Source organism: Blastococcus sp. SYSU D00922, assembly GCF_054050495.1.
The window spans coordinates 1-57,671 of the sequence record NZ_JBJGZL010000018.1; the positions used below are offsets into that span (position 1 = coordinate 1).

47 protein-coding genes and 1 tRNA gene (1 of these 48 running past the window's edge) are annotated in these 57,671 nt (G+C 73.4%); 32 read left to right on the top strand and 16 right to left on the bottom strand.

The annotated features are described in order from the left end of the window. The first annotated feature begins 106 nt into the window (after nucleotides 1–106). The 7 genes from pth (at nucleotide 107) to ACI78T_RS19085 (ending at nucleotide 13,731) form a co-directional block, all read left to right on the top strand. Nucleotides 107–697, top strand: a complete 591-nt coding sequence (gene pth, locus ACI78T_RS19055) for an aminoacyl-tRNA hydrolase (protein WP_456559699.1) — start codon at nucleotides 107–109, stop codon at nucleotides 695–697. 227 nt (nucleotides 698–924) lie between these two features. Continuing rightward, the gene (locus ACI78T_RS19060) at nucleotides 925–2,397 is read left to right on the top strand and encodes a sugar transferase (RefSeq protein WP_456559700.1); all 1,473 of its coding nucleotides are present in this window, start codon (nucleotides 925–927) and stop codon (nucleotides 2,395–2,397) included. Between the two features lie 142 nt (nucleotides 2,398–2,539). Continuing rightward, entirely contained in the window at nucleotides 2,540–3,796 is a 1,257-nt protein-coding gene (locus ACI78T_RS19065; protein ID WP_456559701.1) for a DUF1972 domain-containing protein, read from the top strand. Between the two features lies 1 nt (nucleotide 3,797). Next, nucleotides 3,798–4,559, top strand: coding sequence for a CDP-alcohol phosphatidyltransferase family protein (locus tag ACI78T_RS19070; RefSeq protein WP_456559702.1), 762 nt, complete (start codon nucleotides 3,798–3,800; stop codon nucleotides 4,557–4,559). After that, complete coding sequence (locus ACI78T_RS19075) at nucleotides 4,556–5,215, top strand: hypothetical protein (protein WP_456559703.1); 660 nt, start codon at nucleotides 4,556–4,558, stop codon at nucleotides 5,213–5,215. Before ACI78T_RS19070 ends, ACI78T_RS19075 begins: the two co-directional genes overlap by 4 nt. 253 nt (nucleotides 5,216–5,468) lie before the next feature. Then, on the top strand, nucleotides 5,469–9,977 hold the full coding sequence (locus ACI78T_RS19080; protein WP_456559704.1) for a PKD domain-containing protein: 4,509 nt from the start codon (nucleotides 5,469–5,471) through the stop codon (nucleotides 9,975–9,977). Nucleotides 9,978–10,170: 193 nt separating this feature from the next. Then, nucleotides 10,171–13,731 (top strand): PKD domain-containing protein, encoded by a 3,561-nt coding sequence (locus ACI78T_RS19085; protein WP_456559705.1) that lies wholly within the window; start codon nucleotides 10,171–10,173, stop codon nucleotides 13,729–13,731. A gap of 79 nt (nucleotides 13,732–13,810) precedes the next feature. Here ACI78T_RS19085 and ACI78T_RS19090 read toward each other — a convergent pair whose 3' ends face one another. Then, on the bottom strand, nucleotides 13,811–15,220 hold the full coding sequence (locus tag ACI78T_RS19090) for a phenylacetate--CoA ligase family protein (RefSeq protein WP_456559706.1): 1,410 nt from the start codon (nucleotides 15,218–15,220) through the stop codon (nucleotides 13,811–13,813). A gap of 145 nt (nucleotides 15,221–15,365) precedes the next feature. Beyond that, a complete protein-coding gene (locus tag ACI78T_RS19095; RefSeq protein WP_456559707.1) occupies nucleotides 15,366–16,619 on the bottom strand; it encodes a hypothetical protein in 1,254 nt (417 codons plus the stop codon). A 216-nt stretch (nucleotides 16,620–16,835) separates the two neighbouring features. Here ACI78T_RS19095 and ACI78T_RS19100 point away from each other — a divergent pair, with 216 nt between their 5' ends. After that, nucleotides 16,836–18,080: an O-antigen ligase family protein gene (locus ACI78T_RS19100; protein ID WP_456559708.1), complete on the top strand. Its 1,245-nt coding sequence runs from the start codon at nucleotides 16,836–16,838 to the stop codon at nucleotides 18,078–18,080. A 12-nt stretch (nucleotides 18,081–18,092) separates the two neighbouring features. Here the strand turns inward: ACI78T_RS19100 and ACI78T_RS19105 are convergent, their stop codons facing one another. The 3 genes from ACI78T_RS19105 to ACI78T_RS19115 form a co-directional block, all read right to left on the bottom strand. After that, nucleotides 18,093–19,235: a glycosyltransferase family 4 protein gene (locus ACI78T_RS19105; protein ID WP_456559709.1), complete on the bottom strand. Its 1,143-nt coding sequence runs from the start codon at nucleotides 19,233–19,235 to the stop codon at nucleotides 18,093–18,095. Between the two features lie 142 nt (nucleotides 19,236–19,377). Next, on the bottom strand, nucleotides 19,378–20,148 hold the full coding sequence (locus ACI78T_RS19110; protein WP_456559710.1) for a 2OG-Fe(II) oxygenase: 771 nt from the start codon (nucleotides 20,146–20,148) through the stop codon (nucleotides 19,378–19,380). A gap of 160 nt (nucleotides 20,149–20,308) precedes the next feature. Continuing rightward, nucleotides 20,309–21,556: a YveK family protein gene (locus ACI78T_RS19115; RefSeq protein ID WP_456559711.1), complete on the bottom strand. Its 1,248-nt coding sequence runs from the start codon at nucleotides 21,554–21,556 to the stop codon at nucleotides 20,309–20,311. 329 nt (nucleotides 21,557–21,885) lie between these two features. Between ACI78T_RS19115 and ACI78T_RS19120 the strand changes: the two genes are divergently transcribed. The 10 genes from ACI78T_RS19120 to ACI78T_RS19165 all read left to right on the top strand — a co-directional run bounded on the left by ACI78T_RS19120 (nucleotide 21,886) and on the right by ACI78T_RS19165 (nucleotide 33,575). Next, entirely contained in the window at nucleotides 21,886–22,344 is a 459-nt protein-coding gene (locus tag ACI78T_RS19120) for an adenylyltransferase/cytidyltransferase family protein (protein WP_456559712.1), read from the top strand. 103 nt (nucleotides 22,345–22,447) lie between these two features. Beyond that, nucleotides 22,448–26,011 (top strand): transcription-repair coupling factor, encoded by a 3,564-nt coding sequence (mfd, locus tag ACI78T_RS19125; RefSeq protein WP_456559713.1) that lies wholly within the window; start codon nucleotides 22,448–22,450, stop codon nucleotides 26,009–26,011. An 87-nt stretch (nucleotides 26,012–26,098) separates the two neighbouring features. Beyond that, nucleotides 26,099–27,112: a SurA N-terminal domain-containing protein gene (locus tag ACI78T_RS19130; RefSeq protein WP_456559714.1), complete on the top strand. Its 1,014-nt coding sequence runs from the start codon at nucleotides 26,099–26,101 to the stop codon at nucleotides 27,110–27,112. Nucleotides 27,113–27,161: 49 nt separating this feature from the next. Continuing rightward, nucleotides 27,162–27,983: a MazG family protein gene (locus ACI78T_RS19135; RefSeq protein ID WP_456559715.1), complete on the top strand. Its 822-nt coding sequence runs from the start codon at nucleotides 27,162–27,164 to the stop codon at nucleotides 27,981–27,983. Between the two features lie 51 nt (nucleotides 27,984–28,034). Continuing rightward, the gene (gene eno, locus ACI78T_RS19140; protein WP_456559716.1) at nucleotides 28,035–29,315 is read left to right on the top strand and encodes a phosphopyruvate hydratase; all 1,281 of its coding nucleotides are present in this window, start codon (nucleotides 28,035–28,037) and stop codon (nucleotides 29,313–29,315) included. A 10-nt stretch (nucleotides 29,316–29,325) separates the two neighbouring features. Further along, nucleotides 29,326–29,907 carry an FtsB family cell division protein gene (locus ACI78T_RS19145; protein WP_456559717.1) on the top strand — a complete coding sequence of 194 codons (582 nt, stop codon included), beginning with the start codon at nucleotides 29,326–29,328 and terminating at the stop codon, nucleotides 29,905–29,907. Between the two features lie 43 nt (nucleotides 29,908–29,950). After that, the gene (locus ACI78T_RS19150) at nucleotides 29,951–30,451 is read left to right on the top strand and encodes a DUF501 domain-containing protein (RefSeq protein WP_456559718.1); all 501 of its coding nucleotides are present in this window, start codon (nucleotides 29,951–29,953) and stop codon (nucleotides 30,449–30,451) included. Continuing rightward, on the top strand, nucleotides 30,448–31,398 hold the full coding sequence (locus ACI78T_RS19155) for a Ppx/GppA phosphatase family protein (protein WP_456559719.1): 951 nt from the start codon (nucleotides 30,448–30,450) through the stop codon (nucleotides 31,396–31,398). Before ACI78T_RS19150 ends, ACI78T_RS19155 begins: the two co-directional genes overlap by 4 nt. Continuing rightward, a complete protein-coding gene (locus tag ACI78T_RS19160) occupies nucleotides 31,398–32,168 on the top strand; it encodes a uracil-DNA glycosylase (protein ID WP_456559720.1) in 771 nt (256 codons plus the stop codon). The genes ACI78T_RS19155 and ACI78T_RS19160 overlap by 1 nt, the downstream gene beginning before the upstream one ends. Nucleotides 32,169–32,177: 9 nt before the next feature. Continuing rightward, entirely contained in the window at nucleotides 32,178–33,575 is a 1,398-nt protein-coding gene (locus tag ACI78T_RS19165) for an NAD(P)/FAD-dependent oxidoreductase (protein ID WP_456559721.1), read from the top strand. A 6-nt stretch (nucleotides 33,576–33,581) separates the two neighbouring features. Here the strand turns inward: ACI78T_RS19165 and ACI78T_RS19170 are convergent, their stop codons facing one another. Beyond that, entirely contained in the window at nucleotides 33,582–34,712 is a 1,131-nt protein-coding gene (locus ACI78T_RS19170) for an MFS transporter (protein ID WP_456559722.1), read from the bottom strand. 71 nt (nucleotides 34,713–34,783) lie between these two features. Here ACI78T_RS19170 and ACI78T_RS19175 point away from each other — a divergent pair, with 71 nt between their 5' ends. Next, nucleotides 34,784–35,704 (top strand): LysR family transcriptional regulator, encoded by a 921-nt coding sequence (locus ACI78T_RS19175; RefSeq protein ID WP_456559723.1) that lies wholly within the window; start codon nucleotides 34,784–34,786, stop codon nucleotides 35,702–35,704. Nucleotides 35,705–35,718: 14 nt separating this feature from the next. On the opposite strand, the gene ACI78T_RS19180 is transcribed toward ACI78T_RS19175, so the two are convergent. After that, entirely contained in the window at nucleotides 35,719–36,642 is a 924-nt protein-coding gene (locus ACI78T_RS19180) for an alpha/beta hydrolase (protein WP_456559724.1), read from the bottom strand. Nucleotides 36,643–36,694: 52 nt separating this feature from the next. On the opposite strand from ACI78T_RS19180, the gene ACI78T_RS19185 reads away from it, so the two are divergent. Both ACI78T_RS19185 and ACI78T_RS19190 read left to right on the top strand, forming a co-directional pair. Then, a tRNA-Leu gene (locus tag ACI78T_RS19185) sits at nucleotides 36,695–36,768 on the top strand. 140 nt (nucleotides 36,769–36,908) lie between these two features. After that, the gene (locus ACI78T_RS19190) at nucleotides 36,909–37,724 is read left to right on the top strand and encodes a Bax inhibitor-1/YccA family protein (RefSeq protein ID WP_456559725.1); all 816 of its coding nucleotides are present in this window, start codon (nucleotides 36,909–36,911) and stop codon (nucleotides 37,722–37,724) included. A gap of 93 nt (nucleotides 37,725–37,817) precedes the next feature. Here the strand turns inward: ACI78T_RS19190 and ACI78T_RS19195 are convergent, their stop codons facing one another. After that, entirely contained in the window at nucleotides 37,818–39,038 is a 1,221-nt protein-coding gene (locus ACI78T_RS19195; protein ID WP_456559726.1) for an acetyl-CoA C-acetyltransferase, read from the bottom strand. 89 nt (nucleotides 39,039–39,127) lie between these two features. After that, nucleotides 39,128–40,162, bottom strand: coding sequence for an SGNH/GDSL hydrolase family protein (locus tag ACI78T_RS19200; RefSeq protein WP_456559727.1), 1,035 nt, complete (start codon nucleotides 40,160–40,162; stop codon nucleotides 39,128–39,130). 92 nt (nucleotides 40,163–40,254) lie between these two features. Between ACI78T_RS19200 and ACI78T_RS19205 the strand changes: the two genes are divergently transcribed. Continuing rightward, nucleotides 40,255–41,583 (top strand): DUF2252 domain-containing protein, encoded by a 1,329-nt coding sequence (locus ACI78T_RS19205; protein WP_456559728.1) that lies wholly within the window; start codon nucleotides 40,255–40,257, stop codon nucleotides 41,581–41,583. Here the strand turns inward: ACI78T_RS19205 and ACI78T_RS19210 are convergent. From ACI78T_RS19210 to ACI78T_RS19220, 3 genes are all read right to left on the bottom strand, one after another. Further along, nucleotides 41,564–42,016, bottom strand: a complete 453-nt coding sequence (locus tag ACI78T_RS19210) for a GNAT family N-acetyltransferase (protein ID WP_456559729.1) — start codon at nucleotides 42,014–42,016, stop codon at nucleotides 41,564–41,566. The genes ACI78T_RS19205 and ACI78T_RS19210 overlap by 20 nt on opposite strands. Nucleotides 42,017–42,128: 112 nt before the next feature. Continuing rightward, nucleotides 42,129–44,114: a VWA domain-containing protein gene (locus tag ACI78T_RS19215; protein ID WP_456559730.1), complete on the bottom strand. Its 1,986-nt coding sequence runs from the start codon at nucleotides 44,112–44,114 to the stop codon at nucleotides 42,129–42,131. Nucleotide 44,115: 1 nt separating this feature from the next. Next, nucleotides 44,116–45,570, bottom strand: a complete 1,455-nt coding sequence (locus ACI78T_RS19220) for a sigma 54-interacting transcriptional regulator (RefSeq protein WP_456559731.1) — start codon at nucleotides 45,568–45,570, stop codon at nucleotides 44,116–44,118. A gap of 71 nt (nucleotides 45,571–45,641) precedes the next feature. On the opposite strand from ACI78T_RS19220, the gene ilvA reads away from it, so the two are divergent. The 4 genes from ilvA (at nucleotide 45,642) to ACI78T_RS19240 (ending at nucleotide 51,009) form a co-directional block, all read left to right on the top strand. Next, nucleotides 45,642–46,880, top strand: a complete 1,239-nt coding sequence (gene ilvA, locus ACI78T_RS19225; protein ID WP_456559732.1) for a threonine ammonia-lyase — start codon at nucleotides 45,642–45,644, stop codon at nucleotides 46,878–46,880. A gap of 125 nt (nucleotides 46,881–47,005) precedes the next feature. Further along, nucleotides 47,006–48,019: an ATP-binding cassette domain-containing protein gene (locus tag ACI78T_RS19230; protein ID WP_456559733.1), complete on the top strand. Its 1,014-nt coding sequence runs from the start codon at nucleotides 47,006–47,008 to the stop codon at nucleotides 48,017–48,019. Continuing rightward, nucleotides 48,016–48,813, top strand: coding sequence for an ABC transporter permease (locus ACI78T_RS19235; RefSeq protein WP_456559734.1), 798 nt, complete (start codon nucleotides 48,016–48,018; stop codon nucleotides 48,811–48,813). Before ACI78T_RS19230 ends, ACI78T_RS19235 begins: the two co-directional genes overlap by 4 nt. A 135-nt stretch (nucleotides 48,814–48,948) precedes the next feature. Then, a complete protein-coding gene (locus ACI78T_RS19240) occupies nucleotides 48,949–51,009 on the top strand; it encodes a M3 family metallopeptidase (protein ID WP_456559735.1) in 2,061 nt (686 codons plus the stop codon). Between the two features lie 79 nt (nucleotides 51,010–51,088). Here the strand turns inward: ACI78T_RS19240 and ACI78T_RS19245 are convergent, their stop codons facing one another. Together ACI78T_RS19245 and greA are read right to left on the bottom strand one after the other, a co-directional pair. Further along, a complete protein-coding gene (locus tag ACI78T_RS19245; protein WP_456559736.1) occupies nucleotides 51,089–51,412 on the bottom strand; it encodes an RNHCP domain-containing protein in 324 nt (107 codons plus the stop codon). Nucleotides 51,413–51,420: 8 nt separating this feature from the next. Continuing rightward, entirely contained in the window at nucleotides 51,421–51,924 is a 504-nt protein-coding gene (gene greA / locus ACI78T_RS19250; RefSeq protein WP_456559737.1) for a transcription elongation factor GreA, read from the bottom strand. Between the two features lie 260 nt (nucleotides 51,925–52,184). On the opposite strand from greA, the gene mca reads away from it, so the two are divergent. Together mca and ACI78T_RS19260 are read left to right on the top strand one after the other, a co-directional pair. Then, the gene (gene mca, locus ACI78T_RS19255) at nucleotides 52,185–53,072 is read left to right on the top strand and encodes a mycothiol conjugate amidase Mca (RefSeq protein ID WP_456559738.1); all 888 of its coding nucleotides are present in this window, start codon (nucleotides 52,185–52,187) and stop codon (nucleotides 53,070–53,072) included. Then, nucleotides 53,069–53,377 (top strand): hypothetical protein, encoded by a 309-nt coding sequence (locus ACI78T_RS19260; RefSeq protein WP_456559739.1) that lies wholly within the window; start codon nucleotides 53,069–53,071, stop codon nucleotides 53,375–53,377. The genes mca and ACI78T_RS19260 overlap by 4 nt, the downstream gene beginning before the upstream one ends. Before the next feature lie 45 nt (nucleotides 53,378–53,422). Here ACI78T_RS19260 and ACI78T_RS19265 read toward each other — a convergent pair whose 3' ends face one another. After that, nucleotides 53,423–53,992, bottom strand: a complete 570-nt coding sequence (locus ACI78T_RS19265; RefSeq protein ID WP_456559740.1) for an AMIN-like domain-containing (lipo)protein — start codon at nucleotides 53,990–53,992, stop codon at nucleotides 53,423–53,425. 257 nt (nucleotides 53,993–54,249) lie between these two features. Between ACI78T_RS19265 and ACI78T_RS19270 the strand changes: the two genes are divergently transcribed. From ACI78T_RS19270 to ACI78T_RS19285, 4 genes are all read left to right on the top strand, one after another. Continuing rightward, nucleotides 54,250–54,777 carry a phosphate-starvation-inducible PsiE family protein gene (locus ACI78T_RS19270; RefSeq protein WP_456559741.1) on the top strand — a complete coding sequence of 176 codons (528 nt, stop codon included), beginning with the start codon at nucleotides 54,250–54,252 and terminating at the stop codon, nucleotides 54,775–54,777. Between the two features lie 104 nt (nucleotides 54,778–54,881). Then, nucleotides 54,882–55,481, top strand: a complete 600-nt coding sequence (locus ACI78T_RS19275) for a hypothetical protein (RefSeq protein WP_456559742.1) — start codon at nucleotides 54,882–54,884, stop codon at nucleotides 55,479–55,481. A 20-nt stretch (nucleotides 55,482–55,501) separates the two neighbouring features. Then, a complete protein-coding gene (locus ACI78T_RS19280; protein WP_456559743.1) occupies nucleotides 55,502–56,164 on the top strand; it encodes a maleylpyruvate isomerase N-terminal domain-containing protein in 663 nt (220 codons plus the stop codon). A 31-nt stretch (nucleotides 56,165–56,195) separates the two neighbouring features. Next, complete coding sequence (locus ACI78T_RS19285) at nucleotides 56,196–57,446, top strand: geranylgeranyl reductase family protein (RefSeq protein WP_456559744.1); 1,251 nt, start codon at nucleotides 56,196–56,198, stop codon at nucleotides 57,444–57,446. A 92-nt stretch (nucleotides 57,447–57,538) separates the two neighbouring features. Here the strand turns inward: ACI78T_RS19285 and trhA are convergent, their stop codons facing one another. After that, nucleotides 57,539–57,671, bottom strand: the end of a protein-coding gene (trhA, locus tag ACI78T_RS19290; protein ID WP_456559745.1) for a PAQR family membrane homeostasis protein TrhA. Its footprint extends 680 nt past the window's final position; 133 of the gene's 813 nt are visible here — the last part of the coding sequence; the start codon falls outside the window, past its right edge; it ends in the stop codon at nucleotides 57,539–57,541.

Genomic DNA, 57,671 nt, shown 5'->3' on the forward strand with positions numbered 1-57,671 from the left:
TTGGCTGTTTGACCGCGCACAGGAGCCCAAAAACCCCCACCACCCCCCCCCCACCCCCCCCCCCCCCCCCCCGGGCCCCCCCCCCCCCCCCCCCCCCCCCGGTGGCGTGCCCTCCGAAGGGCCCTTCCTCGTCGTCGGGCTCGGCAACCCCGGCCCCGGCTACGCCGGCAACCGGCACAACGTCGGCGCCATGGTCCTCGACGAGCTGGCCTCGCGGGCCGGCATCAAGCTGTCCCCGGGGAAGGGCGCCCGCTCGAGGGCCGTCTCCGGCGAGGGGCGGCTGGCCGGGCGCCGCGTCGTCCTGGCCCGGCCCCTGACCTACATGAACGAGTCCGGCGGACCCGTCCGCGGGCTGCTCGACTACCACCACCTCCCGGTCGACGACCTCGTCGTCGTGCACGACGAGCTCGACCTGCCCTTCGCCACCGTCCGGCTCAAGCGCGGCGGCGGCGAGGGGGGCCACAACGGCCTGCGGTCGATCTCCCGGTCGACCGGCACCAAGGACTACCTGCGGGTGCGCGTCGGCATCGGCCGCCCGCCCGGCCGCCAGGACCCCGCCGACTTCGTCCTGAAGGACTTCTCCGCCGTCGAGCGCAAGGAGCTCGACCTGCTCCTCGTCGAGGCCGCCGACGCGCTGGAGGCACTCCTCGTCAAGGGCCTCGAGGCGGCGCAGAACGAGGTCCACGCGCGAACCTGAGCGTGCGTCCGGGACCGGCGGCCGTTGCCTCCGAAGGGGTGAAGCCCACGCATCGATGTGTTGACGTCCCCGATAACGCTCTGTAAATGTGAGCAGGCCGTGAAGCGGCCACGTGGAGCAAACGCGCAGTTCGATGTCGTTGACGCGACGTAGCCCCTGGCCGCGTGATCACACAGCGTAAACGGGGGGCTACGATGTTGGTCAAGCCGACGGGTGTTCGCGAAGGCTTGGACCACCTCCCGCTGCCGCGCGACGGATCGATGGTCGCGGACGCCGCTCCGCCGGTGCCCGCGCCCGGGCATCGCACTCCTGGCTGGGTCCGCCGCTACGCCGTCATCCTGCTCGTCCTCGAGACCCTCGCTGCTGCGGCGGCCGGGGCGAGCGTCGTGCTCGCGGCCGGCGGGGACGTTCCCCGCTCGAGTTCCTTGTTCTGGGCCGCGGTGGGCCTCGTGCCGGCATGGCCGCTGGTCCTCTTCGCGGTGGGCGCCTACTCCGAGCGCGTGTTCGGCACCGGGAGCGACGAGTACCGCCGTGTCGGCAGGGCCGGCTTCGCCCTCCTCGCCTTCGCCGGGTTCATCTCCTACGCGGCAGCCCTCGAGCTCAGCCGCGCGCTGGTCGTCGTGGCGGTTCCCGTGCTCACCCTGGTCACCCTGGTCGGCCGCTACCTGGCGCGCATGCAGCTGCGCCGGCTGCGGGCGCGCGGTCACTGCACGCGGCGGGTCATCGTGGTCGGCCGCGGTGGTGCGGTGCTCGAGCTCGCCGCGCGGGTCGGCCGCGAGAACTACGCCGGGCTGGACGTCGTCGGGCTGTGCGTCACCCCTGGTGACCGCGACCGTGTCGCCGCGGTCTCGACCATCCCCGTGGCGGGTCTGGAGGACGTCGTCGACCTCGCCTCCCGGCTGGGGGCGGACACCATCGCCGTCACCTCGGCGAGCGAGACCGCCGCGCAGTACCTGCGGCACCTCTCGTGGGAGCTCGAGGGCACCGGGATGGAGCTCCTCGTCGCACCGGGCCTCATCGAGGTCGCCGGCCCCCGCCTGCACATCCGGCCGTTCGAGGGGCTGCCGCTCCTGGCGGTGGAACAGCCTCGTTTCGAGGGCTGGTCGCGCATGGTCAAGGGGGGCATGGACCGCTCGGTGGCGGCCCTGGCCCTCCTCGTGCTGCTGCCGGTCCTCATCGCGATCGCGGTCGCCGTGCGGATCGACAGCCGGGGACCGGTGCTCTACCGGCAGGAGAGGGTCGGCCTCAACGGGCAGCCGTTCACGATGCTGAAGTTCCGCAGCATGGTCGTGGGCGCCGACGGGCAGGTCGACAGGCTGAGGGACGGCAACATCTCCGACGGGCTGCTCTTCAAGATGCGGGAGGACCCGAGGGTCACGTCGGTCGGCCGGTGGCTGCGCCGGCTCTCCCTCGACGAGCTGCCCCAGTTGCTCAACGTGCTGGCGGGCTCCATGTCGCTGGTGGGGCCGCGGCCGCCGTTGCCCGTCGAGGTCGCGCGGTACGACTCCTCCGTCAGCCGCCGGCTGCTCGTGAAGCCCGGTCTGACCGGGCTCTGGCAGGTCTCCGGACGCAGCGATCTCCCGTGGGAGGAAGCCGTCCGGCTCGACCTCCGCTACGTCGAGAACTGGTCGCTCGCCGCCGATCTCCTCATCCTCTGCAAGACCGTCCGGGCCGTGCTGGACCGGTCCGGGGCCTACTGAGCCGCGCGGGCCTCACCCCTGGGAGCTAGCACCAGCAGCGAGGAGGTCGGTCGGCGCTCTAGCGTTCTCCGCAGGTCGGCTCCGCCGACGAGGGAACGCTGCCCCCGGGCCGCACCTCTCCGCCCGATCGAACGGATCCGACATGAACCGCATGAGCATCGCCATGGTCGGGACACGGGGTGTCCCCGCCCGGTATGGCGGCTTCGAGACGGCGGTGGAAGAGGTCGGTCGGCGTCTGGCGGACCGGGGGCACCGGGTGGTCGTCTACTGCCGCAGCACGCCGGGGGAGCGGGGGGACCGCCCCGTCGAGCACCTCGGCATGGAGCTCGTCCACCTGGGAGCCGCCCGCAGGCGGTCCCTGGAGACCTTGAGCCACACAGCACTCTCGGTGCGGCACCTCATCGCGCACCGCACCGACGCCGCCATCGTGTTCAACGCTGCCAACGCCCCCCTGCTGCCGGCGCTCCGTGCGGCGCGAATCCCCGTGGCCACCCACGTCGACGGCCTGGAGTGGAAGCGCGCCAAGTGGGGTGGGGCCGGTCGCCGGTACTACCGGATGGCCGAGTCCCTGGCCGTGCGCTGGTCGGACCTGCTCATCGCCGACGCCCAGGGGATCGCCGACTACTACGAGGCGGAGTTCGGGGCCCCGACGTCGCTGCTCTCCTACGGTGCGCCGCTCATCGACCCCGGTGCCGACCGGTTGTCCCCGCTGGGGCTCGAGCCGGGCGGCTACCACCTCGTGGTCGCCCGCTTCGAGCCCGAGAACCACGTGGACGTGATCGTCGACGGCTACCGGCGCAGCGGCGCGACCCTTCCCCTGGTCGTCGTCGGTTCGGCTCCCTACTCGGACGAGTACACCGCGCGGGTCCACGGGCTCGCCGACGAGCGGGTGCGCTTCCTCGGTGGCCTGTGGGACCAGGTCCAGCTGGACCAGCTCTACGCGAACTCCTACTCGTACCTGCACGGCCACTCGGTGGGCGGGACCAACCCGTCCCTGCTGCGGGCCATCGGTGCCGGTTCGGCCGTCATCGCCTTCGACGTCGACTTCAACCGCGAGGTCGTGCAGGAGGCGGGGCGGTACTTCCGGTCCGCCGCGGACGTCGCAGCCGCCATCGAGGCGGCGGAGGCCGACCCCGCCGCCGTGACGGCGGCCGGCGTGCGGTCCCGTCAACTGGCCGAGCGGTACGACTGGGACACCGTGGCGAGCGGCTACGAGGACCTCGTCCGCAGCCTCGTCACCCGGCAGTTCCCGGGAACCCGCCCCAGCGGGCGGCGCGGGACGACGACATCGGACCGGCCCGGTACCCGCTCCAGCGCGCCCACGGAGACCCGCGCAGCCCGGGGCCCGGTCGGCAGCGACGACAGCACGGCCGCCGTCACGGCCGGTACGGGAGAGTGACGTGACGACGACCAGCTCGCGTCCGACGACTGCGCCGACCGGGGGTCTCGGGGAGACGCTCCGACGGCTGTCGTCCGCGCAGAAGGGGACGAAGGGGGCTCCGGCCTACTCGCGGTTCGTCAACCGCAAGCTGGGTCGCGTCCTGGCGGCGCTGGCCTTCCACGCCCGGCTCACGCCGAACGCCGTGACCGGGATCAGCGCCGCGTTCACCGGGTCGGCCGTCGCGATGCTGGCGCTGGTGCCCCCATCCTGGGGGATGGGCCTCGGCGTGACCGCCTGCCTCGTGGCGGGGTACGCGTTCGACGCGGCCGACGGCCAGCTCGCCCGGCTGCGCGGCGGCGGCTCCCCGGCCGGCGAGTGGCTGGACCACATGGTCGACGCGGCCAAGGTCTCGAGCCTGCACCTGGCGGTGCTCATCGGGTTCTACCGGTTCGAGACCGTCGAGCGCGGCCCGCTGCTGCTGGTGCCGATCGGCTTCTCGTTCGTCTCCGCCGTCTTCTTCTTCGGCATGATCCTCAACGACGCGCTGCGGGCGGAGCACGGTGCGGTGAAGCGGACCGAGCCGACGGCGGAGCGGCCGAGCGTGCTGCGTTCGCTGCTCGTGGCGCCGACGGACTACGGCGTGTTGTGCCTGGTCTTCGTGCTCCTCGGGGCCCCGGAGCTGTTCTACTCCGTGTACTCGCTGCTCTTCCTCGCGACAGGAGCGTTCCTCGTGCTGGCCTCGGTGAAGTGGTTCCGCGAGATGGGAGAGCTCGGACGGTGAGCGCGAAGACCCCGGACACCGCTGCCCCGCAGGACGGCGCCCGCCGGCGTCGCCTGCTGCTGCTCTCCGGGTTGGCCGCGCTGGTCGTGGCCGCCCTCGTCGTGGTGCTGGTGCTCTCCCTCGGCTCCGACGACGACGGCCCCTCCTCGTCGGCCTCGCCGACACTGGTCGGCCCGTCGACGAGCGCCTCGCCCTCCTCGACCGGGCAGGCGCTGGGGACGACGCCCGCGCCCGGCCCGACGGACCTGAACTCACCGCCGCCCGCACTGCCGCCGGTGGCCCTCGACGCGCGCGGCGAGGTGGGCAACGGGGTCGTGGCGACGCTGCCCTCGATCGAGGAGATCGAGAGCTCCGCGCAGGGCCCCGGCAACATCGCCGGCCCCGCGATCCGCGTGACCGTCAGGATCGAGAACGGGACGGCCGACGCCGTTCCCCTCGACGGCGTGTCGGTGAACATGTACTACGGCACGGACCTCACGCCGGCATCCCCGCTCGAGGACGCATCTCGCGCACCGTTCAACGGCACGCTCGCACCCGGCGACTCCGCCGAGGGGATCTACGTGTTCAGCGTCCCCGCCGACGAGCGCGACTCGGTGACCATCGAGGTCGGCTACGTGCCGGGAGCGCCGCTGCTGCTCTTCACGGGCGCGGTCTGAGTCCCGGGAAATTTCCGCTCTTCCGATTGAGGACGCCGGTCTTCGGGTATCTGCCTCGTTTTTGGCGTGAGTCTCAGCGGGCTGAGACTCCCTGATCACGCAGCGTCACGAGATTCACCCGATGTACCCGTCATTCCTCCGGATGAGCGAGGGGACAGGGCCTAGCGGGCCCGCAATCGTCACGCTTAGTATCCGCTGTCCAGTTCCGTCGTCGCTCGACGCACGGGTGCACAGACCAGCGGGGGAAACCACGATGACTGTTCGGTACACGGCCGCGTCGCAGCGAGCGGTGGCCCTCGTGATGGGCCTGCTCCTCGTGGTGGGTGTCCTCGCCCTGCTGACGCCTGGTCGGGCGCGAGCCGACTCGGCGCCGACGACCCCCGGCCCGCTGACGCCCGCCACGGTCACCGCGGACGCCCTGCCCACCGTGCAGCACAACGGCGTCGCGTGGTCGCAGGTGGTCCTCGGCGACATCGTCTACGTGGCCGGCAGGTTCAGCACGGCCCGCCCCGCGGGGGCCGCGCCCGGCACGCAGGAGGTCGCGCGCAACAACCTCCTGGCCTACAACATCAACACCGGTCAGCTGGTCACCAGCTTCGCCCCGAGCCTGAACGCGCAGGCGCTGATCATCACGGCCTCGCCCGACGGCTCCCGCCTGTACGTCGGCGGGGACTTCACCACGGTCAACGGCGTGGGCCGCAACCGGGTCGCCGCCATCGCTCCGGTCACCGGGGCGCTGATCAGCGGTTTCGCCCCCAGCGTCTCGAGCCAGGTCCGCGCCATCGCGGCGACGAACAGCACGGTGTACCTCGGTGGCAACTTCGCGTCGGTCAGCGGCAACGCCCGCAACCGGCTGGCCGCGGTCAACGCCTCGAACGGGGCGATCCTCCCGTGGGCCCCGCAGCCCGGCGACGGCCCCACCGACCAGAACTCGGCCCCTGCCCCGACGAACAACTCCACGCTCACCCACGACGTGATGGCGATGGTCGCGACCAACGGTGGCAGCCAGATCGTGGTGGCCGGCCGGTTCAACACGCTCAACGGGGCAGACGCCACGGGTGTCGGAGCGCTGGATGCCGCCACCGGCGCCACCAGGCCGTTCACGCTGGGCACGCTGATCACGAACCAGGGCATCAACTCGGCGATCAACAGCCTGTCGACCGACGGGACCAACGTCTACGGCACGGGGTACGACTTCTACGGTCCGGGCAACTTCGAGGGCTCCTTCGCGGTCACCGCCGACGGCGGCAACATCGTCTCGATGAACGACTGCCACGGCGACCACTACTCGGCCTTCGCCACCGCCTCGGTGGTCTACACCGCGGGCCACCCGCACGACTGCGGCAACATCGGCGGGTTCCCGGAGTTCAACCCCCGGATCAACAAGTTCGCCACCGCGGTGACCATCGCCCCCCAAGGCGTGGTCGGGCCGAACACCTTCGGGCCGGCGATCCGCGGCCTTCCCGCCGCGCACCTGCTGCCGTGGTTCCCCACCATGAGCCCCGGCACCTACACCAACCAGGGCCAGGCCGGCTGGAGCGTCGCCGGGAACGACAAGTACGTCGTCTTCGGCGGTGAGTTCCCGCGGGTCAACGGCGTCGCGCAGCAGGGGCTCGTCCGCTACGCGATCCCGAGCCTGGCGCCGAACAAGGTCACCCCCGACTACAACGACGCGCTCCGCGCCAACGTCGTGTCGCTCTCTGCCGGCACCGCGCGCGTCTCCTGGCAGACCACGTTCGACAACGACAACGAGAACCTGACCTACAAGGTGGTCCGCGCCGACCGGCCGAGCACGCCCGTCTACGAGACGACCGTCGCCTCCACCTTCTGGAACCGGCCGACCGTCGGCTTCGTCGACCGCGGCCTCACCGTGGGAGCCCAGTACACCTACCGCGTGTACGCCTACGACCCCTTCGGCAACTTCGCCATGCGTGGCCCGGCCACGGTGACGGTGTCGAACAACGCCGCCAGCGGTGGCCTGTACTCCGACACCGTCCTCGCCGACAACCCCGCGCACTTCTGGCGGCTCGACGAGTCGGCGGGCGCCACGACGTCCTACGACCAGGCCGGCTTCGACGACCTGGGCGTGAACGGCGGTGTCACGCTGGGCACCCCGGGCGCCCTGGCCGGCACCTCCAACACGGCGGGCACCTTCAACGGCTCCGGCGGCCTGGCCGCGACAGCCGCGGCGGTCCCCGGGCCGCAGGTGTTCAGCGTCGAGGCGTGGTTCAAGACCACGTCGACCTCCGGCGGCAAGATCGTCGGCTTCGGCAACCAGAACACCGGGACCAGCAACAACTACGACCGCCACATCTTCATGGGCGGTGACGGACGCGTGCAGTTCGGCGTCTACCCGGGCTTCACCGCGACGGTCGGCAACGGCACCCGCTACAACGACGGCCAGTGGCACCACGTCGTGGGCACCCTGGGCTCGACCGGTATGGCCATGTACATCGACGGCCAGCTCGCCGGGCAGCGGGGCGACGTCACCACCGCCCAGGACTACAGCGGTTACTGGCGCATCGGTGGCGACAACGCGTGGGCCGGTGACGTCTGGTTCGACGGCGCGGTCGACGACGTGGCCGTCTACGGCACGGCGCTGACCCAGCGCCAGGCGCAGCGGCACTTCGTCGTCGGCAGCACCGGGGAGGCCTTCAACGAGCCCCCGACGGCCGCGTTCACCTCCTCGGCCAACGGGCTGACCGCGAGCTTCGACGGCCGGGGCTCCTCGGACGTCGACGGGTCGATCTCGGCGCTGGCGTGGAACTTCGGCGACGGGACGACCGGCTCCGGGCCGACCACCACGCACGCCTATGCCGCGCCGGGCACCTACCGGGTCACGCTGACGGTGACCGACAACCGCGGCGCCACCTCCACGTACTCGCGGGCGATCAGCGTGGTGTCCTCGGGCACGACGGGGGGCGCCTACTCCTCCGCCGTCCTCGCTGACGGGGCCGCGCACTACTGGCGGCTCGGGGAGCCCTCCGGCACCGGGTACGACCTGGCCGGGGCCGACGACCTCGTCGTGCGCTCCGGGGTCACCCGAGGCAGCGACGGGGCGATCCAGGGCGACGTCGACAAGGCGGCCACGTTCAACGGCTCGCAGTCCGGGAGCGCGTCCACCGAGAACCTGACCCCGGGGCCGAACGTCTTCACCCTCGAGGCCTGGTTCAAGACCACGTCGACGTCCGGCGGCAAGATCGTCGGCTTCGGCAACCAGCAGGCCGGCAACAACAGCAGCAACTACGACCGGCACGTCTTCATGGACGAGTCCGGCCGGCTGGTCTTCGGCGTGTGGACCGGGCAGGCGAGCGTCGTCACGAGCAACCCGGGCTACAACAACGGCCAGTGGCACCACGTGGTGGCGTCGCTGAGCCCGGCCGGCGAGGCGCTGTACATCGACGGTGCCCTGGTCCAGGCGCGCAACGACATCACCGCCGGCCAGCCCTACGACGGGTACTGGCGCATCGGTGGGGACTCCAGCTGGGCCGGGGCCCCGTACTTCGCGGGCGTCATCGACGACGTGGCCGTCTACCCGGCGGCCCTCTCGGCGGCCCAGGTGCAGCAGCACTTCACGCTGGGGAGCAACGTCCCGCCGCCGAACCCGGCACCGCAGGCCGCCTTCACCTCGACGGTCAGCGGCCTGACGGTGGAGGTCGACGGCACCTCGTCGACCGACGACGGCTCCATCGCCGCCTACAGCTGGGCCTTCCAGGGTGGTGGCGTGGCCAGCGGGCCCACGGCGTCCTACACCTTCCCGGGCACGGGCACCTACGACGTGACCCTCACGGTGACCGACGACAAGGGCGCCACGAACGCGGTGACGCAGCAGGTGTCGGTGACGGCGCCGCCGCCGAACCAGGCGCCGGAGGCCGCGTTCACCTCGTCGGCCACCGGGCTGGACCTCTCGGTCAACGGCAGCTCCTCCACCGACAGCGACGGCCAGGTCACCCAGTACGCGTGGGACTTCGGTGACTCGGGCACGGCGGTCGGCGCGACGGCGACGCACAAGTACGCCAGCGCGGGCACGTACCAGGTGACCCTGACGGTGACCGACGACGACGGTGCGACCGACTCGGTCACCAACCAGGTGACCGTGACGGCGCCGCCGGCCGGACCGCCGCTCGTGGCGGCCGACGCCTTCCAGCGGACGGTGACCGGCGGCTTCGGGACGGCGGACCTCGGCGGGGCGTGGACGTCGCTCTACGCGGCGTCGCGGCAGTCGGTCAACAACGGCACGGCGGCGTTCTCCCTGGCCGCCGGAACGCAGTCGGGCACGTACCTGAACTCGGTGAGCCAGACGGCGGTCGACCTGACCAGCACCGTCACGGTCGCGCAGGCGCCGACGGGCGGTGGCGTGAACGTGCTGCTCACCGGTCGGCGGGTCGGCCTCAACCAGGAGTACCGGCTGCGGCTGCGATTCCTGGCCAACGGACAGGTGCTGGCCGGCTGGACCCGGCTGTCGGGCACGTCGTCCGACGTCCTGATCGGGACGGAGGTGGCCCTGCCGGGCACCTACGTGCCGGGGACGCCGCTCAGGGTGCGCATGAACGTGACCGGCACCGGCACGACGCAGCTGCAGGCGCGGGTCTGGAAGGCGTCGGACCCGGAACCGGCGACCTGGACGGTGGCGCGGAGCGACACGACCGCATCGCTGCAGGCCGCCGGTGGGGTCGGGGCGATGGCGTACCTCTCGGGGACGGCCACGACCGCGCCGGTCTCGGTGCAGCTGTCCGGCCTCGAGGTCCGCAAGCTGGACTGAGCGGAAGCCCTCACGACCGAACCGTCCTCACTCCAAGTGAGGACGGTTCGGTCGCGTAACGGAGATTTACGCTGGTCATCACCGCATCGTGTGACAGGTGAGCGCTGGAACCTCTGTGATCGTCACGCTTAGTATTCGAAGTCGAGGCCGGAAGGCGATGGCGTCCGGGTCTGTCACACGGGGGGAAACACCGATGAACGCACTGTGGACCGAGGGCGCCAAGCGCCTGGCGGCCGGCACCACGAGCCTGCTGCTCGCTGCGGGGGTGCTGGTCCTCGCGTCGCCCGCGGCCCGGGCCGACTCCGCGCCGCTCGACCCGGCGAACCCGGCCACGCCGGTCACCGTGACGGCCGACGCGTTGCCGACCACGCAGATCAACGGCGTCGCCTGGTCGCAGGTGATCGTGGGCGACACCGTCTACGTCGCCGGCAAGTTCTCCACGGCGCGCCCCGCCGGCGCACCCGCCGGAACGCGGGAGGTCGCGCGCAACAACCTGCTGGCCTACGACATCCGGACCGGCGCGCTGCTGGACTGGGCGCCGAGCCTGAACGCCCAGGCGATGGTCGTCGCCACGTCCCCCGACGGCAGCCGCCTCTACGTCGGCGGGGACTTCTCGACCGTCGACGGCCAGCCGCGGACCCGCATCGCCGCCTTCGACCTCGCCACCGGCTCGCTCGTCCCGGACTTCCGGCCCAGCCTGGGCGGGCAGGTCCGCGCGATCGCCGCGACCGGCGGAACCGTCTACATCGGCGGCAACTTCGCCGCCGTGGGGTCGCTGAAGCGCAACGGCCTCGCGGCGCTGTCCGCCGCCGACGGCTCGGTCCTGCCGTGGGCGCCCATGCCGGGTGTCGGCTCGACCTCCGGCAACCGCGTGCCCAACAACCCGACCCTGAACGCGACCACCAGCGACGACATCACCTCGCTCGTGCTCACCAACGGCGGCAGCCAGGTCGTCGCGGGCGGACGGTTCGACACCCTGAACGGCGTCCGGTCGACCGGTGTGGGCGCACTCGACGCCGTCACCGGCGCGACGAGGCCGTTCGCCATCGGCCAGCTGCTGACCAACCAGGGCGTGAACTCCGCCGTCACGAGTCTGAGCACCGACGGCACGCGCGTCTTCGGCACGACGTACGACTACTACGGCCCGGGCAACCTCGAGGGCTTCTTCGAGGTCACCGCCGACGGCGGCAACGTGCTCGCGATCGACGACTGCCGAGGCGACACGTACTCCAGTCACGCGATGGGCGGCGCGCTCTACGTCGCCGGCCACCCGCACGACTGCAGCAACATCGGCGGCTACCCCGAGCAGAACCCCCGGACGCACCGGTACTCGGTCGCCTACAGCATCGCTGCCGTGGGCAAGGTCGGCACGAGTGCACTGGGCAACGGCGCATTCCGCGGCGCCCCGGCCCCCGCGCTGCAGAACTGGTTCCCCGCCATGACCCCCGGCACCTACACCGGTCAGGGGCAGGCGGGCTGGAGCGTCGCCGGCACCGGCGAGTACGTCGTCTACGCGGGCGAGTTCCTCCGGGTCAACCAGGTCGGCCAGCAGGGCCTGGTCCGGTTCGCCACCAGCAGCGTCGCGCCGAACAAGATCGGCCCGGACGCCGTCACGGACCTCACGCCGACGGTGTCCGCCGTCACCGCGGGGGTGACGCGACTGTCCTGGCGGGCGACGAGCGACCGGGACAACGAGAACCTGACCTACAAGGTCTACCGCGACGGGAGCGCGACCCCGGTTGCCACGATGGTCCGGGCTTCGACGTGGTGGAACCGGCCCACGATGCAGTTCACCGACACGGGCCTGGCCGGCGGCACGCACTCCTACGTCGTGACCGCGACCGACCCGTTCGGCAACGTCGTCACCTCCGATGCCGCGAGCGTCACGGTGGCCGCGGGCAGCGGTCCGCGGACCTACGCCGCGACCGTGCGGGCCGACGGCGCGCAGAACTACTGGCCGCTGAACGAACGGCAGCGCGGCACGGCGTTCGACAACGCGGGGGCGACCGATCTCGGCGTCGGATCCGGCGTGACGGTCCAGGCCACCGGCGCTCTGCTCGGTGACGGCGACACCGCGTACACCTTCGGCGGGCGGAGCAGCGGGATCGCCTACTCGCAGACGGCCGTCGCCGCTCCGAACACCTTCACCGCTGAGGCGTGGTTCAGGACCACCGACCAGAAGGGCGGGAAGATCCTCGGCTTCGGCAACTCGAGGACGAGCCAGAGCAGCGTCTACGACCGGCACGTCTACCTGGACGGGAACGGCCGGGTGGTCTTCGGTGTGGACTCGAACCTGCGGCGGACCGTCGCCACGACGACGAGCTACGCCGATGGCAAGTGGCACCACGTCGCTGCGTCGCTGAGCCCGGCCGGGATGGCGCTGTACCTCGACGGCAAGCTGGTGGGCACCCGCACGGACACGACGACCGGCACTGCCTACAACGCGTACTTCCGCGTGGGTGGCGACCGCAGCTGGTCCGGTGACGGGTGGTTCGCCGGTCAGATCGACGACGTCGCCCTGTACCCCACGGCGCTGGCCGCCGACCGGGTGGCCAACCACCACAGCCTGGGCAGCACCGGCAAGCCGTCGAACGTGGCGCCGGAGGCGCGCTTCACGTCCTCGGCGGACTACCTGGACGTCTCGTTCGACGCCAGCGGCTCGGTCGACCGGGACGGCAGCGTGGCGGGTTACGCGTGGAACTTCGGTGACGGCACGACCGGCACGGGCGTCGCGCCGCGGCACGGCTACACCGCCGCCGGCACCTACACCGTCACGCTGACCGTCACCGACGACGCGGGGGCGAGCACCAGCACCAGCGCGCCGGTGACAGTGGTGGCGCAGCCGCCGAACGTGCCGCCGACGGCGACGGTGAACGTCACCGCCGACCCCGTGGACCCGCGGACGATCTCGGTCGACGCGGTGGGCTCCGGTGACCCGGACGGCGCGATCGTCGCCTACGCCTGGGCGTTCGGCGACGGTGTCACCGCGACCGGCCCCGCGGCCACGCACACCTACGCGGCCGACGGCACCTACCCCGTCACCCTGACGGTGACCGACAACCGCGGCGGCACGGCCACGGTCGTCGAGGACGTGACGGTCAAGGCGCCGGTCGTCGTCGCCGCCGACGCCTTCGGGCGCACGGTCACCGGTGGACTCGGGACCGCCGATGTCGGTGGGGCCTGGACGGCGGTGTACGCCGCCATCCGCCAGTCGGTGGCCGACGGCGTGGCGTCGTTCGCCCTGGAGCCGGGCAGGCAGGCCGGGTCGTACCTGACGGAGCTGGCCGAGACCAGGATCGACGTGGTCACCACCGTCAACGTTCCCCAGGCGCCGACGGGCAGCGGGGTGAACGTCCTCGTCACCGGCCGGCGCGTGGCGGCTGGTGAGGAGTACCGCGTGCGACTGCGTTTCCAGGCCAACGGAACGGTGTACGCCGGCCTCACCCGGGTCTCCGGTGGCAGCGGCGACGTGGTCCTCGGCCGCGAGGTGGTCCTGCCGGGCGGTGCCTACGTCCCCGGGACGCCGCTGCGGGTCCGCCTCGTGGTGACCGGCACGGGCGCCACGGAGCTGAGCGCGCGGATCTCCCCGGCCTCGTCGCCGGAGCCGACCGGGGCGTGGACGCTGACGGCCACCGACTCGACCGCCTCGCTGCAGGCTTCGGGCGGCATCGGCGCCATGGCCTACCTCGCCGCGAACGCGACCGGGAACGTGACGGTCCAGCTGTCGGCGCTGGAGGCGCGCAGGGTCGACTGACCTCCACAGTCACAGCGGCAGGGGGACGGCGACGCACGTCGCCGTCCCCCTGCCGCGTTCCCGGCAGACGGTGCGGGCGTCAGGTCGCCGGCGCGGTCGGTTCCCCGGAACCGGTGGGGGCCGGGGGAGTCGCCGGCGCGAGGTCGGAGACCACGTACTTCACCTTGCCGCCGGTGAACGGCAGCCCGTCGACGTACTCGGTCGTGATCGGTACCTCGTCCTGGACGCGCTGGCGGAGTGCCTCGACGGCTGTCTCGACGTGCTGCGCACTGTCCGGGCCCGCGCCCAGGACGACCCGCACGACGATCGAGTAATCGGCCCTCTGGTGGATCTGGAAGAGCCGCACGCTGTCGGGGTGGCCGCCGAACATGCCCATGAGCCGGTGACCGATCGATCTGCCGCTGGGCAGCCGGATGATGTCCGTGGACCGACCCTCCGGCTGGCTCATCAGCGGGAGGGTGACCCCGCACGGGCACGGCGTGTCCACCATGGCGCCGCGGTCACCGAGCCGGTACCGGATCAGCGGGAACACGCGATTGGTCAGGTCCGTGACGACCAGCTCGCCCACCTCACCGGGAGGAAGCCGGCGGCCGTGCTCGTCGACGACCTCGACGAAGCGGGCGTCGGCGAACGTGTGCAGGCCGTTGCGCGCGCTGCACTCACCGGCGATCCAGCCGAACTCCGAGCCCCGGTACTCGTCGTAGACCGGGGCCTGGAAGAACGTCTCCAGCCGCCGGCGCACCGACGTCGTCAGCGGGGCCGCCGTCGTGGCGACCGCGGTGAGCGGCGGCGTCTCCAGCCCGGACTCCTCGAGGAAGTCGGCGAACTCGAGCATGGAGCCGACGTAGCCCTCGAGCAGCGCCGGCCGGATCGCGCGGATCCGCTGGTGGAACGAAGCCATCGACTCGGGGCTCATGAGGCCGGCGTCGAGGTACGTCTGGCGGCTGGGCCACCACTGCACCCCGTTCTTCAGGCTGTCCATGCGGCCGAAGCCCCACCGGCCCACGCGCGCCAGGTCGTCCCAGGGCTCGATCCCCCACCAGGAGTACATCCGCCATGCCAGGGCGAGCGTCGGGACCCGGGAGTCGTGCTTGGTCTGCAGGGGTTGCCCGGTGCTGCCGCCGGTCTTGGCCGCTCTGACCGTGCGTGGCCCGGCCTCCGTGGACTCGAACGCGGCCGAGTTCTCCTTGACCACGGTGCGATCGATGGTCGGGATGGCGTCCCAGTCGTCCCAGCTGCGGATGGCGGGCACCTCGACGCCGTGGTCGGCGTAGAACTTCCGGTAGAAGCCGGTGCTCTCGGTGGCCCAGCTCAGCATGCGGGTGGCGCTTTCCCACTGCAGCTCGCGCAGCTGCTCGGGCGGCAACGTCTGCTGGTGCATGAGTTCCGCGAGGAACGCGCCGCTGCGACGCCGGAGCGTCTTCGACTTGGCCCGGAAGGCAAGCGCTGCGAACGTGGTGCGGCGGCGGGCCGCCGCCCCTCGGTCCATCTCAGTACGCAAGCCGAGCTACTCCCTCGCAGCGAAGACGGTCCGGGTGGGCGTCGCCGGAAGTCTGTCCTAGATCCCCGCGGCCCTCAATCGCATGGACCGGCGCGTGGCACGTTGGGGTGAGGCGCCGGGGGCGGCGACGGCGTCAGGCGGTGGCGGGCTCCACGGCCGACTCCTGACGTCGGACGATCGGGACCAGCAGCGACCGGCGCAAGACGTACGCCGCGACCGCAGGACCGACGGCGAGGGCCAGCGGGCTCCAGAGCGCGCCGTCCTCGATCCAGAGCGCGCACAGCACCGCGAGGACCAGGGAGCCCAGCTCCGACACCCGCATCGCCATGACTCGCCGCTGCCCGCCGTGGACCATGCCCATGCTGCCGTAGGGGAGCAGCGCGCCTGCCGTCATCGCATAGCCGGTCCACGCCACGACGGCTGCCACCGGGACGTCGTAGCTGCTGCCGGTCATCAGAGGGCCCAGCCACGGCAGCAGCAGCACGCCCGCCGCGCCCAGCACGGCCGCTCCCAGGACGAGGGCCACGACCGTCCGGTCGGCGAACCGGAGGCTCTCGGAGAGGTCGCGGTGCCGCAGGGACACGAAGTGGGGGAGCAGGAAGGATCCGACGCCGGTGACGAGGAGGAGCGTCGGAGCCGTGTACACGCGGGCGATCTCGACCGCGCCGTAGGCGGCGGCGCCCACGACTGCGATGAGCGCGATGCGCAGCAGGCTGAGGGCCGCCGGCCGGATCATCTGGGTCAGGGCCGACCAGACCCCGAAGCCCGCGACGCCGCGCAGGGCCGGACGCCGCCACGGGCCACGCGGTCGTTCGCCGGCCGGGACGCACCACCAGGCGATGATCCCCGCGCCGGTCTGCGAGACCAGGACGGCGACGACGAACGACGTCATCGTGAGCTCACCGGTCATCTCCAGCACGACCAGCGTGCCGATGGCGAGGACCACGTTGGTGATGTCCACGGTGGGCAGGGACCAGAAGCGGCGCGTGGCCATGAGCAGCCGGCGCAGCGTGTCCTCGACGATGAAGGCCGCGCACGCGAGCCCGACCAAGGGGGCGGACCACCCGGGCACGACGCCGCTCACGACGGCCGCCAGCACGCCGGCGACACCGATGACGAGCGCCACGATGACGGTCCACGCGTGCAGGCCCGCCCTGATCCGCGGCTCGTGACGGTCCAGGATCGTCAGGCTGGAACCGACCATCCCGCTGGAGACGGCTGTCGCCAGCAGCAGCGCTCCGTACCCGAGGGCGAACACCGCCAGGCCCGCAGCACCCAGCTCCCGCGCCGCCGCCACCTGGAGCGCCAGCCCGGCGACGGCGCTGGTCCCCTGGGCGACCAGGGCGCCGCCGGCCGGATGGCGCAGCAGCCCCCGTAGTCGTCCCACGGCACCGATCCTCCCCCGGACAGGCGCCGTTGCGGCCCTGGACGGCGCCGACATCACCCCACGGGGTTCGACGTCGCGCCACGGTCGGTGCCGACCGCCGGGCTCGAGTGGTCCCTTCCGGGCCCGTCGCACGCCTTTCCGGGGCCCCGTGGCAGTTACAGTTCTGCGGCCTTCCTCGTCGCGCACCTGAGCCGGCGCCCGGATGATTGGTCCCCCGTGTCCGCTACCCCTGCCCGCCTCCTCTGCGTCGGGCTGTGCCTCGTCGGCAGCACGGTGGTGTGGCGCCAGGGCGTCTACTTCTCCGGGTCGCTGGACCCCGTCGTCGTGGGCAAGGGGCTGCTCAGCCTGATCGGTCTCGTCCTCGCCATCGCCCTGGCGCAGCCGCGACCTCGACGCCCCCTCGGCACCGGCACGCTGTGGTTCGTGGCCGTCTTCCTGCTCGCGTCCACGTTCGGTGCGCTGACCGGTGGGACGGTGGCGGCCAGCGGACCCATCGTCCTGCGGGTGGCCGTCCTGACCGCGACCGTCTACTTCCTGCTGCGGGCCGCGCCGACGGCCGACGCGCTCCGGGCGCTGGTGCGGGCCTGCGCGATCGTCGCGCTGGTGGCCGCTGCCACCGGGATCCCGACCCTCGCCGACGGGCGCCTCGGCGGCGGCATCCCGCCGCTCAACCCGAACGAGCTTGCCCTCCTGTCCGGCGTCGTCGTGCTGGCCATGGCCTGGCCCAGCCTGCTGGGCCGGCCGACGTGGCTGAACAGCCTCGCCGTGGTGGGCTTCCTCGGCATCATCTGGCTGACCGGCTCCCGGACCTCGCTGATCATGGTGCTGCTCGGCCTGGCCGTGATGGTCCTGCGCGTCCGCAGGCCGCGGGTCGGCCTGGTCGTCACCATGCTGTGCACCGCCGCGGTGGCCGTCGTCGTCGTGGCCACGACCGGCGTCGTCGAGAGCTTCGTCGAGCGCGGCGGCGACGGCACGAGCACGCTGGACTCCCGCCTCATCGCTTGGCGGGCCGCCTGGTCGTGGACCGAGTCGGTCTGGCAGATCGCCTTCGGGGGTGGTCTGTCGGTGAAGTTCATCCCGGTCGCGGGCCAGTGGTGGAACACGCAGCTGCTGGACAGCAGCTGGGTGTCCGCACTGGTCCAGGCCGGCTGGGTCGGTCTCATCGTGGCCCTGGCCTGGGTGCTGTGGATCTTCCTCGGGCTGCGACGGGTCCCGCGCGAGGAAGGCATGCTGTTCCTCGGCCTCACGGTCTTCCTGGTCGGCCGCAGCCTGCTGGAGAGCGGGCTGTTCGATGCGACGCCCGGCTTCATCGTCCTGGCACTGATCTCGATGCGGGTGGAGGGCGGGACGCGCCTGCGCATGGTGGCGCCGGGGGACCGCCCTGGCGTCGGCCCGGGGCGCCCGTCGGCCGGGGTCGCAGCCGGTGCTCCCTCACCGGACCTCGTCGCACGCGGGGACTGAGCAGGGGCCGGGTCAGCTGCCCTGGAGGACCGCGTCGCTCAAGCCCGCCGAGTACGCCTCGATGGAGAAGCGGGAGCGCGCGTCCGCGAGGCCTGCGCGACCGAGCGCGTCCGCCTGCTCGGGGTGCTCGAGCAGGTGGATGACGGCGTCGGCGAGAGCTTGCGGGTCGTCGGGCTCGACCAGAACCCCGGTCTCGCCGTGCTTGATGACCTCCGGCAGGCCGCCGATGCGGGTGGCGACCACCGGCCGGCCCAGCAGGAGGGCCTCCACGGCGACCAGGCCGAACGACTCCACCCGCGAGGGCATGAGCACGACGTCGGCGTCCGCGACGTAGGGCGTCGGGTCCCGGAAGCCGGTGAACACGGTGATGTCGGCGACGCCCTCGTCGGCGGCCAGCCGGTGCAGCCCCTCCACGAGGTCCTCGTAGCCGGGGTACCCGTCCCCGACGAGCGTGAGCGTGACGTCGTACCCGGCCCGGCGGACGAGCGCCGTCGCGCGGATCGCGATGTCCTGACCCTTGATCGCGGACAGCCGGCCCACCACCACCAGGCGGTGCGGGCCGGCCTCCGGCCCGGCGGAGGACGCGGGGGTCCGCGACGGCTCGCGCACGCCGTTGTGCAGGACGCGGCTGCGGCGCGCCATGCGCTCGCCCAGGGAGGAACGGATCCACGCGAGCGTGCCCTCGCTGTTGGCCAGCACGAGGTGGGCCGCGAGCAGCGGTGCGAGCAGCAGCGCACTGCCGGTGCGCGACATCTGCGGCACGCTCTCGTGGAGGTGGCAGACCACGCGCGTCCGGCTCAGCCGGCCGGCGATGAGCCACTCCGGAGCGGCGATCGTGCTCACGTACAGGGCGGCGGGACGGCGGGCCCGCAGCCAGACGGTCAGCGTGGCGACCGACCACAGGAACTGGCCGAGGAAGACCAGCGCCTTCCACGGCGTCGTGAGCTCGACCTTGCGCAGGACCGGGAAGGGCATGATCTGGTGGTGGATGCCCCGGCGCGCCACCTCGTCGACCAGCGGGCCCTGCTTGGAGAGCACGACCAGGACGTCGGGGGCCATCGCGTCGATGCTCTCGAGGAACATGCGGTCGCTGCCGTAGAGGTCGGCGTGCGGGTGCACGGCGATGGTCGTCGGACCGGCGACGTGCGTGGTCACGGCGCCTCCTTGCAGGACGTCGATCGCGCCGGGGCGCGGGGTGTGGGCGCGTGCCCGCTCGGGCGGTGCACGGGGGTGCTGGACGAGCGCGACCGCCCCGACCCGGCGGGTCTGCCGGGCCTGGGCGGTCGGGCGCGGTGGGTCAGCGGTTCTTCGCGGTGGCGCTCCCGAACAGCTTCGTCTTGACCTTGACGGCCGTGTCGTAGTGCCGGGCGAAGGTGCGCTTCAGGGTTCCGGCGGACTCCGGCGACCACCCGGTGGTGCGCGCCTCGACGCTGCCCTCGGGCACGAGCTCGTAGGCGTAGGTGGCGATCGACTTGCGCGTGACCCCCGGCGGGAGCGTCATCTTCTTGAACCCGTGGAAGGTGCGGTCGTCGGTCACCATGATGAGGCCACGGTTGAACAGCGGCTCGATCGCCCGCGTCTCGCCGTCGGGACCGTTCTTGATCAGCAGCCGGCCGTCGTACTCGGGCTTCCAGTCCTTGTTCAGGTACAGCAGGACGTTCAGCGTCCGCAGCCAGTTCGAGTGCAGCGGGTGCATGTTGAAGTCGACGTGGGTGTCCAGGAAGCCGCCGTCACCGCTCTGGTGGAACCCGCCGCCGTGGAACGCCGGGTCGACGAAGAGGTCCTTGCCGGTCAGCGTGCTGATGAACTGCTTGAACTGGTCGCCCATGAGCGCGTCGTAGAACGCCTTGCTGGTCGGGCCCTGCTCCGCCACGCTCGACAGCTCGTGCTTGTCGCCGAACACGTAGTCACGGGACTTGGGCATGGCGTCGGGGCGGGGGAATTCCTGGAGGAGCGCCTCCGCCGTCGCGGTGTCGAGGAAGTCGTCGATCACGAGCAGCGGAAAAGGGCTCGCCGTCTGGAATTCCTTGGACAGCTCGTCCGCCCGATCGATCCATGCGTTGAACATCGTCACTCCAGTTGTCTGCTGCCTAGCGGTCGTCGTGAGCGTTTCGTCGTGAACGAGCTCCCGTGCTGCGACGCTAACGCCCTCGCTGCCGCTCATCTACGGCTCTTGCCTCCATGGGGGGATTCCCCCGGACGGCGGATGCGCAGCGATCGGGACGGGCTCAGCGGGCGGTCGCCCCGTCCGCTCCGCCGGTGCCCGCGGGGGCGCCGGGCCGGACGCCCGCGAGCAGCCGTGCCGACGCCGCCCTGGGGTCGTCCGCCGGGGTGCGGGCGGGGGGACGGCGCTTCTCGGCGGACCTGGAGCGGCCGCGCCGGCGCCGGATCACGACCACGGCCAGCGTCGTGATGCCGGCGGTGCGGAGCAGGCCTTGGAGCTCGCGCAGTTCGGCGGCGGCGACCCGACCGCTCCGGACGACCAGCACCACTCCCGTGCACTCCCGGGCGACCTCCCGCCAGGTGCGCAGCGGAGCCAGCGGGTCCCCGAGGTGGAGGCGGACCTGGGCGTTCGGGTGCGGGTCCCGGGTGGCGGCGGGCGCCGAGTACTCGGAGACCGACGAGGAGACGCGGTGCCCGTCCAGCTCCGTGGCCACCGCCGCGGCGAACTTCGCCACCGCCCGGTGTTCCGCCGCTGACGGCGACGGGGACAGCATGAGGATCCGGACCGGCCGGTTCTCCGCCATGACCTCGAGGCGCCGCGCCAGGCCCCGGGCCGGGTCCCCTGCCAGACGACTGCGGCGGGCCCGTCCCCGCGGCGCCGTCAACACGGGCACGGCGGCCGGATCGGCCGCGTCCTCGTCCCACGCCGCTCGGACGTCGGACTCGTCGTAGAGGGCTGTGCTGCTGCGCCCGCGGATCACGGCGAGAGCCAGACCGAGGAGCAGCCCCACGCAGAGCCCCAGCGCCAGGACGTAGATCGACGAGACACCCGACGGCGAGGTCGGCTCGGTGGCGGGGTCGGTGACCGTGAGGGTCACCGGCGGCGGCCCCGACTCGGTGCGCTCGAGGGTCTGCACCACCTCGGTGAACTCGTCAGCGACGGCGTTGGCCAGCGCCGCGGCCTGCTCCGGCGAGGCGGAGGTCGCGGTGATGACGATCTGGGAGGTGTCGACGGGATTGCTGGCCCTGACCTGCTCCTGGACCTCGGCGAACGGAGCATCGAGCTGCAGCTGGTCCATCACCGGGGCGAGGACCGCACGGCTGGATGCCACGTCGGGGTAGCTCTTCACCCGCTGGGCCACCAGCTGCGGACTGCCGGTCGAAGACCCGGCGACGAAGACCTCGGCCCGCGCCTCGTAGGTGGGGCTGCTCAGCTGGACCAGCGCGGCGGCCAGGGCGACCCCCAGGAGCGCGGGGACGACCCAGAAGGGCCAGTGCCGGCGTATCGCGTTCAGGTAGTCGATGAATTCCACGTCGTCCTCCGTCCGCGCCTCGGACAGAGGAGCAACCCCGCCGCCATCGGCCTGGACCGTGGACTTTAGTCGCCCGGACGCGGCCTCCCCAGGTCCCGACCGCGCCCGCTCACCCCATTCGGGGAGCTTGCGCCCCTCGTCGTCCCGCGGTCACTACGAAGGGGTGAGACGAGGGCGGAAGGTCACCTGCAGTGACGGGTGTTCCGGTAGTTTCCGGCCGGAAGGTCCTGGACGGCGCGGTTCCACATGCCGTCCGGCTACTCGGAGTGAGCGGATGGTGCCTCGCAGCCGCGGGTCCGCCCAGGAATCGACGACACGGGGAGCGGAACATGACTGTGATCGGGTACGCCCCCGGTGCCTACGACCTGTTCCACATCGGCCACCTGAACATCCTGAAGCACGCCGCGGAGAGCTGTGACCGCCTGATCGCGGGGGTCGTCTCCGACGAGATGCTCGTGCTCACCAAGGGGCGCGCGCCGGTCATCCCGCTCGCGGAGCGCATCGAGATCGTCCGCAGCCTGCGGTTCGTCGACGACGTGCACGCCGAGGTGGTCCCCGACAAGATCGACACCTGGCGCCAGGTCGGCTTCGACGTGATCTTCAAGGGTGACGACTGGCGCGGCACGGCCAAGGGTGACCGGCTCGAGCGGGACTTCGCCGCGGTCGGCGTGGAGGTGCGGTACTTCCCGTACACCGCGCACACCTCCAGCACGATCCTGCGCAAGGCGCTCGCCGCCATCGACGCCGAGGAGCCGGTGGGCCGCGTCGCGCGCGCCCTCACCTCCTGAGGACGACGGCAGGGGCCGGAACCCGGGGCTAACCTGGAGGTCCGGCCCCTGTCGCATGTCCGCGGCACGTGCGGGCCGCCTTCGATCCCCAGGAGAGAACAGCGTGACCTTGCGCGGCGTGCTCGACGTCGTCCTCGCCGACCCCGGCATGGCCCGCGTCGTCGCGTCGGCCGGCCGGGCGTCGCTGGCCGTGACCGCGCCCCCGCCCGTGCAGCCGCTCGTGGCCGCGGCCCTCGCGACGGGGGCTGGGGGGCGGGAATCGGCAGAGCCGGGCGCCGGCGTCCCGGTCCTGGTCGTCACCGCCGGGGAACGGGACGCCGACCAGACCGCCGACCTGCTGCGCTGCTTCCTGCCCGGCCGGCGCATCGAGACCTTCCCGGCCTGGGAGACGCTCCCGCACGAGCGGCTCAGCCCCCGGGCCGACACGGTCGGACGACGCCTCGCGGTGCTCCGCGACCTGACACACCCCGGCGAGAACGGCCCGGTCGACGTGCTCGTCGCCCCGGTGCGGAGCGTGCTCCAGCCGCTCGCACCCGGCCTGGGCGACCTGGTGCCGGTGGAGCTGAAGCCCGGCGACTCCGCCGACCTGGACGACGTCGCCCGTGCCCTGGCCGACGCCGCCTACACCCGCGTCGAGCTGGTCGAGAAGCGCGGCGAGTTCGCCGTCCGCGGCGGGCTGCTCGACGTGTTCCCCCCGACCGAGCCGCATCCCGTGCGCGTCGAGTTCTGGGGCGACGAGGTCGACGAGCTGCGCTACTTCTCCGCGGCCGACCAGCGCTCGCTCGACGAGCGGCCCGAACGGCTGTGGGCGCCGCCGTGCCGGGAGCTGCTGCTCTCGGGCGAGGTGCGCGAGCGCGCCGCCGCCCTGGCCGTCGAGCACCCGGAGCTGGCCGAGATCCTCGGCAAGCTCGCCGAGGGCATCGCGGTCGAGGGGATGGAGTCGCTCATCCCGGCTCTCGTCACCGGTGAGATGCAGCTGCTGACCGATCTCGTCGCCCGCGGCACCCACGTGCTCGTGTGCGACCCGGAGCGGGTGCGCAGCCGGGCGGCCGACCTCGTGCGCACCGCGGAGGAGTTCCTCGCCGCCTCGTGGTCGACCGCCGCCGAGGCCGGGCAGGCGCCGATCGACCTCGGGGCGTCGTCCTTCCGCGACCTCGCCGAGGTGGAGACCGCCGCGCGCATCCGCGGGCTGCCGTGGTGGACCACCGGCGCCTTCACCCTCCAGCCGGAGGACGACGACGACCAGGTGACCCTCGACGCGACGACCGTCGAGCGCTTCCACGGCGACCAGGGCCGCGCCATCGAGGCCATGCGCGCCTGGCACCGCGACGGGTGGCGGGTCGTCGTCACGTTCGCCGGTCCGGGGCCGGCGCAGCGCGCCGCCGACCAGTTCACCGAGGCCGACCTCGGTGTCCGCCTGGTGCCCGACATCGCCGGCGCCCCCGACGCCGGGCTGACCCACGTCACCCAGGGCAACCTGGAGTCCGGCTTCGCCTTCCCCGGCGTCGGCCTGGCGCTGCTCACCGAGCACGACCTCACCGGCCAGCGCGGCACCTCGATGCGTGACGCCGCGAAGATGCCGGCCCGCCGCCGCAACGCCGTCGACCTCGCCCAGCTGCAGCCCGGCGACCTCGTCGTCCACGAGCAGCACGGCATCGGCCGGTACATCGAGATGATCAGCCGCACCGTCAACGGCGGGCAGCGGGACTACCTGATCGTCGAGTACGCGCCGTCGCGGCGGAACCAGCCGCCGGACCGGCTGTTCGTGCCCACCGACTCCCTCGACCAGCTCACCCGCTACGTCGGCGGGGAGGCGCCCGCGCTGTCCAAGCTCGGCGGCGCCGACTGGCAGAAGACGAAGAACCAGGCGCGCAAGGCGGTCAAGCAGATCGCCGCGGAGCTCATCCGCCTCTACTCGGCGCGCATGGCGACCAAGGGGCACGCCTTCGGTCCGGACACCGTGTGGCAGCGGGAGCTCGAGGACGCCTTCCCGTTCCAGGAGACGCCCGACCAGCTCGGCGCGATCGACGAGGTCAAGGCCGACATGATGCAGCCGGTCCCGATGGACCGGATCATCTGCGGCGATGTCGGCTACGGGAAGACCGAGATCGCGGTGCGCGCGGCGTTCAAGGCTGTGCAGGACGGCAAGCAGGTCGCCGTCCTGGTGCCGACGACGCTGCTGGCCAACCAGCACTACAAGACGTTCGCCGAGCGCTTCGCGCAGTTCCCGGTCACCGTCGCCGTCCTCTCCCGGTTCCAGACCAAGGCGGAGAGCGACGAGATCATCCGCAAGCTGGCCGACGGCGAGATCGACGTGCTGGTCGGCACGCACCGGCTCCTGCAGCCGACCACCCGGTTCAAGGACCTGGGTCTGGTGATCGTCGACGAGGAGCAGCGCTTCGGCGTCGAGCACAAGGAGTACCTGAAGACGATGCGGACGGCGGTCGACGTCCTCTCGATGTCGGCCACCCCGATCCCGCGCACGCTGGAGATGAGCCTGACCGGCATCCGCGAGATGTCGACCATCCTCACGCCCCCGGAGGAGCGGCACCCGGTGCTGACCTACGTCGGCGCCTGGGACGACAAGCAGATGGCCGCCGCGATCCGGCGCGAGCTGCTGCGCGACGGGCAGGTCTTCGTGATCCACAACCGCGTGCAGTCGATCGACAAGGCGGCGGCCAAGATCCGCAACCTGGTGCCCGAGGCCCGGGTGGCGGTCGGCCACGGGCAGATGAAGGAGCACGAGCTCGAGCGCATCATGGTCGGCTTCTGGGAGAAGGAGTACGACGTCCTGGTCGCGACGACGATCGTCGAGTCCGGCCTGGACATCCCGAACGCCAACACGCTGATCGTCGACCGGGCCGACACCTTCGGCCTCTCCCAGCTGCACCAGATCCGCGGTCGGGTGGGCCGTGGCCGCGAGCGCGCCTACGCCTACTTCACCTACGACCCGACGCGGCCGCTCACCGAGACCTCGGTCGACCGGCTGACGACCATCGCGCACAACACCGACCTCGGGGCCGGCATGGCGGTCGCGATGAAGGACCTCGAGATCCGCGGGTCGGGCAACCTGCTGGGCGGCGAGCAGTCTGGGCACATCGCCGGCGTCGGGTTCGACCTCTACGTCCGCCTGGTGGGCGAGGCGGTGGCCGACTACCGGTCGCAGGTCACCGGCGAGTCCGCACCGGTCGAGCCGGTCGAGGTCCGGGTCGACCTGCCGGTCGACGCGCACCTGCCGCACGACTACGTGCCCGGGGAGCGGCTGCGGATGGAGGCCTACCGCAAGGTCGCCTCCATCCAGGACGACGAGCAGGCGCAGGCGGTGCTCGACGAGCTCACCGACCGGTACGGCGCCCCGCCGGCCCCGGTGCTCAACCTGATCGCGGTCGCCCGGTTCCGGACGGCGATGCGCGCGCTGGGGATCACCGAGGTGTCGTTGCAGGGCCGCGCGATCCGGATCAGCCCGGTCGACCTGCCCGAGTCCAAGCAGATGCGCCTGGCGCGGCTGGCCGACGGCGCGTCCTACAAGGCCGCCGTGCGGACCATCTCGCTCAAGGTGCCGGTCGGCCCCGACCGCCGGACCCCGCTGCGCGACGTGGCGCTCCTGGAGAACCTGCACGCCACGCTGTCCGCCGTCCTCGCCCAGCCGGTCGCCGCCGCCTCCTGACCGACCCCTGGGGCCGAAGTGGCCACTTTGGCCCCAGGTCCGGGCGGGGTGCGGCGGGCGTCACACCCGGTGTGGCAACCTGCCGTCGTGCTGAAGCGTCGAGTTCCCCGGGTGCTCGTCTCCGGGTTCCTCCTGACCGTCGCCGTGACCGGGCTGTCCGGCTGCCGGACCTCGCCCACCGTCGCCGCCTACGTGGGTGACACCCACATCTCGGTGGCCGAGCTCGACGACGCCGTCCAGGAGCGGCTGGCCGACCCGACCGTCGCCGCGTACGCGGAGGCGCAGGGCGACGAGTTCACCCGCCGGGTGCTCGGGCTGCTGGTCCAGGAGGAGGTCTACGCCGTCGCCGCCGAGCGCTACGGGGTGGAGGTGACCGACGCCGACGTGCGGGCGCGGATCGACGACCTGCTCGGCGAGGACGACCCCGACGCGGTCTTCGGCCAGCTCGCGGAGCAGGGGATCGGGCGCGAGGACGTCTTCGAGAACGTCCGCCAGCAGCTCGTGCGGGTGGGCATCGCCGAGGCCGAGGGCGAGGCCGACGCCCTGAGCGACGAGGCGCTGCAGGCCCGCTACGCCGAGGTCCGGGAGGACCTCGCGGAGGTCTCGTTCGGCTACGTCACCGTGCCCGACCAGGCGACCGCCGACCTCGCGGTCGCCCAGCTGACCGGCAACCCGGCGGCCTACGCGCCGCTCGCCGCCCGGTTCGCCGGCGCCGCCACGCTCCCCGAGCTGGAGTCGCGGCCGGCCGACGAGCTGCCGGCGGTGCTGGCCGAGGGCATCCAGTCGGCCGCGCCCAACACCGCCTTCGCGACGCCGGTGCCCGAGGCGGGCGGCGTCGTGGTCACCTTCGTGGGCGACGTGGTCTACCCGACCTTCGAGGAGGTCCGGCCCCAGCTGGAGAGCGAGGCCTCCGAGGGGGTCGAGACCGCGGCGAACGAGCGGGTCGAGGCGGTGCGCGAGGACCTCGGGGTGACCGTCAACCCGCGGTACGGGGTGCTGGAGGAGGGCCGGCTGGTCGCCGGGGACGGCGGCGTGGTCGACATCCTCGGCGGCGACGACGAGTCGGGGGCCGGCGCCGCCACCCCGACGCCCGCCGAGTAGGGACGACTCGGTGCCCTGGAGCCATCCGCCGAGGCCGGAGACGATCAGCGTGGCGACGGCCGTCCGCACCCGCGTGCTCGAGGCCGCTCGGGAGGACCGGGTGCGCGGCGTCGCGCTCCTCCGCGAGGAGACCGGGCTGGGCCTGCGGTTCGCGGTCGCGCTGGTCGACTCCTGGCTCGCGGAGGGGACGGGCCCGGACACCGACGACAGTGCTGCGCGGCCCGGGGAGCGACTGCTCGACGTCGTCCGCGTGATGGACCGTCTCCGCTCGCCGGGCGGATGCCCGTGGGACGCGGAGCAGACGCACTCCTCACTGCGCGGCTACCTGCTGGAGGAGGCCCACGAGGCCTACGACGCGATCGTCGACGACGACCCGGCCGCGATGCGGGAGGAGCTCGGCGACGTCCTCCTGCAGGTGGTCTTCCACGCCCGTGTGGCCGCGGAGGCATCGCCCGATCGGCGGTTCGACATCGACGACGTGGCCGGCGACCTGGTCGACAAGCTGGTCCGCCGGCACCCGCACGTGTTCGGCGACGCCGGCCCGCGCGACGTGGCGGCGGTGGAGGCCGGGTGGGAGGAGATCAAGAAGGCGGAGAAGCAGCGCCGGTCACCCACAGAGGGGGTCTCGCGCTCGCAGCCTGCCGCGTCCTGGGGCGCCGCCCTCGTGCGCCGCGCGGGCCGGGCGGGCTTCCGCACCCCGCCGCCGGCGGAGCTCTCCGCCACCAGCCCCGAGGAGCTGGGGGAGCGGCTGCTCGCCGTCGTCACGGCCGCCGAGCAGCGGGGCTGGGACGCCGAGGACGCCCTGCGCGAGGCGGTCCGCCGGTACGCCGGGGAGCTCGACGCCGAGGCGCTGGAGCGCTCCGCGGACTGACCAGGGGCGAGGCGTGGACGCGTTCCCGGAGGCGCTGGCTAGGCTGCCCCCGTGCCGAGCATCGATGCCGTAGGCGCGCGGGAGATCCTGGACTCGCGCGGAAACCCCACCGTCGAGGTCGAGGTCGCCCTCGACGACGGGACGATCGCCCGGGCCGCCGTGCCCAGCGGCGCCTCCACCGGAGCCTTCGAGGCCGTGGAGCTGCGCGACGGCGGTGACCGCTACGGCGGCAAGGGCGTGACCAAGGCGGTCGACGGCGTCCTCGACGTCATCGGGCCCGAGCTGGTCGGCTACGAGGCCAGCGAGCAGCGCCTCATCGACCAGCGGCTGATCGACCTCGACGGCACGCCGGACAAGTCGCGCCTGGGCGCCAACGCCCTCCTCGGCGTCAGCCTCGCCGTGGCCCGGGCCGCCGCCGACTCCGCCGGCCTGCCGCTGTTCCGCTACGTCGGCGGCCCCTCCGCGCACCTGCTGCCGGTGCCGATGATGAACATCCTCAACGGCGGCGCCCACGCCGACAGCAACGTCGACGTGCAGGAGTTCATGATCGCCCCGATCGGCGCGGCGACCTTCGCCGAGGCCCTGGCCGTGGGCACCGAGACGTACCACGCGCTCAAGTCGGTGCTGAAGGGCCGCGGCCTCTCGACCGGCCTCGGTGACGAGGGCGGCTTCGCGCCGGATCTGCCCACCAACCGCGCCGCCCTCGACCTCATCGCCGAGGCCGTGGAGAAGGCCGGCTACTCCGTCGGCACCGACATCGCCTTCGCGCTCGACGTCGCCGCGACCGAGTTCCACTCCGACGGCGGTTACGACTTCGAGGGCCAGACCCGCTCGGCCGAGTACCTCACCGAGTACTACACCGAACTCGTCGGGGCCTACCCGATCGTCTCGATCGAGGACCCGCTGTCCGAGGAGGACTGGGACGGCTGGATCGCGCTCACCGACGCCCTCGGCGACCGCGTGCAGCTGGTGGGCGACGACCTGTTCGTCACCAACCCCAGCCGCCTGGCCGACGGCATCGCCCGCGGCGCGGCCAACTCGCTGCTGGTCAAGGTCAACCAGATCGGCACGCTGACCGAGACCCTCGACGCGGTCAACCTGGCCCACCGCAGCGGCTACCGCTGCATGATGAGCCACCGCTCGGGCGAGACCGAGGACACCACGATCGCCGACCTCGCCGTCGCGACCGACTGCGGTCAGATCAAGACCGGCGCCCCGGCCCGGAGCGAGCGCGTGGCCAAGTACAACCAGCTGCTGCGCATCGAGGAGGAGCTCGACGACGCCGCCCGCTACGCCGGCGCCGCCGCCTTCCCGCGGCTGTCGGCAGGCTGAGCGCGGTCGGATGAGCAGCGTCCGGGGCAGGCGGAACGGGCCGGCCGGTGACGGCGCCCGCGCCGGCAGCCGCGGCGCCCGCGCCACCGGCCGGGCGCCTCGGGTGCACTCCACCCGGCCGGTGCCGTCCGGGCTGCGCAGCAGCGCGACCAGCCGGCCGGGGGAGCGGCGGTCCGCCCGTCGGGCGGTCCGCCCCACGGCGGGGACGGCGACCCGGCGCCGGCCGCTGGTCACCGGCCGGGCGGTCCTGCTCGGCGGCCTGGTGCTGCTGCTCGCCCTGACGCTGGCCGGCCCCATCCGCCAGTACCTGGCCGGGCAGGCCGAGCTCGAGCAGCTCGCCGCGGAGGGTGAGGAGCTCGACGCCCGGGCCGCCGAGCTGCGCGAGCAGCTCGAGCGGCAGGCGGACCCCGCCTACGCCGAACGGCAGGCGCGCGAGCGGCTCACCTACGTGCTGCCCGGTGACCGGCTGGTCGTCGTGGTGGACGGTGAGGCGGTGGAGGGTGACGCCGGCACCCTCGAGTCGACAGCCCCCGACGAGGAGCTGCCCTGGTACGAGGGCCTGATGCGGTCGCTGGCCGACGCCGACGGCTGACCCCCTCCGCGGACCGCGGGACGCGCTGTCGCAGACTTCTCGGGTGGACACCCCTGTCAGCGACGCCGAGCGCGAGATCGTAGCCCGCCAGCTCGGCCGGCCGCCGCGCGCCCTCGTCGCGGTGGCGCACCGCTGCCCGTGCGGCCAGCCCGACGTCGTCGAGACGTCCCCACGGCTGGAGGACGGCACGCCGTTCCCCACGCTGTACTACCTGACCTGCCCGCGGGCGACCGCCGCGGCCAGCCGGCTGGAGTCCGCCGGCCGGATGCGCGAGTGGCAGGACGAGCTGGCGACCGACCCGGAGCTGGCGGCCGGCTACCAGCGGGCGCACGAGGCGTACCTCGCCACGCGCGACGCCCGCGACGTGCTCCCCACGCGGATGACCGCCGGGGGGATGCCCGACCGCGTCAAGTGCCTGCACGCGCTGGCCGGCCACGCGCTGGCGGCCGGTCCGGGCGTGAACCCGATCGGCGACCGCGCGGTCGAGGAGATGGGCGAGTGGTGGGCCGCCGGGCCGTGCGCCCGGCCCGAGGACACCCCGTGACGCGGGTCGCCGCGATCGACTGCGGGACGAACTCCATCCGCCTGCTGGTCGCCGACGTGCCGGAGCGCGGTGCGCACACCGACCTGGCCCGTCGCATGGAGGTCGTCCGCCTGGGTCAGGGCGTCGACGCGACCGGCCAGTTGGCGCCGGAGGCCATCGAGCGCACCCGGGTCGCGCTGGCCGGGTACACCGCGATCGCGCGGGAGCTCGGCGCCACCGAGGTGCGGATGGCCGCGACCAGCGCCAGCCGCGACGCGTCGAACCGCGCCGACTTCGAGCGGATGGTGAAGGAGACGCTGGGCCGGCTGCCCGACGTCATCACCGGTCGCGAGGAGGCCGAGCTGTCGTTCCTCGGCGCCACCGCGTCCCTGGACGCCGCCGCCGGGGCGCACGGCGCGCCCCCGCCGCGCCCGCCGTTCCTCGTCGTCGACATCGGCGGTGGCTCGACGGAGTTCGTGCTCGGCGACGGGGCAGGCGTCCGTGCCGCGCGCTCGGTCGACATCGGCTGCGTGCGGCTGACCGAGCGGCACCTGCACTCCGACCCGCCCACCGCCGACGAGATCCGGCGGGCCGAGGACGACATCCGGTCCGCGCTGGCGACGGTGGCCGCCGAGGTCCCGGTGGGGGAGGCCGCGACCCTCGTCGGCGTGGCCGGCTCGGTGACCACGGTCGCCGCGATCGCGCTCGGCCTGCCGGAGTACGACCCGGACGCCATCCACGGGTCGCGGATCGCCGTGGACGACGTCCGGGCGGTGACGGCGGACCTGCTGGCGGCGACCCGCGAGAAGCGGGCGGCCATGCCGGTCATGCACCCGGGCCGGGTCGACGTCATCGGCGCGGGCGCGCTGATCCTGCGCGTGCTCATGGACGAGTTCGGGCTCGGCGAGGTCGTGGTCAGCGAGCACGACATCCTCGACGGCATCGCCCTGCGCCTCGCCCGGTCCTGATGGCGCTCGACGCCGGCGGCTACCCGGCGACCCGCAGCGCGGGCGGCGTGGTCCGCTCGGCCGCCGGCGCCCGCTCGCTGGAGCTCCTCGACCAGCGGGTCTCCGGCTGCTACGCCTGCCCCCGGCTGGTCGCCTGGCGCGAGGAGGTCGCCCGCGTCAAGCGCGCCTCGTTCCGCGACTGGGACTACTGGGCCCGGCCGGTGCCCGGTCTCGGGCCGGCCGACGCGCGGATCGCCGTCGTCGGCCTGGCGCCGGCCGCGCACGGTGGGAACCGCACCGGGCGGGTGTTCACCGGCGACCGCAGCGGTGACTGGATCTTCGCCGCCCTCTGGCGGGCGGGGCTGGCCAACCAGCCGACCTCCACGCACATCGGTGACGGGCTGGAGCTGACCGGCGTCCGGGTCGCGGCGGCCGTGCGCTGCGCCCCTCCGGACAACGCGCCCACCCCGCAGGAGCGGGACACCTGCAACCCGTGGCTGGCCCGGGAGCTGTCGCTGCTGCCGGACCTGCGCGTGGTCGTCGTCCTCGGTGGCTTCGGCTGGACGGCGCTGTGGCCGGTGCTCGCCGCGGCCGGCTACCGGATCCCGCGACCGCGGCCGGCCTTCGGGCACGGCGTGGAGGTCGACCTCGAGGGGCCGCGCGGGCCGCTCACCCTGCTGGGCAGCTACCACGTCAGCCAGCAGAACACCTTCACCGGCCGGCTGACCGAGCCCATGCTGGACGCCGTCCTGGGCCGCGCAACCGAGGTGGCCGGGCTCCGGGAGGCCTAGGCTCCCTGCATGGCTGAGGCGATCGCGCGCGAGCTGACCCACCGCCCGGTGATCCTGGTCGTCGGAGGGGGCTACGTCGGCCTCTACACGGCACTGCGGCTGCAGAAGAAGCTGTCGCGGGGCCGTGCCGAGATCGTCGTCGTCGACCCGCAGCCGCACATGACCTACCAGCCGTTCCTGCCGGAGGCCGCCGCCGGCTCGGTGGAGCCCCGGCACGTCGTCGTCCCGCTGCGGCGCACGCTGCGGCACTGCCGGGTGATCACCGGAGCCCTCGTCGGCCTCAGCCACGCCGACCGGAAGGCCCGCGTGGCGCCGGTCGAGGGGACGCCGTTCGAGGTCTCCTACGACGTGCTCGTGATGGCGGCCGGGTCCGTGGCGCGCACGCTCCCGATCCCGGGCCTGGCGGAGCACGGCATCGGCTTCAAGAACGTCGGCGAGGCCATCTACCTGCGCAACCACGTGCTGGCGCGGCTGGACGCAGCCAGTTCGACCGACGACCCGGCGGTGCGGCAGCGGGCGCTGACCTTCACCTTCGTCGGCGGCGGCTACGCGGGCGTGGAGGCGTTCGCCGAGCTCGAGGACATGGCGCGCTACGCCATCGAGCACTACTACCCGCGGCTGTCGCCGTCGGACATGCGCTGGGTGCTGGTCGAGGCGATGGGCCGCATCCTGCCCGAGGTCGACCTGGACATGGCCGCGTGGACGGTGCGCCAGCTGACCGCCCGCGGCATGGACGTGCGGCTGAACACCCGGCTGGAGTCGGTGTCCGAGGACGGCGTCGTCCGGCTCAGCGACGGCGAGGAGTTCCCGAGCGAGACGCTGGTGTGGACGGCGGGCACCAAGCCGAACCCGGTGCTCGCCGCCACCGACCTGCCGGTGGACGGCCGCGGCCGGGTGGAGTGCGAGCCCACGCTGCAGGTTCGGGGGATGCCCGGGGCCTGGGCGGCCGGCGACCTCGCGGCGGTACCGGACCTGACCAAGGACGACCCGGGCGCGACCACCGCGCCGAACGCCCAGCACGCCGTCCGGCAGGCCAAGCAGCTGGCCGACAACATCGTCGCCGTCCTCGCCGGCCGGGAACCGGTGCCCTACCGGCACGAGTACGTCGGCTCGGTCGCCAGCCTCGGGCTGCACAAGGGCGTGGCGCAGGTCTACGGCGTGAAGGTGAAGGGCTGGCCCGCCTGGTTCATGCACCGCAGCTACCACGTGAGCCGGGTGCCGACCTTCAACCGCAAGGCCCGGGTGATCGCCGACTGGACGCTGGCCTCGCTGTTCCGCCGCGAGGTGGTCTCCCTCGGGCAGCTGCAGGACCCGCGCCGGGAGTTCGTCTTCGCCGCCAACACCGGTCGGGCCGGGCAGCTGCCCCCACCCCGCCCGGACGGCGCCGAGCAGCAGCGGGCCGGCTGACCGGCGTCACGCACGCCCGAGGGCGGCGCGGGCCAGCAGGCCGATGGCGAGGGACGCGCCGAGGAGCAGCGCCAGTGCCGCCGTGAGGCCCCAGGCGTCCGCGAGCAGGCCGATGGCCGGAGGGCCGGTGAACGACCCCAGGTAGCCGACCGTCGTCACCGCCGAGAGCGCGGCGGCGGACGGCGCACCACTCACGGCTGGAGCGGCACCGAGCACGGTGGGCGTCACCGGCGCCAGGAACAGCCCCAGCACGAGCCAGCCGCACACGGCGACAGCGGTCGACGGCGCCAGCACCACGAGCGCGGCGCCGAGGGCCATGCCCGTGGCGCAGCCCTCCGTGACGCGGCGCCGCGAGAACTTCTCGACCACGCGGTCCGCCGGCAGGCGGCCGGCCACCATCGCGAGCGTGAGGCCGAGGTAGCCGGCCGCCGCGAGCCCCGGGCCCGCTCCGTGCGCGGTGCCGAGATGCACGGCCATCCAGTTCATCGCCGCGCCGTCGACCAGGAAGGCGCAGAAAGCGATCGCTCCGAGAACCAGCAGACGCCGTTGAGGGCGCACCGAACGGCGCGGGCCGCGGGGGGCGGGTTCCCGCACCGCGGCCCGAGCACCGAGCAGGCCGAGCACGAGCCCCGCACAGGCGACGACGGCCGCGTGCCACGGCAGGGGCAGGCCGGCTGCCGCGGCGACGGTCCCTGCGACGGCGCCGAGCACCAGGCCGGCGCTCTGCCCGGCGTGCAACGCGGCCAGCACGGGACGCCCGTTGCGCCGGTCGAGCTCGACACCCTGGGCGTTCAGCGCGACGTCGATGACGCTGTTCGCCGCCGCCCAGACGGCCACCGCCGGTACCAGCACGCCCACACCCGGGGCGGCGGCCGCGGCCACCAGCCCCGGCGCGAAGAGCAGGAGTGCCGCGCGCAGTGCCGCCGGGCTGCCCACCCGCGCGACGACCGCGGCTCCCAGCGGCAGCCCGACCAGCGCGCCCCCCTCGATCCCGAGCACCACCACCGCCAGACCGGCCTCGTCCAGGTCCAGCCGGTCCTGGACGGCGGGGATGCGGGAGGCCCACGTGGCGCTCAGCAGCCCGGTGACGAGGAAGCAGAGCCATGTGCCGTTGCGCGCGCGAGCGAAGCGGTCCACGTTCGGCGGGATGCACGTCGGCAGGTATTCCCACGCATCAGGATCAGGCGAAGCGGTGCAAAGTTCTGCGCATGCTGGATCCGGTCAAGCTGGTCACGCTGCGGACGGTTGTCGCCCGCGGCTCCTTCTCCCGGGCGGCGCAGGAGCTGGCGCTGACGCAGCCGGCGGTCTCGCGGCAGGTCGGCCTCCTCGAGCAGCACCTCGGCGCCCGGCTCGTGCGCCGCACCCGGCAGGGCGTCGTCCCCACCGAGGCCGGTCGCGCCCTCCTCGCCCACGTCGACCTCGTCCTCGGCCAGCTCGACCGTGCGGAGCGCGACGTGCGGGACCTCGTCGCCCTCCGCCAGGGCGTCGTGCGGCTCGGGTCGTTCCTGTCCGCGCTCGTGCACCTCTCGGCGGAGACGGCCGCGCTGCTGGACCGCGCGCACCCGGGCATCCGGCTGGTCGACGAACTCGTGGACCGTCCGGCCGCGCTCGGCCGGCTTCGTGCCGGGACGCTGGACCTGGCCTTCGTCTTCGAGCACGACTTCGAGCCCGCCCCTGCGGTTCCCGGGGTCGAGCTGTCGCCCTTGTTCGAGGACCCGGTCGCGGTACTCCTCCCGGCCGGGCACCGGCTGGCCTCCGGTGAGGTCTCTCTCGCCGAGCTCGCAGAGGAGACCTGGATCCGGCCGCACGAAGGCTCCGCGGCCCGGCGCCTGGACCTCGTCCTCGGCCGCGCGGGACTGCGGCCGCCGCTGCTCCTGGCCGGACGCGGGGACGAGCCCTTCGAGGCGCAGGCCCTGGTGGCGGCCGGGCGCGGCGTGGCGCTCACCCACCGCCTGACGGTGCTGGTCAGCGACCACGAGCTGGTGGTCGTGCCCCTGCGCGACCGCGCGGGTCTGCGGCGGGTACAGGTCGCGGTGCCGGAGGGACCACGTCGGCCCGCGGTGGCCGCCGCGCTCGAGGCCGTGCTGGCGGTCGGCGGGAGCCGCCGGCGCCAGAGCCCCGGCGCCTGAGCGGAGCGGTGGACTCAGCCCGCGAGCGTCGACGCCCCGCCGGTCAGCCGCGCTCCGAGAGCGGCACCCATCGCGTTCACCGCGGCGGTGGAGGCGGTGACCATCCCGGCCGACGCGTGCGCGACGTGCCACAGGCCGTCGAGCCGGCGCAGGTCGACCGGCACTCCGGCGGCCCGCGCGACGCGGGCGAGCCGGACGGCGTCCTCGAGCAGGATCTCCTCGCTGCCCACGTGCACCGTGATCGGCGGCAGCCCCGTCAGGTCGGCGTCGAGCGGGGAGAGCTCGGCGGCACCTGGGTGCGTGCCGTTCCCGAAGTCCCGGGCGCACCGGCGCAGCCACGCCGGCCGGAGCATCGCGTCGCCGCGGTCGTCCGGCCACGTGCTGCCGGTGAGGTCGAGCCAGGGGGAGATCAGGCCGAGGGCGGCCGGCAGCGGGCCGTCGCCGTCGCGCAGCCGGAGGGCGGCGGCGAGGGCCAGCCAGCCGCCGGCGGAGTCGCCGGCGATGGCCGTGCGGTCGGGGGTGGCACCCCGGTCGAGCAGCTCGCGGTACGCGGCCAGGACGTCGTCCAGTGCGGCCGGGAACGGGTGCTCGGGCGCCAGCCGGTAGTCGAGCACGTGCACGGTCGCACCGCCGGCCGCGGCCAGGTGGGTGGCGAGGGCGCGGTGCGTGGCGGGGGAGCCGGTGGTGAACCCGCCGCCGTGCAGGTAGAGCACCGCCGAGCCCGGGTCGCCGGAGGCGGGGGTGAGGACCTCGGCCGGGCGGCGGCCCAGCCGGCCGGTGCCGACGGCGACGCCGTCGGCCAGCGGGGTCGGCCGGGTGACGGCCGCCAGCCAGCGCCGCTGGAGGCCGACCGGGAGGCGCGGGCCGAGCGCCGGGCGGACGAGGGCGCGCACGCCGGCGCGCATGACCCGGACGGGGACCTGGGGGCTGGGGCTCACGGGGGTCACCGTACGGGCAGCGGACGGGCGGCCCGGCTAGCGTGCGCAGAGCGCCCCCGTAGCCCAATCGGCAGAGGCAGGCCCCTTAAAAGGGTCCGAGTGTCGGTTCGATCCCGACCGGGGGCACCGCCGCCCACGGGCCCGTGGCCCGGACGGGCGAATCGCGACACGCCGGAACTACGCAGGGCCTCCAGGCGTTGACCTGACCGAGTGGAGTGCACCACCGTGGACTCCACGGACCGAACAGTCACCTCAGGGAGATGACGATGCCCAGCAGCAACCCGGCGTTCCGGGGATTCGGCGCGGCCCCCGGTGGCCAGCAGCAGTACGCCGGGTGGGGCCAGCCCCAGCCGCAGTACGGCGCGCCGACCCAGTACGACCCCTACGCCGCCCCGTCGCCGTACTCGGCGACGACGACGCGTTACCTGACGATGGACGACGTCGTCACCAAGACCGGCGTCACCTTCCTCGTCACCGTCCTGACCGCCGCGTTCACGTGGCTGGCCGTGCCGGACTCGGTGGCGGTCGCCCTCCTCTTCCCGGCTCTGCTCGTCGGTCTCGTGCTCGGCCTGGTGATCGCGTTCAAGCAGATCGCCAACCCGGCCGCCACGCTGGCCTACGCCGCGGCCGAGGGTGTCCTGGTCGGCGCGATCAGCGAGTTCTTCGCCGTCCAGTACGGGACGAGCATCGTCACGCAGGCGGTGATCGGGACCTTCGGTGTGTTCGCCGGCATGCTGGTCGTCTACAAGACCGGCGCGATCCGCGTCACCCCGAAGCTGACGCGCTGGATCGTCGGGGCCCTGATCGGTGTGCTGGTCCTGGCGCTGGCCAACCTGGTCGCCGGCTTCTTCGTCGACGGTGGGCTCGGCCTGCGTGACGGTGGCCCGCTGGCCATCGTGTTCAGCCTGGTCGTGATCGGTGTCGCGGCGTTCTCGCTGCTGCTCGACTTCGACATGGCCGACGAGGCGATCCGCCGCGGCGCCCCGGCGAAGTTCGCCTGGTACATCGCCTTCGGCCTGCTCGTCACGGTCGTCTGGCTGTACCTGGAGATCCTGCGGCTGCTCAGCTACTTCCGCGAGTAACCCGCACCCGCACCACGACGAAGGCCCGGTCCCCGAGAGGGGGCCGGGCCTTCGTCGTTCCCGAGCTCTCCGTACCGAGAGCTCGTCAGGTCGTCAGGACAGGCGCTCGATGACCATCGCCATGCCCATGCCCCCACCGACGCACATGGTCTCCAGACCGAACGTCTTGTCCTTGGTCTGCAGGCCGTTGATCAGCGTGCCGGTGATGCGCGCGCCGGTCATGCCGAACGGGTGGCCGACGGCGATGGCGCCGCCGTGCACGTTCAGCTTGTCGATGTCGATGCCCAGGTCGCGGTAGCTCGGGATGACCTGGGCGGCGAAGGCCTCGTTGATCTCGACGAGGTCGATGTCGTCGATCGTCATGCCCGCGCGCTGGAGGGCCAGCTTCGAGGCGTCGACCGGGCCGTAACCCATGATCTCCGGCGAGAGGCCGGTGACCGCGGTGGACACGATCCGCGCCAGCGGGGTGAGCCCCAGCTCGGCGGCCTTGGTGTCGCTCATGACCACCACGGCGGCCGCGCCGTCGTTGAGCGGGCAGGCGTTGCCGGCCGTCGCCCGCCCGTCGGGGCGGAACACCGGCTTGAGCTGCGAGAGCGCCTCGAGCGTGGTGCCGGCGCGCGGGCCGTCGTCCTTGCTGACGACGGTGCCGTCGGGCGTGGTGACCGGGGTGATCTCCCGCTCCCAGAAGCCGTTGTTGATGGCCTCCTCGGCGAGGTTCTGCGAGCGCACGGCGAACTCGTCCATCTCCTGCCGCGAGACGTCCTTGAGCAGGGCGAGGTTCTCGGCGGTCTGGCCCATCGCGATGTAGACGTCGGGGATCTCGCCGTTCTCCCGCGGGTCGGTCCACGAGTCGGCGCCGCTCTCGGCGACCTTGGCGCCCCGGGCCTCGGCGTCGGCGAACACCGGGTTCTTCGTGTCCGGGAGGCCGTCGCTGTTGCCCTTCACGAAGCGGGACACCATCTCGACGCCGGCGGAGATGAAGACGTCGCCCTCGCCGGCCTTGATGGCGTGCATCGCCATGCGGGTGGTCTGCAGCGAGGAGGAGCAGTAACGGGTGATCGTCGTCCCGGGCAGGTGGTCCATGCCGAGGAGCACGCTGACGACGCGGCCCATGTTGTAGCCCTGCTCGCCGCCGGGGAGGCCGCAGCCGAGCATCAGGTCGTCGATGTCGCGGGGGTCGAGCGCGGGCACCTTGTCCAGCGCCGCCTTGACGATGGTCGCGGCCAGGTCGTCGGGCCGCAGGTCCTTGAGGGACCCCTTGAACGCGCGACCGATGGGGGAGCGGGCGGTCGCGACGATGACGGCTTCGGGCATGGGTCCTCCACGATGAGGTGGGCGCCGTGCGGGGTGCGCAGGCGACGGGTCGCCCCCGAAACTACTCCGCGGTAACGGAGGTCCTCACCTCACGCCGTGGCGGGTGCCTCCGCCGACTCCTGCGCCTGCTCCGGCGTCGGCATCTCCGGGGGACGGCGACGGCGCAGCAGGGCCCAGGCGCCCCACGGCCCGGTGTCGGAACCGCCCACCTCGGCCGGCTGGACCTCGGTACCCGTGCGGCTGGCGGCGCGCGCCGCGGCCTTCTCGATCGGTCGCACGGTGCCGCGGCGGATGGGCCGCACGCCGCGGTCGGCCGACGCCGGCCAGACACCCACGGCGTCCGCGACCGACGGCAGCAGGACGGCGGCTGCCTGCGCGTAGCCGTGCGCGCTGGGGTGGAACTCGTCGACGCTGAACATCGCCCGGTCGGACGCGAAGGCCGGGCCCAGCACCGAGCCCAGCGACACGGTGCGACCGCCGGCCTCGACCACGGCGATCGTCTGGGCGGCGGCCATCTGCCGGCTCCAGCGCCGGGCGAAGGTGCGCAGCGGCTGGGCGATCGGCCGGATGGTGCCCAGGTCGGGGCAGGTCCCGACGACGACCTCGCAGCCGACCGCGGTGAGCCGGCGGACCGCCTCGCCGAGGTGCTTGACCGAGACGGTGGGGCGGGTGCGGCTGGTGACGTCGTTGGCGCCGATCATGATCAGCGCGACGGTGGGGTGCTCGGCCAGGGCCCGGTCGACCTGCTCGTCGAGGTCGGGCGAGCGGGCGCCGGACTTGGCCAGGCGGACCAGCCGGACCGGTCGCTCGGCGAGCTCGGCCAGGGCCGAGGCGATGAGGACGCCGGGGGTCTCCTCGGCCCGGTGCACGCCGAGGCCGACGGCGCTGGAGTCGCCGAGCACCGTGAACACGAGCGGCTTGCCGCGGCTGTTCCTCGACCGCTGCCCGTAGACGCCGTCGCCCGAGGGCGGATCACCCTTGCTGGTGCGGGACTCGATGTTGCGGCGGGCGGCGCGGGCCTCCTCGCGGAGCAGGGCGGCCAGGGCGACACCGCCCAGGGCGACGCTGCCCCCGCCGTACGCGGTGGCAGCGGCGAGGCGTCGCGTCGTCCCCGTCAGCGCCACGGTCCCTCCGCTCCTGTGCTCGCGTCGTCCGTTCCTGTTACGCAGGTTATCGGCCCTCTACGGTGCCTCCTGTGGCCCTATCACCCGCAGGTGTGACCCAGCCCACAGAGTCCGGCGACCGGACCCAACTGATCGTCGACGTCCTCGTCGAGGCGTTCGCCGATCTCATGGCCGCCGACGCCGAGGCGTTCCGCACCAAGTTCCGCAAGATGGCCGCCGATCCCTTCGCCTTCTACCGGGGCAGTGCCTGTCTGTTCTACGCCGACATGGCGACGGTCGAGGACCCCTGGAGCGACGAGCGGACGTCGCGCGTGTGGATCCACGGCGACCTGCACGCCGAGAACTTCGGCACCTACATGGACTCCACCGGGCGGATCGTCTTCGACGTCAACGACTTCGACGAGGCCTACCTCGGGCACGTGAGCTGGGACCTGCGGCGGTTCGCCGCGAGCTTCGCCCTGATGGCGTGGCGCAAGGCGTTCTCCGACGACGTGATCGGCGAGCTCGTCCGCGTCTACCTGGAGGCCTGGGTGGACCAGGTGGAGGCGTTCAGCCGGTCGGACTCCGACCGCGACTTCGCGCTCACCGTGCACAACACCGAGGGGGCCGTCCGCGAGCTGGTGCGGGAGACAGCGACCCGCACCCGGCTGGCACTGCTGGACCGGATGACCGTCGTGGAGCGCTACGAGCGGCGCTTCGCCGACCGCGCCCGCAACCGACGGCTGGAGGACGCCGAGCGGGACGAGGTGCTCGAGGCGCTGGAGCGGTACAAGGACACGCTGCCGCCGCGACCGTGGCGCCGCGAGGTCGCCTACGAGGTGAAGGACCTCATCGGCACCGGCGGCTTCGGCATCGGCAGCGCGGGCCTGCCCGCCTACAACGTGCTGCTCGAGGGCTACGACGAGGCGCTGGAGAACGACGTCGTCCTGTCGGTCAAGCAGGGCAACGTGGCGGCGCCCAGCCGGATCGTCACCGACGCCCGGATCCGGGACTACTTCCACCACGAGGGGCACCGCACGGTGACCAGCCAGCGGGCGCTGCAGTCGCACACCTCCCAGTTCCTCGGCTACACCGACATCCGGGGCACCGGCTTCGTCGTCGCCGAGCTGTCGCCCTACGAGCTGGACCTCGACTGGGACGACCTCACCGAGCCCGAGGAGATCCGCCCGGTGCTGGTGCAGCTCGGCCGGGCCACGGCCAAGCTGCACTGCGTCGGTGACGCCGACAGCGACCACGAGCTGGTGCCCTTCCAGACCGAGGAGGCGGTGCTGGCGATGATCGGCGACCGCCGCGAGGAGTTCGTCGCCGACCTGGTCGAGTTCGCCCACGCCTATGCGCGCCAGGCGCAGGAGGACCACCGCCTGTTCGTCGACGCCTTCCGCGCCGGGAGGATCCCCGGGATCAGCTCGAGCGGGGGGTGACCTCGATCAGCATGCCGCGGTGCGGGCCGATGCCGGGCTTGTCGTACGGCTCGGTCACCACCGTGAAGCCCATCCGCTCGTAGAAGCCGATGGCGGCGACGCGGGCGTCGCACCACAGCAGGTCGCCACCGCGCGCGGCCACCGCCTCCAGCCCCGCGACGACGAGGGCACGCCCCGCCCCGGAGCCGCGGACCGCGGCGTCGGTGGCCATCCCGCGCAGCTGCCACGGGTGCTCGGCGGAGCGCCACGGGCAGGCGGCGGGGGAAAAGCGGACCACGCCGACGACCCGGCCGTCGGCGGTGCGCGCCGCGAGGTGGAAGGTCGCGGGGTCCTCGTCGCCGGCCCAGACGACGTCGCCGCCGTCCGGGCGCAGGACCGCCTGCCGCAGGGGGTAGGTCAGGTCCGCGGCAACCTCGCCGACGGTCACGGTCACGGGGTCAGCGTGCCCGACGCCCCGCCGCGCACCCGCCGAGATCCCACGATGTCGGCGCATCAGAGGTCCTGGAGCGCCGAGATCACGGGATCTCGGCAGGGCGTGCCGACCCCTACCGGGCGCGGCGGCCCCGGCGCACCCGCAGGTAGTCGGCCACCACGTACTCGCCCAGCCGCTCGGCGTCCGGTTCGAACACCCGCCCACCGGCCCGCTGCGTGAGGTCGTGCACGAAGTGGATCAGCCCGGGGTCGGGGTCGAGCGCGAACACGTTCACCGTGGCCCCGGTCCGCGCGACCCGCTCGATCTCGGCGACGGTCCGGGCGATCGTCTCGGGCATCGGCGGCCAGCAGAAGAACGGCGTCCCGTCGTCCTCCAGGTGCGCGGTCGGCTCGCCGTCGGTCACCACCAGGACGACCGGCTCGGCGTCGCGGTGGTGGGCCAGGAACCGGCGGGCGAGCATCAGGCCGTGCTGCAGGTTGGTGCCCTGCAGCGTGTCCACCGAGAGCTCCGCGAGGGTCTCCGGCCGGAGCACCTGGGCGGTGGACGAGAACCCGATGACCTGGATGGCGTCCTGCGGGAACTTCGTCGTCACCAGCGAGTGCAGCGCCATCGCCGTCGACTTGGCCGCGCCCCAGGTGCCGCGCAGCGCCATCGAGTAGGACAGGTCGACCAGCAGCGCGACCGCGGCGCCGGTGCGCCGCTCGGTCTCGACGACCTCGAAGTCGTCCACCGCGATCCGCACGCCGCGCGCGCCGTCCGCTCGCGGCTCGTGCGCCGTCCGCAGGACGGCGTTCTTCACCGTGCGGACGACGTCGAGCGGCTGCTCGTCCCCGAACCGCCACTCCCGCGAGCTGCCGGTGAGCTCCCCGGCGGCGCCCGCGTCGGCGACGTCGTGCTCCCCGCGGCCGGTCGCGTCCAGCTTGGCGAACACCCGACGCAGGGCCGTGGCGCCCAGCCGGCGGACCGCCTTGGGGGAGAGCTCCAGCTTGCCGTCGGAGCGGTTGAGGAAGCCCTGCCGCTCCAGCTCGCGCTCGAGCTGCCGGAGGGCCGCGAGGTCGTCGACGGCCGGCCGCCCGAGAGCGCGCTCGAGCAGCTCCTCGTCGATGTCGGCCAGCGAGGCGCCGGCGTAGCCCTGCGACAGCTGGCTGGACAGGGCCTCGAGGTCGGCCAGCTCGGCGACGGCGCTCGTGGCGTCGCCCATGCCGAGGCCCTGCTCGCCGTCGGGGACCTGCCCGCGCTGACCCCACGGCAGGTCCGGCCGGGCCTGGCGCAGGGCGTCGGAGAGGTGGGCCATCTCGCTGGCCAGCCCCATGTCGGACATGGCCTGCGACATCAGGTCCGAGAGCTCGGCCCGCTGCTCCGGCGACAGGCCCGCCATCATCCGCTCCTGCGCGGCGGCACGGCGGGCCAGCGAGTCGATCAGCTCCTCGACCGACTGCGGGTCGTCGGGGAAGAACTGGCCGTGCTTGTCCATGAAGTCGCGGAAGCGCTCGTCAGTGTCCTCACCGCGGTTGTGCGCGTCGATCAGCTGCGACAGGTCGGCCACCATGTCCTTGACGGCCTGCATGTCCTGCTCGCTGGCGTTCTCCAGCGCCTGCTTCATCGAGGCGAAGGAGCTGTCGAGCACCTCCCGGCGCAGCAGGTCCTGGATCTGCTCGTAGGCCTCCCGGCCCTCCTGGGACCGCCACGGGTACTCCTTCAGCGCCCGGACGGCGCCCGCCGTGTCCTCCGGCAGCGCGTCCAGCTCGGCCTCGGCGAGGCGGGCGGAGTCGTCGGGATCCGGGAACAGCTCGCGCTTCTCCGCGGTCAGCGCCTTGTCGAGCAGCTCGCGGACCTCCTGGAGCGTGCCGTCCATGCGGCCGGCGGTCCGCGCCTTGCGCAGCCGCTCGCGCACGGACCGGCGCAGCTCGTCGAGGCCACGCCGTCCCTCCGTGCCGCGCCGCAGCAGCTCGCGCAGCGCTTCACGCACGCCGCTGCCGCCCAGCACGGAGTCGCCGATCTCGTCGACGGCGTTGCCGAGGTCGTACGGCGGGGCCAGGGGGTCGGGGCCGCCGTGCCACTTGCCGTAGCGGTAGCCGCGCCCGCGTCGTCCGGCCACGTCAGGCCCCGTACACCGTGCGGGTGCCGTCGGTGTCCTTGGCCAGCCGCCGGGTGAGGTACAGCCCCTCGAGGGCGAACTCCACGGCGGCCGCCGCCTGCTCCGCCGACTGCTCGCCCTCCGGCACGCCCAGGCGGCCGAGCAGCTCGGCGAGCCTCGGGATGGTGCCGAGCTGCCCGAGCAGCGCGGGTGCGGGCACCAGCTCGCCCGACTCGACCGTCTCGCCGCCGGTGAAGTGCTCCTGCAGGCCGGTGAGGTCCAGCCCGGCGCAGCGGGCACGGAACGTCTGCGCGGTCGCCTGGCGCAGCAGGTGCTCCAGCACCTCGAGCTCCCGCTCGTCGTCGGGGTCGGAGCCGGCGTCGGCGAACTCGACCTTGCCGCGGCTGGCCGGGACGACGCTCGGCAGGTCGACCACGCGGGCCACCGGCCGCGTCTCACCGGCGATGGCGGCGCGGCGGACGGCGGAGGCGGTCACCGTCTCCAGCCCGGCGATCGCGAACCGGGCGCTGACGCCGGAGCGCTGGTCCACGTGGCTGGACTCGCGGACCAACCGGGTGAAGCGGGCGATGATCTCGACCAGGTGCTCGGGCACGACCGGCGTCCCGAAGGTGCCGTCGCCGGTCCACGAAGTCTGCGCCTCCTGGTGCAGCAGCGCGATCTCGTCGGCCAGCTCGATCGGGTAGTGGGTGCGCACCTCGGCGCCGAAGCGGTCCTTGAGCGGCGTGATGATCCGGCCGCGGTTGGTGTAGTCCTCGGGGTTGGCGCTGGCGACCAGCAGCAGGTCCAGCGGCAGCCGGACCCGGTAGCCGCGGATCTGGATGTCGCGCTCCTCGAGCACGTTCAGGAGCGCGACCTGGATCCGCTCGGCGAGGTCGGGCAGCTCGTTGACGCTGAAGATGCCGCGGTTGGTGCGCGGGACCAGGCCGTAGTGGACCGTCTCGGGGTCGCCCAGGGTGCGTCCCTCGGCCACCTTGATCGGGTCGACGTCGCCGATCAGGTCGCCGACGCTCGTGTCCGGGGTGGCCAGCTTCTCGCCGAAGCGCTCGCTGCGGTGCAGCCAGCCCACCGGGGTGGCGTCGCCGTGCTCGGCGATCTGCCGGTGCGCCCACACCGAGATCGGGTGCAGGGGGTGCTCGTTGAGCTCGCTGCCGACGAGGACCGGCGTCCACTCGTCGAGCAGGCCGACGAGGGTGCGGATGAGGCGGGTCTTGCCCTGGCCGCGCTCGCCGAGCAGGACGAGGTCGTGGCCGGCGATGAGGGCGCGCTCGACCTCGGGGAGCACGGTGTCCTCGAAGCCGACCATGCCGGGGAGGCTCGGCTCTCCGCGGCCGAGCCGGGCGAGCAGGTTGGCGCGCAGTTCCGCCTTCACCGGGCGGAAGGCGGGCCCGCTCTCGCGGAGCTCGCCCAGGGTCGTGGGGGCGGGGGAGGGAGTGGCTGCTGTGGCCGGGTCCGTCACCTCGCCAAAGGTACGACGGTCGTGCGGGCTGGGTCACCGGTTGCCTGCGTGCGGCCTGCGAGGATCAGCGCGTGTCCACGCCCCAGGCCCCCACCGCCCGGCCGCCCCTGGTCAGCGGCGCCGACGTCGAGTCAGCGGCGGCGCTGCTCCGGGACGTCGTCCGCCACACGCCCCTGTGGCACTCCCGCGGCCTGGCCGACCGCGTCGGCGGCCCGGTGTGGCTCAAGTGCGAGAACCTGCAGCGGACCGGGTCCTTCAAGATCCGCGGTGCCTACACGCGCATCTCGCGGCTGACCGACGCCGAGCGCGCCCGCGGTGTCGTCGCCGCCAGCGCCGGCAACCACGCCCAGGGCGTCGCCCTGGCCGCCCGGCTGCTCGGCTGCACCGCCACGGTCTTCATGCCCGACTCGGCCCCGCTGCCGAAGGTCGCGGCGACCCGGTCCTACGGGGCGGAGGTGCGGCTGGGCGGCCCGACGCTGACGGAAGCGCTGCACTTCGCGTCCGAGCACGCGGAGCGGACCGGCTCGGTGTTCATCCACCCGTTCGAGCACGCCGACGTCATCGCCGGGCAGGGGACCGTGGGCCTGGAGGTCCTCGAGCAGTGCCCCGACGTCGCGACCGTCGTCGTGTGCGCCGGCGGAGGCGGGCTGGTGTCCGGGGTCGCGGCCGCGGTGAAGGCGCGGCGGCCCGACGTCCGGGTGGTGGCGGTGCAGGCCGAGATGGCCGCCGCCTTCCCCGGATCGCTGGCCGCCGGCCGGCCCGTCCCGTTGCCGGCCATGGCGACCATGGCCGACGGGATCGCGGTCGCCTCGCCCGGTGACCTGACGCTCGCGCACGTCCAGGGCCTCGTCGACGAGGTGCGGACGGTGAGCGAGGAGGACCTCTCCCGGGCCCTGCTGTTCTGCCTGGAGCGGGCCAAGCTCGTGGTGGAGCCCGCGGGCGTGGCCGCCGTCGCCGCGATCCTCGCCGACCCGGAGGCGTTCGCGCCGCCGGTCGTCGCCGTCGTCTCCGGCGGCAACATCGACCCGGTCCTGCTGCTGAAGGTGGTCCAGCACGGCATGGCGGCCGCCGGGCGCTACCTCTCGCTGCGGCTGACGGTGCCTGACCGGCCGGGCTCGCTCGCCGGGGTTCTGGCCGAGCTGGCCGCGGTGGGCGCCAACGTCCTGGAGGTCGAGCACGAGCGGACCGGCACCGGGCTGCACGTCGGGGAAGTGGAGATCTTCGTCGTCCTCGAGACGCGCGGCCCCGACCACGCCGGCGAGGTCAGCGCGGCGCTCACCCGCGCGGGCTACGCCGTCGCGCCGGGCTGAGCACGCCGATGAGTTCCGGGGATCGGCGCCGTCCTGACTCCCGTGCATGCGATAGCTGAACTGCTTGTCCGCCGACCGCGAAAAGCGGTCGGGATCTGTCACCGTCCGGCCCTAGCGTGGCCCTCATGACAGACGCGATCGTGGTCGAGGGGCTGGTGAAGCGCTACGGCGCCACCACCGCTCTCGACGGTGTGGACCTGACCGTGGCCGAGGGCTCGGTGCTCGGGCTCCTCGGCCCGAACGGTGCGGGGAAGACGACGGTGGTGCGGATCCTCACCACGTTGCTCCTCGCCGACGCGGGGCGGGCGGAGGTGATGGGGCTGGACGTGGTGCGTGACGCCGACGACGTGCGCGCGTCGATCGGGCTGACCGGCCAGTACGCCGCCGTCGACGAGTACCTGACCGGCTTCGAGAACCTCGAGATGGTGGGGCGCCTCTACCACCTGCCCAAGGCGGAGGCCCGGGCCCGCGCGGGGGAGCTGCTGGAGCGGTTCGACCTCTCCGACGCCGCCGGCCGCCCGGCCAAGACGTACTCGGGCGGCATGCGGCGCCGGCTGGACATCGCCGCCTCGCTGATCAACCGCCCGCGCGTGCTCTTCCTCGACGAGCCGACGACCGGGCTGGACCCGCGCAGCCGGTTGGCCATGTGGGAGTTCATCGCCGAGCTCGCCGACGGCGGGACGACCATCCTGCTGACCACCCAGTACCTGGAGGAGGCCGACCGGCTGGCCGACCGCATGGTCGTCATCGACCGCGGCCGGGTCATCGCCCGCGGCACGGGCGACGAGCTCAAGGCCCAGGTGGGTGGGCAGCGGCTGGAGTTCACGTTCGGCCGGCCGGTCGACGTGGCCGAGGCGGCCGAGCGGCTGCGGTCGCTCGCGGTCGACGAGCCGCACTCGGACGAGCAGAGCCGGCGGCTGAGCCTCCCGGTCCGCGGTGGCACCGAGGTGCTGGCCGAGGCGCTGCGACTGCTGGAGGGCAGGGACGTGGAGGTCCTGGACGTCGGTCTGCGCCGGCCCGACCTCGACGACGTCTTCCTCACCCTCACCGGCCACGCGGCCGAGGAGGACGCGACCGGCGAGAGCGACCGATCCGACGCCGAGCAGGAGCCGGCGACCACCGTGGGGAGCGCCCGATGACCGCGTTGACCATGGCCGTGTCCGACGGCCTGACGATCACCCGCCGCAACCTGATCAAGGTCAAGCGGGTGCCCGACCTGATCGTCTTCGCGACGCTCTCGCCGATCATGTTCGTGCTGCTGTTCCGGTACGTCTTCGGCGGCGCGATCAACGTCCCCGGCGACATCAGCTACGCGGAGTTCCTGCTGCCGGGCATCTTCGCCCAGACCGTCATCTTCGGGAGCACGATCACCGGTGCCAGCCTCGCCGAGGACCTGCAGAAGGGGCTGATCGACCGGTTCCGCTCGCTCCCGATGGCGCCCTCGGCGGTCCTGGTGGGGCGGACGGTCGCGGACCTGGCGCTCAACGCCTTGTCGATCGTCGTCATGGCGCTCACCGGTCTGCTCGTCGGCTGGCGCATCAACACCTCGTTCCTCGAGGCCGTCGGCGGCTTCCTGGTGCTCCTCGGGTTCGCCTACGCGATGTCGTGGCTGATGGCCCAGGTCGGGCTGCTGGTGCGGACGCCGGAGGTGGTGCAGAACGCGAGCTTCATCGTGATCTTCCCGATCACCTTCGTCGCGAACACGTTCGTGCCGCTGGAGACCTTCCCGTCCGTGCTGCGCACGTTCGCGGAGTGGAACCCGGTCTCGTCGGTCGTGCAGGCCGCCCGGAACCTGTTCGGCAACTCCTTCGGTGCTCCGGACGTGTGGTCGCTGCAGAACCCGGTGCTCTACTCCGCGATCTGGGGCGTGGCGATCCTGGCGGTGTTCGTGCCGCTGTCGGTGCGCACGTACCGCCGCACGGCCAGCCGCTGAGCCACGAGCCGGATCGGTTGCGGTGCGCGGGTGGGGGCCGGAGGCCTCCGCCCGCGCACCGCGCCACGGCTCATCGCTGCCCGGGACGGCACGTGGCCGCGGTGCGGCCCGGAGGGGCGCGATGTAATGACCGCGATGACTCCGCCTGCGCCCCCCGCCCTGTCCCCTGACAACCCCCTGGCGAGCGTCTCGGCGCTGCCCTTCCGGCTCCCACCGTTCGCCGACATCACGCCCGAGCACTGCCGGGAGGCGCTGCTGGCCGGGATGGCCGCGCAGCGGGCGGAGATCGCCGCGATCGTCGGTGCCACCGAGGAGCCGACGTTCGAGAACACCGTCGTCGCCATGGAGCGGTCGGGCGAGCTGCTGGTCCGCGCCTGGAGCGTGTTCGGGAACCTCACGTCGTCGGTCTCGACGCCCCGGCTGCGGGAGATCGAGCGGGAGATCGCGCCGCTGGAGGCCGCGCACGACGACGCGATCCGGCTGGACCCCGCGCTGTTCGCCCGCATCCACGCCGTCCACGAGGCCCGCCACGACAGCGGCCTGGACGACGAGGGCGTCCGGCTGGTCGAGCGCTACCACCTCGACTTCGTGCTGGCCGGCGCCCAGCTCGACGAGTCGGGCCGGGCCCGGCTGACCGAGCTGAACCAGGAGCTCTCCACCCTGTCGACGACGTTCGGCCAGAACCTGCAGCTGGCCACGGAGGCCGCCGCCGTGCGGGTGGCCGACCGGGCCGAGCTCGACGGGCTGTCCGAGCAGGAGATCGCCGCTGCCGCCACGGCCGCCGCCGACCGCGGGCTCGACGGCCACCTCCTCCCGCTGCTCCTGCCGTCCGGCCAGCCGGTCCTCGCGAAGCTGCGGAACCGGGAGCTGCGGCGTCGGGTGCTCGAGGCGTCGCTGGCCCGCGCGTCGGCGGGCGAGCACGACAACGGTCCGGTGGCCGTGCGGATCGCGCTCCTGCGGGCCGAGCGCGCCCGCCTGCTCGGCTTCGACACCCACGCCGACCTCGTCCTCGCCGACTCCACCGCCCGCACCACCACCGCGGTCGACGCCATGCTGGCGTCCATGGTCCCGGCGTCGGTGGCCAACGCCGAGGCCGAGGCGGAGGTGCTCCGGGAGGTCGCGGCCCGCGACGGCGTGGAGCTGGCGGCGTGGGACTGGGCGTTCTACAGCGAGCAGGTGCGGGCCGAGCGGTACGCCGTCGACACCGCCGCGCTGCGGCCCTGGTTCGAGCTGGACCGGGTGCTGGTCGACGGCGTCTTCCACGCCGCCGAGCTGCTCTACGGCTACCGGTTCACGCCGCGGCCGGACCTGCGCGGCTACCACCCCGACGTCCGGGTGTGGGAGGTGACCGACGCCGCCGGTGGTTCCGTGGGCCTCTACCTGGGCGACTTCTTCGCGCGCGAGGGCAAGCGCGGCGGCGCCTGGATGAGCTCGTTCGTCCGGCAGTCCCGGTTGCTCGGCACGTCACCGGTGGTCGTCAACAACCTCAACGTGTCCCGCGCACCGGAGGGCCGGCCGACGCTGCTCAGCCTGGACGAGGTGAACACGCTGTTCCACGAGTTCGGCCACGCGCTGCACGGGCTCAGCTCGGCGGTCACCTACCCGCGGTTCTCGGGCACCGCCGTCCCGCGCGACTTCGTCGAGTTCCCCAGCCAGGTGAACGAGATGTGGGCGCTCTGGCCCGAGGTGCTGGGCAACTACGCCCGCCACGTCGAGACGGGCGAGCCCCTTCCTCGCGCCGCCGTCGAGGCCATCGACGCCGCCCGGCTGTGGGGCGAGGGTTTCGCGACGCTGGAGTACCTTGCCGCGACGCTGCTCGACCAGGCATGGCACCGCATCGCGCCGGGCGCGGAGATCGCCGACCCGATCGCGTTCGAGCAGCGGGCGCTGGCCGACGCCGGGGTCGCGTCCGCCCTCGTGCCGCCGCGCTACCGGACGACCTACTTCCAGCACGTCTTCGCCGGGGGCTACGCGGCCGGCTACTACTCCTACATCTGGTCGGAAATCCTCGACGCCGACACCGTGGAGTGGTTCAAGGAGAACGGCGGCCTGCGCCGCGAGAACGGCGACGTGTTCCGCGCCGAGCTGCTGGCGGTGGGCGGCTCGGTCGACCCGCTCGCGGCCTTCCGCGCCGTCCGCGGCCGGGACGCCGACCCGCAGCCCCTGCTCCGCCGCCGCGGGCTCGCCACGGCCTGACCCCGCTCCTGGACCGTTCCTCCCGCTCCCGGACTTCTGCAGGAGTCCAGGAGCGGGAGGACGACTCCAGGAGCGGGGCTCACAACCAGGGCAGCGAGAGCACCAGGTCCAGGTCGTCGGGGCTCGCGCCGTCGCGCACCAGGCGGTTGGGCTGGCGGTGGCCGCACGCCGTGCAGCGGTGCACCACCTGCCAGCCCTTGCCCGACTTCTCGACCAGCCCGATCGGCTCCATGGGCTGCCGGCACTCGCTGGCCCGGTCGCCCGGGAACTCGTCGACGTGCAGCGACCACAGGCAGAACGGGCAGTGGTTGCGGTAGTGCCCGTCGGTGTTGGCCGGCACCTGCGCGGCGCAGTGCACGCAGGCGAAACCGGTGTTCTCCGCCTGACGGGAGCGCGCCCCCATCGCCGGACTCAGGGGACGAACGGCTCGACGGCGACGACCTCGACGCTGATGTCGCGACCGTTCGGCGCCTGGTAGGTCACGGTGGCGCCGGGAGCGGCACCCATGATGGCCGCGCCGAGGGCCGACTCCGGCGAGTAGACGGTGAGGTTCGTCGTCCCGGCGATCTCGCGGGAGCCGAGCAGGAACTTCTCGGTGTCGTCGTCGCCGGCGAACTTGACCGTGATGACCGTGCCCAGGGCGGCGTTCGTGGCCGTCTTCGGGGCGTCGCCCACGCGCGCCTTGCGGAGCAGGTCGGTGAGCTGGCGGATCCGGCCCTCCTGCTTGCCCTGCTCCTCCTTGGCGGCGTGGTAGCCGCCGTTCTCCTTGAGGTCGCCCTCCTCGCGGCGGGCGTTGATCTCGGCGGCCATGGCCGGGCGGTTCGCCACCAGCTGGTCGAGCTCGGCCTTCAGCCGGTCGTGGGCCTCCTGGGTCAGCCAGATGCCCTGTTCCTGCTCGTCAGTGGGGGTGGACACGTGAGGTACTCCTGAGACTCGGGAGGCCGCCCCCGATCGGGAGCGGCCGCTGGTCAATCTCGCCAAGCTAACACCGGCGTCGACGGCTGTGCACGGACGTGCGGTCCCGCGCGCACCGCCGTCGCGAGATGCGGAACCGTACCGGGCCGCCTCGTGATCAGCGGCACACTTCCCCCGACCGGGTGCACGAGCAGGGCTTTCCCCGGCGACCGGCTCCGGGGCTGCACCGGACGTCGCCGGGGACGGGTGACAATGGTCGGGTGACCGCACCAGATCAGTTGCGCCTGCTCGCCGTCCACGCGCACCCGGACGACGAGTCGAGCAAGGGCGCCGCGACCATGGCCAAGTACGTCGCGGAAGGAGCCCGCGTCCTGGTCGCGACCTGCACCGGGGGCGAGCGCGGCTCCGTCCTGAACCCGGCGATGGACCGCCCGGAGGTCTGGGAGCGGCTGCCCCAGATCCGGGTCGAGGAGATGGCCAGGGCGCGCGAGATCCTCGGCATCGAGCAGGAGTTCCTCGGTTTCGTCGACTCCGGCCTGCCCGAGGGCGACCCGCTGCCCCCGCTGCCGGAGGGCTGCTTCGCGCTCGTGCCGATCGAGGAGGCGGCCGCTCCGCTGGTCGCCCTCATCCGCCGGTTCAAGCCGCAGGTCATCACCACGTACGACGAGCGCGGCGGGTACCCGCACCCCGACCACATCAAGACGCACGAGATCTCCGTGCACGCGTTCGAGGCCGCCGGCGACCCGGACCGCTACCCCGAGCTCGGTGAGCCCTGGCAGCCGAGCAAGCTCTACTACCACATGAGCTTCACGCTGCCCCGGACCAAGGCGCTGCACGAGGCGATCCTGGAGAGCGGCGCGGAGTCCCCGTACGCCGAGTGGCTGGCGAACTGGGATCCCGCCCACGACATCTCCCACCGGGTCACCACGCGCGTGCCCTGCGCGGAGTACTTCCCGGTCCGGGACGCGGCGCTGATCGCGCACGCCACCCAGATCGACCCGGAGGGCCGCTGGTTCGCCTGCCCGATCGACACCCAGCAGCGGGTGTGGCCGACCGAGGACTACGAGCTGGCCCGCAGCCTGGTCGAGTCGGCCGTCCCGGAGGACGATCTGTTCGCCGGGATCCGCAGCGAGGTGGGGGTCCGATGACCGAGCTGGCCGGCCTGCTGGCCGAGCAGGCACCCGAGGACGTCGGGAAGTCCGGCCCGCTCGGGCTGCTGCTCACCGTCGTCCTGCTGATCGCCGTCTTCCTGCTGGTGCGGTCGATGACCAAGCACCTCAAGCGGATCCCGCCGAGCTTCGACCCCGCCGACCCGGCGCGTCAGGTGCCCGACAGCCCCGCGGAGCTGTTCGAGCCGCAGCCGGGCGAGCAGGTGCTCGACGCCCTGCGGAAGCAGCCCCGTGCGATCGAGGCCCCCCGGCCCGGCGAGGGCGAGGGGCCCGCGGCCCGCTGAGCCGACGGGGACGCCGTCCGGTGCCGACGGCGTCCCCGCCCGCGTTCACCAGGCGTGCGCCACGTCGACGACGAGCCGCGGGCCGTCGTCGGACTGCGCCGTGCCGGGGAGGACGAACACCCGGAACGGCAGGCGCGCCCGGATGCCGAGCGCCATCGTGGTCGAGCCCTCGTAGGAGCCCGCCCACGCGACCTGGCGGAAGGTCGTCCAGCCCGAGACGTCCACGACCTCGCGGGGGTTCGCCGGCTCGTACGTCGGCTCGCCGTACTGGTCGTACGCAGGAGCGCGGAGCACGATCTCGAGGTCGGCCGCGCCGCGGACGGGGACGGGATAGCCCGAGCCGTCCTCGTGGACCAGCGGGACGTAGCGGACCTCGTACGCCCCGAACGTCGTGTCCTGGCCGCCGAGGTCCACCACCAGCCGGTCGAAGCAGGCGTGCCGGCCGGCGCGCACCCCGTTGACCACGTCGGTGTCCGAGGCGCTCGTCGACGCCTTCGGGAGCGAGCCCCACGTGATGCCGCAGTACGGGGCGGCCTGAGCGGGGGCGGGTGCCACGACCGCCGCGGTGGCGACCGCGGCGGTGACGGCGAGCAGACGGAGAAGCTTTCTGGTCATGGCGGGTGCCTCCTGACTGGCTGGGCGCCGGCTGGCGCTGGTGCCGAGAGTCCGCCGACACGCCGCTTAGCAGAAGACCTCGTGACCGTCCAGTTCCTCCGAAGATCGGCGTGTCTGCTAGCGGATCCTGCCCATGATCGGCTCTCGTCGGGCGGCTCGACGCTGTCAGGTATCGCCGACCGAGGCCGTCCATCACCGAGGGTGAGACGGTGGCCCTCCGACCCCCGCGGAGGGTCGCGACCGGACATGATCACCGGATGCCGACGAAGCAGCGGAGCGACGACCCCGAGGACCAGGTCCGGCCGCCCGGCTTCAGCCGGGTCGGGACGCGCGTGCTCGAGATCGCCGAGAACCTGATCTACGGAGGCATCGCGATCTTCCTCGTGGGATCGGCGTTCGTCCTCCTCGCCGTCGCGGCCAAGACGTCGTGGGGTCTGGTGAGCGACTTCTCCCAGAAGCCCGTGCTCGAGGTGCTCGACATCCTGCTGCTGGTCTTCATCGTGGTCGAACTGCTGTTCGCCGTCCGGGCGACTGTGGAGAAGCGCGAGCTGGTCGCCGAGCCCTTCCTGCTGGTCGGGATCATCGCCTCGATCAAGGAGATCGTCGTGCTGTCGGTCGAGGCGGCCAGTGCGCTCGGCACGGGTGCGGAGTTCGACGACCGCATCGTCGAGATCGGGCTGCTCGGCGTGCTGGTGGTGCTCCTGGGCGCCACCTCGTGGCTGCTCCGGCGGAAGGAACGCGAGCCCGACGAGGGCGACGCCGCGCCTGATCGCTCCGCGGCCTGAGGTCGCGCCCCGATTCGCTCAGGGCGTAGCCGGAGACCTCCCGCGGCCGTGCCTCCCGGCTTACGGTGCAACTGTGTAATCACCACTGGCCGCGGGAGGTCGCCATGCACGCTCACCGATTCGCCGATGCCGCCTTCGGGCCGGGCTTCCGCCGAGGTCGCGGCCGCGGCCCCGGGGGTCGTGGAGCCGACGCCCCGCCGCCGGTGGAACGGGCCGAGGTCGCCGGCTGGTTCGCCGGGCGCCTGCCCGACGCCTGGTTCACCGGCGCGGTGGACCTGCAGATCGACCGCGACGAGATCACCGTCGTGGGCACCCTCCCCGAGCCCGATGCCGGCGAGGGCGACGCCGCGGCGGCCCGTGCCGGCCGCATCGCGCGGTTCCGCGAGGAGACGCGCCAGCAGCGCATGGCGATCGCCGACGCCGCCCAGGAGCGCTACGGCCGCTCGGTTGCGTGGGGTGCCGCGTGCGGGGACGAGCGGGAGGTGTTCACCAACCTCTCGATGCCGGTCATGACCAGGCTGCGCCAGCGGGAGCGGCTCGTCCTGGACACCCTCGTCGACGCCGGCGTGGCGCGGTCCCGCTCCGAGGCCTTGGTGTGGGCGGTCCGCCTGGTCGGCCAGCACACCGAGGAGTGGCTCACCGAGCTGCGCGAGGCGATGGCGTCGGTGGAGGAGGTCCGCGGCCGGGGTCCGGTCGTCGGCTGACATCTGCGAGGCTCGCGCCCGTGCCCGAGCCCACCGACCTCCTGCGCACCGCGTACGGCGACCTGTCGACGACCCTGGCGAGCCTGACCGTCGAGGAGGGCTGGCAGCCGACCGGCTGCGCCGGGTGGACCCCGGTCGACCTGGGATTCCACCTGCTCAGCGACGCACGGCGCGCCCTGGTCGCCCTCAACACCCCGGCACCGGGGCCGGCCGACCGGACCGCCGTCGACTACTGGTCGGCGTGGCGTCCGCCGGCACCCGGGGACGACGAGGAGCTGTGGAGCACGCGGATCGCGGCTTCCGTGCACGGCGGGCTGACCGGGATCGGCCGCCGCTACGCCGAGACCTCGGCGGCGGTGCTGGTCGCCGTCGGTCGGGTCGACGCCGGTGACCTGGTCGCCACCCAGGGGCACGTGCTGACCGTCGCCGACCTCTGCTCCACGCTGGTCGTCGAGGCAGCCGTCCACCACCTGGACCTGGTGGCGCACCTGACGCGGCCGGGACCGGCGCCCGGCCCGCTGGCGGAGGTCCGCCGCGTCCTCGAGGGCCTGCTCGGCCGGCCCCTGCCGCAGGGCTGGGACGACGTCACGGCCGCCCGCCGCGGCACCGGGCGGGAGCCGCTGACGGCCGCCGACCGCGCCGAGCTGGGGGCAGCGGCCGCGGACTTCCCGCTGTTCGGCTGACCGCCCCGCACCACCTGGGAGACTGGACAGCGTGCCCCTCGACGCCCACCCCGCAGCGACCGACGTCCTCGTGGTCGGCGCCGGGCCCGCGGGATCGGGCGCGGCGGCGTGGGCGGCCCGCGCCGGGCACGACGTCGTCCTCGCGGACGCGGCGGTCTTCCCGCGGGACAAGACCTGCGGCGACGGCCTCACCCCGCGGGCGATCGCCGAGCTCGACCTCCTCGGCCTGGGCGACTGGGTGCGCGGCCACGCCCGCAACCGCGGCCTGCGCGCCGCCGGTTTCGGCCGGCAGTGGGAGCTGCCCTGGCCGGGCGGGGAGTTCCCCGACCACGGCAGCGCCGTCCCGCGCACCGAGCTCGACGCGCGCATCCGCCAGGTCGCCCTGGACTCCGGCGCCGTGGCCTTCGACGGCGCCCGCGCGGTCGACGTCGAACGGGACGGCGACCGCGTCTCCGCCGTCGTCTTCGAGCTCGACGACGACAGCCGGGTGAGCGTGGCCTGCCGCCGGCTCGTCGTCGCCGACGGCGTGCGCTCGCCGCTCGGCCGCGTGCTCGGCCGGGAGTGGCACCGCGACACCGCCTACGGGGTCGCCGCCCGCAGCTACGTCCGGTCCGGCCGCAGCGACGACGAGTGGATCTCCTCCCACCTCGAGCTGCGCGGCACCGAGGGCGAGCTGCTCTCCGGGTACGGGTGGGTCTTCCCCCTGGGCGCCGCGGCCGGCGAGGTGAACCTGGGCGTCGGGACGCTGGCGACCTCCCGCCGTCCGGCCGGGGTGCAGCTCAAGTCGCTGCTCGAGTACTACGCGGAGGCGCGCCGCGACGAGTGGCAGCTCGACGGGCCGGTCCGCGACGTCGCGTCGGCGCTGCTGCCGATGGGCGGGGCGGTGTCGGGCGTGGCCGGGCGGAACTGGGCCCTGATCGGCGACGCCGCCGGCTGCGTGAACCCGCTCAACGGGGAGGGCATCGACTACGGCCTCGAGACCGGTCGGGCCGTCGTCGACCTGCTGGGGGAGGACGACTGGTCGCTCGCCTGGCCGGCCACCCTGCGCCGTCACTACGGGGAGGCGTTCTCGATCGCCCGGCGGCTGGCCGGCCTCCTCACGGTGCCGCGGTTCCTGCCCACCGCGGGGCCGGTCGGCATGCGCTCGCGGTCGTTGATGACCGTCGCGCTGCGCGTCATGGGCAACCTGGTCACCGAGCGCGACCGGGACGTCGTGGCCCGGGCCTGGCGGGCGGCGGGGCGCGCGTCGACGCGGTGGGACGAGCGGCCGCCGTTCAGCTGACCTGAGGAGTGGGGGCCGGAGGCTCCCGCGATCGAAGGGAAAGTGGGCTCAGCGCGGGTCGGGGGCGCTACCTGGCCGCGGTGTCCGACGGATCAGACGAAGGGGGAGTTGTACATCGCGAAGTAGACGGCGATGTAGTGGCAGATGGCGGCCACGATCGTCATCGCGTGGAACACCTCGTGGTAGCCGAAGGTGCCCGGCCACGGGTTCGGCTTCTTGATCGCG

Excerpts from the sequence above, each read along its gene's own strand:
- ACI78T_RS19065 (WP_456559701.1), top strand. The coding sequence starts at position 2,540 with ATGAACCGCATGAGCATCGCCATGGTCGGGACACGGGGTGTCCCCGCC.
- ACI78T_RS19080 (WP_456559704.1), top strand. The coding sequence starts at position 5,469 with ATGACTGTTCGGTACACGGCCGCGTCGCAGCGAGCGGTGGCCCTCGTG.
- ACI78T_RS19085 (WP_456559705.1), top strand. The coding sequence starts at position 10,171 with ATGAACGCACTGTGGACCGAGGGCGCCAAGCGCCTGGCGGCCGGCACC.
- ACI78T_RS19090 (WP_456559706.1), bottom strand. The coding sequence starts at position 15,220 with ATGGACCGAGGGGCGGCGGCCCGCCGCCGCACCACGTTCGCAGCGCTT.
- ACI78T_RS19110 (WP_456559710.1), bottom strand. The coding sequence starts at position 20,148 with ATGTTCAACGCATGGATCGATCGGGCGGACGAGCTGTCCAAGGAATTC.
- ACI78T_RS19120 (WP_456559712.1), top strand. The coding sequence starts at position 21,886 with ATGACTGTGATCGGGTACGCCCCCGGTGCCTACGACCTGTTCCACATC.
- ACI78T_RS19145 (WP_456559717.1), top strand. The coding sequence starts at position 29,326 with ATGAGCAGCGTCCGGGGCAGGCGGAACGGGCCGGCCGGTGACGGCGCC.
- ACI78T_RS19160 (WP_456559720.1), top strand. The coding sequence starts at position 31,398 with ATGGCGCTCGACGCCGGCGGCTACCCGGCGACCCGCAGCGCGGGCGGC.
- ACI78T_RS19165 (WP_456559721.1), top strand. The coding sequence starts at position 32,178 with ATGGCTGAGGCGATCGCGCGCGAGCTGACCCACCGCCCGGTGATCCTG.
- ACI78T_RS19175 (WP_456559723.1), top strand. The coding sequence starts at position 34,784 with ATGCTGGATCCGGTCAAGCTGGTCACGCTGCGGACGGTTGTCGCCCGC.
- ACI78T_RS19190 (WP_456559725.1), top strand. The coding sequence starts at position 36,909 with ATGCCCAGCAGCAACCCGGCGTTCCGGGGATTCGGCGCGGCCCCCGGT.
- ACI78T_RS19195 (WP_456559726.1), bottom strand. The coding sequence starts at position 39,038 with ATGCCCGAAGCCGTCATCGTCGCGACCGCCCGCTCCCCCATCGGTCGC.
- ACI78T_RS19230 (WP_456559733.1), top strand. The coding sequence starts at position 47,006 with ATGACAGACGCGATCGTGGTCGAGGGGCTGGTGAAGCGCTACGGCGCC.
- ACI78T_RS19235 (WP_456559734.1), top strand. The coding sequence starts at position 48,016 with ATGACCGCGTTGACCATGGCCGTGTCCGACGGCCTGACGATCACCCGC.
- ACI78T_RS19240 (WP_456559735.1), top strand. The coding sequence starts at position 48,949 with ATGACTCCGCCTGCGCCCCCCGCCCTGTCCCCTGACAACCCCCTGGCG.
- ACI78T_RS19245 (WP_456559736.1), bottom strand. The coding sequence starts at position 51,412 with ATGGGGGCGCGCTCCCGTCAGGCGGAGAACACCGGTTTCGCCTGCGTG.
- ACI78T_RS19260 (WP_456559739.1), top strand. The coding sequence starts at position 53,069 with ATGACCGAGCTGGCCGGCCTGCTGGCCGAGCAGGCACCCGAGGACGTC.
- ACI78T_RS19265 (WP_456559740.1), bottom strand. The coding sequence starts at position 53,992 with ATGACCAGAAAGCTTCTCCGTCTGCTCGCCGTCACCGCCGCGGTCGCC.
- ACI78T_RS19270 (WP_456559741.1), top strand. The coding sequence starts at position 54,250 with ATGCCGACGAAGCAGCGGAGCGACGACCCCGAGGACCAGGTCCGGCCG.
- ACI78T_RS19275 (WP_456559742.1), top strand. The coding sequence starts at position 54,882 with ATGCACGCTCACCGATTCGCCGATGCCGCCTTCGGGCCGGGCTTCCGC.